Origin of the sequence: Streptomyces sp. SID5464 (assembly GCF_009862985.1) — a bacterium.
GTDB classification, from domain to species: Bacteria; Actinomycetota; Actinomycetes; order Streptomycetales; family Streptomycetaceae; genus Streptomyces; species Streptomyces chartreusis_D.
Genome location: NZ_WWIQ01000072.1, coordinates 109,065 through 164,654 on the forward strand (window position 1 = coordinate 109,065; position 55,590 = coordinate 164,654).

54 protein-coding genes and 1 pseudogene (2 of these 55 running past the window's edge) are annotated in these 55,590 nt (G+C 72.0%); 22 read left to right on the top strand and 33 right to left on the bottom strand.

Annotated elements, in window-relative coordinates; all coding sequences use genetic code 11:
* Positions 1-193, top strand: partial view of a PAS domain S-box protein gene (locus tag GTY47_RS34310; RefSeq protein ID WP_010040664.1) — the end only. The gene continues 452 nt to the left of window position 1, outside the view; the window shows 193 of its 645 coding nt (coding positions 453-645); the start codon falls outside the window, past its left edge; the stop codon is at positions 191-193.
* Here GTY47_RS34310 and GTY47_RS34315 read toward each other — a convergent pair.
* On the bottom strand, positions 133-1,047 hold the full coding sequence (locus GTY47_RS34315; protein ID WP_040903310.1) for a DUF3626 domain-containing protein: 915 nt from the start codon (positions 1,045-1,047) through the stop codon (positions 133-135). The two genes, GTY47_RS34310 and GTY47_RS34315, sit on opposite strands and share 61 nt — an antisense overlap.
* 81 nt (positions 1,048-1,128) lie before the next feature.
* On the opposite strand from GTY47_RS34315, the gene GTY47_RS34320 reads away from it, so the two are divergent.
* The 3 genes from GTY47_RS34320 to GTY47_RS34330 all read left to right on the top strand — a co-directional run bounded on the left by GTY47_RS34320 (position 1,129) and on the right by GTY47_RS34330 (position 4,278).
* Positions 1,129-1,623 carry an FBP domain-containing protein gene (locus tag GTY47_RS34320; RefSeq protein WP_010040670.1) on the top strand — a complete coding sequence of 165 codons (495 nt, stop codon included), beginning with the start codon at positions 1,129-1,131 and terminating at the stop codon, positions 1,621-1,623.
* An 86-nt stretch (positions 1,624-1,709) separates the two neighbouring features.
* Positions 1,710-2,963, top strand: coding sequence for an FUSC family protein (locus tag GTY47_RS34325; protein WP_010040671.1), 1,254 nt, complete (start codon positions 1,710-1,712; stop codon positions 2,961-2,963).
* A gap of 118 nt (positions 2,964-3,081) precedes the next feature.
* The gene (locus GTY47_RS34330; protein WP_029181230.1) at positions 3,082-4,278 is read left to right on the top strand and encodes a lactonase family protein; all 1,197 of its coding nucleotides are present in this window, start codon (positions 3,082-3,084) and stop codon (positions 4,276-4,278) included.
* On the opposite strand, the gene GTY47_RS34335 is transcribed toward GTY47_RS34330, so the two are convergent.
* Together GTY47_RS34335 and GTY47_RS34340 are read right to left on the bottom strand one after the other, a co-directional pair.
* Positions 4,246-4,977 (bottom strand): DUF2470 domain-containing protein, encoded by a 732-nt coding sequence (locus GTY47_RS34335; RefSeq protein WP_010040676.1) that lies wholly within the window; start codon positions 4,975-4,977, stop codon positions 4,246-4,248. The two genes, GTY47_RS34330 and GTY47_RS34335, sit on opposite strands and share 33 nt — an antisense overlap.
* A gap of 85 nt (positions 4,978-5,062) precedes the next feature.
* On the bottom strand, positions 5,063-5,671 hold the full coding sequence (locus GTY47_RS34340; protein ID WP_010040678.1) for a TetR/AcrR family transcriptional regulator: 609 nt from the start codon (positions 5,669-5,671) through the stop codon (positions 5,063-5,065).
* A 109-nt stretch (positions 5,672-5,780) separates the two neighbouring features.
* Between GTY47_RS34340 and GTY47_RS34345 the strand changes: the two genes are divergently transcribed.
* A complete protein-coding gene (locus tag GTY47_RS34345; protein ID WP_010040680.1) occupies positions 5,781-7,277 on the top strand; it encodes a cytochrome P450 in 1,497 nt (498 codons plus the stop codon).
* Here the strand turns inward: GTY47_RS34345 and GTY47_RS34350 are convergent.
* The 11 genes from GTY47_RS34350 to GTY47_RS34400 all read right to left on the bottom strand — a co-directional run bounded on the left by GTY47_RS34350 (position 7,239) and on the right by GTY47_RS34400 (position 18,761).
* Positions 7,239-8,081: a pentapeptide repeat-containing protein gene (locus GTY47_RS34350; protein ID WP_010040682.1), complete on the bottom strand. Its 843-nt coding sequence runs from the start codon at positions 8,079-8,081 to the stop codon at positions 7,239-7,241. The genes GTY47_RS34345 and GTY47_RS34350 overlap by 39 nt on opposite strands.
* 13 nt (positions 8,082-8,094) lie before the next feature.
* Positions 8,095-8,988 carry an RNA polymerase sigma factor SigJ gene (gene sigJ / locus GTY47_RS34355; RefSeq protein ID WP_010040683.1) on the bottom strand — a complete coding sequence of 298 codons (894 nt, stop codon included), beginning with the start codon at positions 8,986-8,988 and terminating at the stop codon, positions 8,095-8,097.
* An 11-nt stretch (positions 8,989-8,999) separates the two neighbouring features.
* Positions 9,000-9,734, bottom strand: coding sequence for a PIG-L deacetylase family protein (locus GTY47_RS34360; protein WP_029181232.1), 735 nt, complete (start codon positions 9,732-9,734; stop codon positions 9,000-9,002).
* Positions 9,735-9,784: 50 nt separating this feature from the next.
* Positions 9,785-11,086, bottom strand: coding sequence for an alpha/beta fold hydrolase (locus GTY47_RS34365; RefSeq protein WP_010040686.1), 1,302 nt, complete (start codon positions 11,084-11,086; stop codon positions 9,785-9,787).
* Between the two features lie 109 nt (positions 11,087-11,195).
* Positions 11,196-12,221: a LacI family DNA-binding transcriptional regulator gene (locus GTY47_RS34370; protein ID WP_010040688.1), complete on the bottom strand. Its 1,026-nt coding sequence runs from the start codon at positions 12,219-12,221 to the stop codon at positions 11,196-11,198.
* 87 nt (positions 12,222-12,308) lie between these two features.
* A complete protein-coding gene (locus GTY47_RS34375) occupies positions 12,309-13,733 on the bottom strand; it encodes a BNR repeat-containing protein (RefSeq protein ID WP_010040691.1) in 1,425 nt (474 codons plus the stop codon).
* Between the two features lie 17 nt (positions 13,734-13,750).
* Complete coding sequence (locus GTY47_RS34380; RefSeq protein WP_010040693.1) at positions 13,751-14,071, bottom strand: L-rhamnose mutarotase; 321 nt, start codon at positions 14,069-14,071, stop codon at positions 13,751-13,753.
* Between the two features lie 17 nt (positions 14,072-14,088).
* Positions 14,089-15,174: a rhamnose ABC transporter substrate-binding protein gene (gene rhaS / locus GTY47_RS34385; protein ID WP_010040695.1), complete on the bottom strand. Its 1,086-nt coding sequence runs from the start codon at positions 15,172-15,174 to the stop codon at positions 14,089-14,091.
* A gap of 29 nt (positions 15,175-15,203) precedes the next feature.
* Positions 15,204-16,214 carry an ABC transporter permease gene (locus GTY47_RS34390; RefSeq protein WP_010040696.1) on the bottom strand — a complete coding sequence of 337 codons (1,011 nt, stop codon included), beginning with the start codon at positions 16,212-16,214 and terminating at the stop codon, positions 15,204-15,206.
* Positions 16,207-17,247, bottom strand: coding sequence for an ABC transporter permease (locus GTY47_RS34395; RefSeq protein ID WP_010040698.1), 1,041 nt, complete (start codon positions 17,245-17,247; stop codon positions 16,207-16,209). The genes GTY47_RS34390 and GTY47_RS34395 overlap by 8 nt, the downstream gene beginning before the upstream one ends.
* The gene (locus GTY47_RS34400; RefSeq protein WP_010040702.1) at positions 17,244-18,761 is read right to left on the bottom strand and encodes a sugar ABC transporter ATP-binding protein; all 1,518 of its coding nucleotides are present in this window, start codon (positions 18,759-18,761) and stop codon (positions 17,244-17,246) included. The genes GTY47_RS34395 and GTY47_RS34400 overlap by 4 nt, the downstream gene beginning before the upstream one ends.
* 262 nt (positions 18,762-19,023) lie before the next feature.
* On the opposite strand from GTY47_RS34400, the gene rhaI reads away from it, so the two are divergent.
* The 6 genes from rhaI to GTY47_RS34430 all read left to right on the top strand — a co-directional run bounded on the left by rhaI (position 19,024) and on the right by GTY47_RS34430 (position 26,746).
* Entirely contained in the window at positions 19,024-20,184 is a 1,161-nt protein-coding gene (gene rhaI / locus GTY47_RS34405) for an L-rhamnose isomerase (RefSeq protein ID WP_010040704.1), read from the top strand.
* A gap of 135 nt (positions 20,185-20,319) precedes the next feature.
* On the top strand, positions 20,320-22,359 hold the full coding sequence (locus GTY47_RS34410; RefSeq protein ID WP_010040707.1) for a bifunctional rhamnulose-1-phosphate aldolase/short-chain dehydrogenase: 2,040 nt from the start codon (positions 20,320-20,322) through the stop codon (positions 22,357-22,359).
* Positions 22,356-23,804 carry a rhamnulokinase family protein gene (locus GTY47_RS34415; RefSeq protein WP_029181233.1) on the top strand — a complete coding sequence of 483 codons (1,449 nt, stop codon included), beginning with the start codon at positions 22,356-22,358 and terminating at the stop codon, positions 23,802-23,804. The genes GTY47_RS34410 and GTY47_RS34415 overlap by 4 nt, the downstream gene beginning before the upstream one ends.
* A 70-nt stretch (positions 23,805-23,874) precedes the next feature.
* Positions 23,875-24,630 (top strand): (Fe-S)-binding protein, encoded by a 756-nt coding sequence (locus GTY47_RS34420; RefSeq protein WP_010040711.1) that lies wholly within the window; start codon positions 23,875-23,877, stop codon positions 24,628-24,630.
* Complete coding sequence (locus tag GTY47_RS34425) at positions 24,627-26,105, top strand: LutB/LldF family L-lactate oxidation iron-sulfur protein (protein WP_010040713.1); 1,479 nt, start codon at positions 24,627-24,629, stop codon at positions 26,103-26,105. Before GTY47_RS34420 ends, GTY47_RS34425 begins: the two co-directional genes overlap by 4 nt.
* Complete coding sequence (locus tag GTY47_RS34430) at positions 26,102-26,746, top strand: lactate utilization protein C (RefSeq protein WP_010040714.1); 645 nt, start codon at positions 26,102-26,104, stop codon at positions 26,744-26,746. The genes GTY47_RS34425 and GTY47_RS34430 overlap by 4 nt, the downstream gene beginning before the upstream one ends.
* An 8-nt stretch (positions 26,747-26,754) precedes the next feature.
* Here the strand turns inward: GTY47_RS34430 and GTY47_RS34435 are convergent, their stop codons facing one another.
* Positions 26,755-27,549: an SDR family oxidoreductase gene (locus GTY47_RS34435; protein ID WP_010040715.1), complete on the bottom strand. Its 795-nt coding sequence runs from the start codon at positions 27,547-27,549 to the stop codon at positions 26,755-26,757.
* A gap of 219 nt (positions 27,550-27,768) precedes the next feature.
* On the opposite strand from GTY47_RS34435, the gene GTY47_RS34440 reads away from it, so the two are divergent.
* The 4 genes from GTY47_RS34440 (at position 27,769) to GTY47_RS34455 (ending at position 32,244) form a co-directional block, all read left to right on the top strand.
* The gene (locus GTY47_RS34440; protein WP_010040716.1) at positions 27,769-28,554 is read left to right on the top strand and encodes an ABC transporter ATP-binding protein; all 786 of its coding nucleotides are present in this window, start codon (positions 27,769-27,771) and stop codon (positions 28,552-28,554) included.
* Positions 28,555-28,557: 3 nt separating this feature from the next.
* Positions 28,558-29,868 (top strand): ABC transporter permease, encoded by a 1,311-nt coding sequence (locus GTY47_RS34445; RefSeq protein WP_010040717.1) that lies wholly within the window; start codon positions 28,558-28,560, stop codon positions 29,866-29,868.
* Positions 29,869-30,031: 163 nt separating this feature from the next.
* Positions 30,032-30,889: a MoxR family ATPase gene (locus tag GTY47_RS34450; RefSeq protein ID WP_010040719.1), complete on the top strand. Its 858-nt coding sequence runs from the start codon at positions 30,032-30,034 to the stop codon at positions 30,887-30,889.
* Positions 30,886-32,244 (top strand): VWA domain-containing protein, encoded by a 1,359-nt coding sequence (locus GTY47_RS34455; protein ID WP_010040722.1) that lies wholly within the window; start codon positions 30,886-30,888, stop codon positions 32,242-32,244. Before GTY47_RS34450 ends, GTY47_RS34455 begins: the two co-directional genes overlap by 4 nt.
* A 189-nt stretch (positions 32,245-32,433) precedes the next feature.
* Here GTY47_RS34455 and GTY47_RS34460 read toward each other — a convergent pair whose 3' ends face one another.
* The 3 genes from GTY47_RS34460 to GTY47_RS34470 all read right to left on the bottom strand — a co-directional run bounded on the left by GTY47_RS34460 (position 32,434) and on the right by GTY47_RS34470 (position 34,600).
* The gene (locus tag GTY47_RS34460; RefSeq protein ID WP_010040725.1) at positions 32,434-32,793 is read right to left on the bottom strand and encodes a cupin domain-containing protein; all 360 of its coding nucleotides are present in this window, start codon (positions 32,791-32,793) and stop codon (positions 32,434-32,436) included.
* Positions 32,794-32,933: 140 nt separating this feature from the next.
* The gene (locus tag GTY47_RS34465; RefSeq protein ID WP_010040727.1) at positions 32,934-33,911 is read right to left on the bottom strand and encodes a pyridoxal-phosphate dependent enzyme; all 978 of its coding nucleotides are present in this window, start codon (positions 33,909-33,911) and stop codon (positions 32,934-32,936) included.
* Positions 33,908-34,600, bottom strand: coding sequence for a PAS domain-containing protein (locus tag GTY47_RS34470; protein WP_010040729.1), 693 nt, complete (start codon positions 34,598-34,600; stop codon positions 33,908-33,910). The genes GTY47_RS34465 and GTY47_RS34470 overlap by 4 nt, the downstream gene beginning before the upstream one ends.
* A gap of 171 nt (positions 34,601-34,771) precedes the next feature.
* Between GTY47_RS34470 and GTY47_RS34475 the strand changes: the two genes are divergently transcribed.
* From GTY47_RS34475 to GTY47_RS34485, 3 genes are read left to right on the top strand one after another with little or no spacing between them, the layout of a single operon-like run.
* A complete protein-coding gene (locus tag GTY47_RS34475; RefSeq protein WP_010040731.1) occupies positions 34,772-35,692 on the top strand; it encodes a zinc ABC transporter substrate-binding protein in 921 nt (306 codons plus the stop codon).
* On the top strand, positions 35,689-36,537 hold the full coding sequence (locus tag GTY47_RS34480; RefSeq protein ID WP_010040734.1) for an ATP-binding cassette domain-containing protein: 849 nt from the start codon (positions 35,689-35,691) through the stop codon (positions 36,535-36,537). Before GTY47_RS34475 ends, GTY47_RS34480 begins: the two co-directional genes overlap by 4 nt.
* Positions 36,534-37,448, top strand: a complete 915-nt coding sequence (locus GTY47_RS34485; protein WP_010040736.1) for a metal ABC transporter permease — start codon at positions 36,534-36,536, stop codon at positions 37,446-37,448. Before GTY47_RS34480 ends, GTY47_RS34485 begins: the two co-directional genes overlap by 4 nt.
* Here the strand turns inward: GTY47_RS34485 and GTY47_RS34490 are convergent.
* The 4 genes and pseudogenes from GTY47_RS34490 to GTY47_RS41435 form a co-directional block, all read right to left on the bottom strand.
* A complete protein-coding gene (locus GTY47_RS34490) occupies positions 37,411-39,108 on the bottom strand; it encodes an amidohydrolase (protein WP_010040737.1) in 1,698 nt (565 codons plus the stop codon). The two genes, GTY47_RS34485 and GTY47_RS34490, sit on opposite strands and share 38 nt — an antisense overlap.
* 27 nt (positions 39,109-39,135) lie before the next feature.
* A complete protein-coding gene (locus GTY47_RS34495; protein ID WP_231911202.1) occupies positions 39,136-39,894 on the bottom strand; it encodes an ABC transporter permease in 759 nt (252 codons plus the stop codon).
* 184 nt (positions 39,895-40,078) lie between these two features.
* Positions 40,079-40,447 (bottom strand): annotated as a pseudogene (locus GTY47_RS41430) (substrate-binding domain-containing protein); the annotation flags it as partial.
* Positions 40,444-40,728, bottom strand: coding sequence for a twin-arginine translocation signal domain-containing protein (locus tag GTY47_RS41435; RefSeq protein WP_324604449.1), 285 nt, complete (start codon positions 40,726-40,728; stop codon positions 40,444-40,446). The gene GTY47_RS41435 and the pseudogene GTY47_RS41430, both read right to left, overlap by 4 nt.
* A gap of 143 nt (positions 40,729-40,871) precedes the next feature.
* Here GTY47_RS41435 and GTY47_RS34505 point away from each other — a divergent pair, with 143 nt between their 5' ends.
* The gene (locus GTY47_RS34505) at positions 40,872-41,903 is read left to right on the top strand and encodes a LuxR C-terminal-related transcriptional regulator (protein ID WP_010040745.1); all 1,032 of its coding nucleotides are present in this window, start codon (positions 40,872-40,874) and stop codon (positions 41,901-41,903) included.
* Positions 41,904-41,918: 15 nt separating this feature from the next.
* On the opposite strand, the gene GTY47_RS34510 is transcribed toward GTY47_RS34505, so the two are convergent.
* Positions 41,919-42,878 carry a TIGR03619 family F420-dependent LLM class oxidoreductase gene (locus tag GTY47_RS34510; RefSeq protein ID WP_010040747.1) on the bottom strand — a complete coding sequence of 320 codons (960 nt, stop codon included), beginning with the start codon at positions 42,876-42,878 and terminating at the stop codon, positions 41,919-41,921.
* A 103-nt stretch (positions 42,879-42,981) separates the two neighbouring features.
* Here GTY47_RS34510 and GTY47_RS34515 point away from each other — a divergent pair, with 103 nt between their 5' ends.
* Positions 42,982-43,554, top strand: a complete 573-nt coding sequence (locus tag GTY47_RS34515) for a MarR family transcriptional regulator (RefSeq protein ID WP_010040749.1) — start codon at positions 42,982-42,984, stop codon at positions 43,552-43,554.
* Between the two features lie 14 nt (positions 43,555-43,568).
* Here the strand turns inward: GTY47_RS34515 and GTY47_RS34520 are convergent, their stop codons facing one another.
* The 10 genes from GTY47_RS34520 to GTY47_RS34565 all read right to left on the bottom strand — a co-directional run bounded on the left by GTY47_RS34520 (position 43,569) and on the right by GTY47_RS34565 (position 53,611).
* On the bottom strand, positions 43,569-44,264 hold the full coding sequence (locus GTY47_RS34520; protein ID WP_010040751.1) for a gamma-glutamyl-gamma-aminobutyrate hydrolase family protein: 696 nt from the start codon (positions 44,262-44,264) through the stop codon (positions 43,569-43,571).
* Positions 44,261-45,751, bottom strand: coding sequence for an aldehyde dehydrogenase (locus tag GTY47_RS34525; protein WP_010040753.1), 1,491 nt, complete (start codon positions 45,749-45,751; stop codon positions 44,261-44,263). The genes GTY47_RS34520 and GTY47_RS34525 overlap by 4 nt, the downstream gene beginning before the upstream one ends.
* Before the next feature lie 63 nt (positions 45,752-45,814).
* Positions 45,815-47,275, bottom strand: coding sequence for an APC family permease (locus tag GTY47_RS34530; RefSeq protein WP_010040754.1), 1,461 nt, complete (start codon positions 47,273-47,275; stop codon positions 45,815-45,817).
* Between the two features lie 156 nt (positions 47,276-47,431).
* Positions 47,432-48,034, bottom strand: a complete 603-nt coding sequence (locus GTY47_RS34535; protein ID WP_010040756.1) for a TetR family transcriptional regulator — start codon at positions 48,032-48,034, stop codon at positions 47,432-47,434.
* A 55-nt stretch (positions 48,035-48,089) separates the two neighbouring features.
* Positions 48,090-48,935 (bottom strand): fumarylacetoacetate hydrolase family protein, encoded by an 846-nt coding sequence (locus tag GTY47_RS34540; RefSeq protein ID WP_010040757.1) that lies wholly within the window; start codon positions 48,933-48,935, stop codon positions 48,090-48,092.
* Entirely contained in the window at positions 48,928-49,848 is a 921-nt protein-coding gene (locus tag GTY47_RS34545; protein ID WP_010040758.1) for a 3,4-dihydroxyphenylacetate 2,3-dioxygenase, read from the bottom strand. The genes GTY47_RS34540 and GTY47_RS34545 overlap by 8 nt, the downstream gene beginning before the upstream one ends.
* Positions 49,841-51,304, bottom strand: a complete 1,464-nt coding sequence (locus GTY47_RS34550) for an aldehyde dehydrogenase (RefSeq protein WP_010040759.1) — start codon at positions 51,302-51,304, stop codon at positions 49,841-49,843. The genes GTY47_RS34545 and GTY47_RS34550 overlap by 8 nt, the downstream gene beginning before the upstream one ends.
* A 99-nt stretch (positions 51,305-51,403) precedes the next feature.
* Positions 51,404-52,216, bottom strand: a complete 813-nt coding sequence (locus tag GTY47_RS34555) for an acetoacetate decarboxylase family protein (protein WP_010040760.1) — start codon at positions 52,214-52,216, stop codon at positions 51,404-51,406.
* The gene (locus tag GTY47_RS34560) at positions 52,213-53,421 is read right to left on the bottom strand and encodes an FAD/NAD(P)-binding oxidoreductase (RefSeq protein WP_010040761.1); all 1,209 of its coding nucleotides are present in this window, start codon (positions 53,419-53,421) and stop codon (positions 52,213-52,215) included. Before GTY47_RS34560 ends, GTY47_RS34555 begins: the two co-directional genes overlap by 4 nt.
* Before the next feature lies 1 nt (position 53,422).
* A complete protein-coding gene (locus tag GTY47_RS34565; protein WP_010040763.1) occupies positions 53,423-53,611 on the bottom strand; it encodes a ferredoxin in 189 nt (62 codons plus the stop codon).
* A gap of 339 nt (positions 53,612-53,950) precedes the next feature.
* Between GTY47_RS34565 and GTY47_RS34570 the strand changes: the two genes are divergently transcribed.
* Both GTY47_RS34570 and GTY47_RS41440 read left to right on the top strand, forming a co-directional pair.
* Complete coding sequence (locus tag GTY47_RS34570; protein WP_029181236.1) at positions 53,951-55,300, top strand: glutamine synthetase family protein; 1,350 nt, start codon at positions 53,951-53,953, stop codon at positions 55,298-55,300.
* 29 nt (positions 55,301-55,329) lie between these two features.
* A protein-coding gene (locus GTY47_RS41440; RefSeq protein ID WP_010040768.1) for a cytochrome P450 crosses the window boundary here: on the top strand, positions 55,330-55,590 show its 5' portion. 1,026 nt of this gene lie beyond the right edge of the window; the window shows 261 of its 1,287 coding nt (coding positions 1-261); its start codon is at positions 55,330-55,332; the stop codon falls past the right edge of the window.

Below are 55,590 nucleotides of genomic sequence, written 5' to 3' on the forward strand. Positions count from 1 at the left end.
GCTGGCCGCCGGCGCCACCACGGCCCGGGCAGCCCGCGAGACCGGCCTCACCACCGACGGCGTCACCTACCACCTGCGCCGCCTGTCGTCCCGCTGGCACGCCGCCAACCGCACCCAACTGGTGGCCCGGGCCTATGCGCTGGGGGTGCTCGCACCGGGGGTCTGGCCGCCGCAGGCAACCTCCGCGGAGTAGGCCGTGCCCGCTCCCTCCGGCGCGCCGAAGCGGGCGAGGGTGTGCCACACCTTCTTCAGGTCCTGAAGTCCGTACCGACCCGTCCGGGCGGCGTCGCCGATGGCCCGCGGGTCGACCAGGCCGTCCCGGGCGATCCGGGCGCCCAGTTCGGCGTACTCCCGGCCGCGGTAGTCGGCGTTGCGCCGCAGTCCGGCCACCGTGATCCGGTAGCCGGGGTGCCACTCGACGGGGCAGGGCAGCCGCCGGGCCGCGGCCTCGACCGGTGTGCCGCGGTAGCAGGCGTCCAGCACCAGTGCGTCCACGTCCCGGGCCAGGTCGACGCCGCCGTGCACGTGCGCCTCGATGTAGTCGTCGAGGGCGTCCCGCTCGTCCGCCTCCGCCAGCGCGATGAGCGACATGCCGGTCGCCACGCCGAAGTCGGTCGGCTCCGCGGCGCTGTCGGGGTAGCAGAACGTGGCGCGGTTCAGGGCGCCGGCGCGCAGCCGGAAGTGCGAGGAGCCGAAGCGCGGCGCCGCGCCGACCACCTGCCTGCGGAAGTTCAGGGCGCCGTACACGGGCCGCTCGTGAGCGGCCGCCTCGTCGTACGCCCCGCCGAAGATCCGGCTCTCCCAGCGCCACCGGTCACCGCCGGGACGGGCCGTGAGGCCGCCGTTGCTGGTGCCGGTGACGAACTGCGAGTGGTAGGCGCCGTCCCGGCCGAGCGCCACGAGGACGGGCACCTCGCCCGCCGACCGGTCCGGATGGAAGTTCAGCGTGATCCGCACGTCCGGATCGACGGCGGGCCCCGACGAGCCGCCCGCCACATGGCGCAGCGCCGCCCGGGCCCGAACCGACGCGACCTCAGGAAAATCCACTGGCTCCCCTTCGCCGTTGCTTCTAACCTGACACGAAACCTAGGACCCCTAGGTTTCAGTACGACGACCAGGAGCCCTCCCATGAGATCACTCACCGAACCGGACATCCGCAACTCGTTTGTCAACTGCTCCAAGGGAGAGGCCAAGCGTCTGACCGTCCCCCGGGACCTCGCCGAACGACCCTGGGACGATCTCGACTTTCTCGGGTGGCGGGATCCCGGGGCGCCAGACCGGAGTTATCTGGTCACCGAGCGCGAGGGGCGGCTCGTCGGGCTGGCGATGCGGTTCCAGGCCGCGCAGCGGGGCTTCCTGCAGCGCAGCATGTGTTCGCTGTGCCTGACGACGCACCCCCGGGGCGGTGTGTCGCTGATGACCGCACGGAAGGCGGGAGCGGCCGGACGCGAGGGCAACTCCGTCGGGGCGTACATGTGCACCGACCTCGCCTGCTCGCTCTACCTGCGCGGGAAGAAGGTGCCGGAGAACGGGACCCGCTTCGACGAGAGCCTCACCGTTCAGGAGCAGATCGAGCGGACCCGGGGCCATCTGGCCGCCTTCCTCGACAAGGTGTACGCCTGAGGCCCTCGGTCGCCCGTGGTTTCCCTCGGCGCTAACGTCCTTCATGAACGCGTTCGATGCGCCAGGGGAAGGGGAACAGCCCGAGGATGCGAGAGGTACGTGAGTGGACGGCGCACGCCAGGCGGATCCTGCACAAGCGCCGGGACCCGGTGGTCGTCCAGACGCTGCGGTCCGCGACCGCGGCGACGATCGCGTACGTCATCGCGCTGCGGCTGAGCCCCGAGCCGGCACCGCTCACCGCTCCCCTGACGGCGCTGCTGGTCGTCCAGGTGACCCTGTACGCCACGCTCACCAACGGCTTCCGGCGGGTGAACGCCGTGGTGACCGGCGTCCTCGTCGCGATCGCGTTCAGCCTTCTGGTGGGCCTGACCTGGTGGAGCCTGGCGCTGCTCCTCGTGGCGTCGCTGGCCGTGGGCCGGCTGGTCCGGGTGGAGGAGTACGTACCCGAGGTCGCGATCAGCGCGATGCTGGTGCTCGGGGTCACGACCGTCGGGGACACCGCCTGGGCCCGGGTGGTGGAGACGCTGATCGGCGCGGTCGTCGGGCTCGGCTGCAATCTGCTGCTGGCTCCGCCGGTGTGGGTGGAGGAGGCGGGAGAGTCGATCGAGGGGCTGGCGCGCCGGCTGCGGCAGCTGATGCTGCGCATGGGCGAGGAGGCCGTCGGCGGCACGCCCCCGCACCGCGCGGCGGAGCGGCTGCACGAGGCGCGGCGCCTGGACCACGACATCGTCGAGGTCGACGCGGCGCTCCGGCAGGCGGAGGACAGCCTGCGGCTCAACCCGCGCGTGCGGGAGGGCCTGCTGCACCGAGTGGTGCTGCGCACCGGCCTGGACACGCTGGAGATCTGCACGGTCGTCCTGCGGGTGCTCGCGCGCTCCTTCACCGACCTCGCGAAGGAGCGCGAGCCGGAGCCGCTGTTCGAGGCCGAGACGGGCGCCGCGCTGGAGCAACTGATGTCCGAGATCGCCGACGCCGTGGTGAGTTTCGCGGTGCTGGTGACCACCCATCTCAGTGCGAGCGCCGAGTCGGCGGAGGAACGTCTCACCGCGGAACTGCGCACCGCGGCGGGCACCCGCGACAAGCTGGCCCTGCTGCTGCGCGAGGAGGCCGAGCGCGAGACGGAGCACTGGCAGTTGCTCGGCGCCGTCCTGACGGAGGTCAACCGGATCCTCGACGAGCTCGACACCGAGCACCGCACCCGGCGCCTGTTCGAGGAACTGGACCGTGTGTCGCGGGAGCAGCGCGTGCGGATGCCGCGTCTGACGCGGCTGCGGGAGCGCCTCGGCGTTCAGGAGCAGATGTGGCGGGACCGTACGGGGGTCGGCGGGCGTTTTCGCTGATTGACCACCTGGAGCGGGTTGCACGGCGCGCAACGCTCGGTGCCGTTGTTGCACGCGGTGGGTGAACCACGCCAAGGTGGCTGTCGCGACGGGGACGAGTGACGACCTGAGGGGCGACATGGGCAGTGGTGGCTGGAGCAGACGCCGGTTCGTCGGCGCACTGGCGGGCGGAGCCGCCGCGGCAGGGCTGCCCGCCTGTGACGACGCGCCCGCGCCTGCGGGCCCGACGAGCCCGACAACCCCCGAGGCGAGCGTGAGCCCCTCCCGCGAGGCCCGTCGCCCGTCCGGCCCGCGCCCGCTCTACATCGGGACGTACACCTCCGTCGAGGGCGGCGGCAAGGGCATCGGCCTGGCCACGTACGACGCGGCGACGGGCCGGATCAGCGGCACGGGCACGCTCACCGGCGTCGGCGACCCGTCGTACCTCGCGATCCACCCGGACCACCGCACGCTGTACGCGGTGAACGAGCGCGAGGACGGCGCAGTGACGGCCGTCCGGCTGTCCGACCGGAAGGTCCTGGGCAGCCGTAGCACCGGCGGCGCGGCCCCCTGCCATCTGTCGGTGCATCCGGGCGGGCGCTGGCTGTTCAGTGCGAACTACGGCTCGGGCAGCGTGGCGGTGCATCCCATCGACACCTCGGGCGCCCTCGGCGAGCGGACCGACCTCGTCCGGCACTCCCGTCCGGCGCCGGGGCCGGGCCAGGAGGGTCCGCACGCCCACCAGATCTTCACCAGCCCCGACGGCGGGCACGTGCTCGCCGTGGACCTGGGCACGGACACCGTCTACTCGTACCGGCTCGACGAGAAGGCCGGGACGCTCACCGAGGTCGCCCAGGCGCAGACCCGGCCGGGCGCCGGCCCGCGCCACCTGACGTTCCACCCCGGCGGCCGGTACGCCTATCTCGCCGACGAGGTCGACAACACGGTGGCGGTCTGCTCGTACGACCCCGCCTCCGGCCGCGTCACGGTCGGCGAGGCGCAGTCCACGGGCACGGGTTCCGGCACCAACTACCCGGCGCAGATCCTGGTGACCCCGAACGGCCGTTACGCCTTTCTCGCCAACCGTGGGCACAACAGCCTCACGCGCTACGCCGTCGAGGCGGACGGCGCCCGGCTCAGGCTGCTGGACACCGTGCCGGTGGGCGGGGACTTCCCGCGCCAGATCGCCCTCTCGCCGGAGGGCACGCTGCTGTTCGCGGCGAACCAGAAGTCCGGCACGGTGACGGTCTTCCGCGTGGACGAGGCGAGCGGCGCGCTGCGGCGCACCGCCGAACCGTTTCCGTCACCGGTCGCCGTCTGCGCGCTGCCGCTGTAGGGCCCGCGGGCAGGACGCGGCGGTCGCCTGGCCGAGCAGGACGTGCATGCGCTCGGTGAGCTGCCCGACGTCGTCGGCGGGCGCGTGGAACGCGAGGCGTACGTCGCCGTGGGCGCGGGTGCGTTCGATGCGCAGCGTCAGTCCGTGCCGGTCGACGGCGAGGGGCTGGACGCGGACCGCGCCGTGCAGGCTGTCGGCGGCGACGAGCCGGGTGAGCCGCTCGACCGCGTCCGCGTGGCAGTCGGCGAGGTGCGTCAGCAGCCGGGCCTCGGCCGCGCCGAGCGGGTCGGGCGTCGCGGCGGCGAAGTCGTCGAGGTCCACGACCACCGCCCCGGACGGCTGGCGCAGCACCACGCGCGTGGCCCGGAAGGCCAGCCGGCCCTCCTCCTCGACGGTGAACCAGCCCGCGAGCCACAGCCGGGCGCGGATCCGGTCGCGCACGGGGACGGGCGCCACGTCGGCGAACTCCAGCACCGCGGACGGCTCGCCGCGGGGCGCGCAGATCGCGGCCGCGAGCAGGGCGCTGTCCCCGGGCACGTCCACCAGCACCCGGCCGTCCTCGGTCACCGTGTGCGCGCCGGCCAGTTCCTCCCGCGTGCCTTCCGCGGTCACCGAGCAGGACCACGCGGCAGCGAGCACCGAGCGCGCCCGCTCCGCGGCGGCGGGGGCCGCCGTCCAGCCGTGGCTGTCGTCACCCATCCCAGACCTCCTTAGGTAAGCCTTGCCTAACCTACCGAAAATCGGGGCGTGCGCCAACCACGTCACGTGATCTTTACGAGGCCTTTCAGGGAGTGAGGACGCCCAGCAGGGCGCGCGCGCACAGCTCACGCACCTGATCCCGGCTCAACTCCGTGCCGCGCAGCCACTCCAGGCAGACGGACGTGGTGAACGCCAGCCAGCCGCGCACCGCGAGCCGCACCTCCGGCCGCTCTTCACAGGCCGGGCCGAACTCGGGGTCCGCGGCCAGGCCCGCGAGGATCTGCCGCTCCTGCGCGGCCAGCGCCCGCTGGTAGACCCGCCGCACCGCCTGGTCCCCGGCCGCGTCGGCGCGGTGGAAGGCGCGGTAGCCGTGGGCGTGGGTCCGGACGTACTCCAGGAACGTGTCGAGGCCGCCCGCGAGCTGCTCGCGCACCGGCACGCCGGGCACCGCCGCCGTCATGCGCAGCATCCGCTCGCTCTCGCGCTCGACGACCGCCGCGAAGAAGTCCCGCTTGGTCGGGAAGTAGTGGTACAGCAGCCCGCGCGACACCCCGGCGATCTCGGCGACCTGCTCGATCCACACGTCGTCGTACGGACTCTCCGAGAACAGCCGCGCCCCGACCGACAGAAGCTGCTCCCGGCGCTCCTCGGTGCTGAGCCGGCGGCGCGTGCGCCCGCTCTGGTTCGCGGCCATGCCCGCACTTTACTTGACGCCGGTTCAACAACGGGACCACACTGAACCGCGCTATTGAACCCATGTACAACACGTGCGAACGCGCCGTTGGATCAAGGGAGATCGCGTCATGCCGCAGGCGCCGAAACGGGACGGGCTGCCCCAGGGGTTCCGGAGTGCCGAGCTGGGCTGGCCGGAACTTGACCGCATTCCCCATCCGCCGCACCGGATCCCGCTGCTCGGTGACGTGGTGGGCGTGAACCGGAGCACCCCCCTCCAGGACTCGCTGCGGTACGCCCGCCGGCTGGGTCCGGTCTTCCGCCGCAAGGCCTTCGGCAAGGAGTTCGTGTTCGTGTGGGGCGCCCGGCACGCGGCCGACCTCGCGGACGAGTCGCGGTTCGCCAAGCACGTGGGGCTGGGCATAGCGAACCTGCGGCCGGTCGCCGGGGACGGCCTGTTCACGGCGTACAACCACGAGCCGAACTGGCAGTTGGCCCACGACGTGCTCGCCCCGGGGTTCAGCCGCGAGGCGATGGCCGGTTACCACCCGATGATGCTGGCCGTCGCGGGGCAGCTGACGGAGCACTGGGACCGGGCGGCGGCGACGGGCCGGGCGGTGGACGTGCCCGGCGACATGACCAAACTGACGCTGGAGACGATCGCGCGCACCGGCTTCGGGCACGACTTCGGGTCGTTCGAACGTTCCCGGCCGCATCCCTTCGTGACCGCGATGGTCGGCACGCTGACGTACGCGCAGCGGCTCAACACGGTGCCCTTCCCGCTGGCTCCGCTGCTGCTGCGCAGCGCGAGCCGCCGCAACGCGGCCGACATCGCCCACCTCAACCGCACGGTCGACGAGCTGGTCCGCGCCCGGCGCGCCTCCGGCCGCGGGGACGGGGACCTGCTCGACCGGATGCTGGAGACGGCCCACCCCGAGACCGGGGAGCGGCTGGAGCCGCAGAACGTCCGCCGTCAGGTCATCACCTTCCTCGTCGCCGGCCACGAGACGACGTCCGGCGCGCTCTCCTTCGCACTGCACTACCTCTCCCGCCACCCCGAGGTCGCGGCCCGGGCCCGCGCCGAGGTGGACCGGGTGTGGGGCGACGCGGCGGTACCCGCCTACGAGCAGGTGGCCAGGCTGCGCTACGTCCGCCGGGTGCTGGACGAGTCGCTGCGGCTGTGGCCCACCGCGCCCGCCTTCGCGCGGGAGGCGCGGGAGGACACCGTGCTGGCCGGGGAGCATCCCATGCGGCGCGGGGCGTGGGCGCTGGTGCTGACGCCGATGCTGCACCGGGACCCCGAGGTGTGGGGCGCGGACGCCGAGCGGTTCGACCCGGACCGCTTCGACGCGCAGGCCGTGCGGAACCGGGCCCCGCACAGCTTCAAGCCGTTCGGGACCGGGGCGCGGGCCTGCATCGGGCGCCAGTTCGCCCTGCACGAGGCGACGCTGGTGCTCGGCCTGCTGCTGCGCCGCTACGAGCTGCGGCCCGACCCGGCGTACCGGCTGCGCGTGACGGAGCGGCTGACGCTGATGCCGGAGGGACTGCGGCTGCACCCGGAGCGCCGGACGCCGGTGCGGGAGCCGGCCTCAGACCTGCGCTGTCCAGTGCCCGGGCCGGGAGACTGACGCGGGCAGCCGGGTCCCGGCACTCCCCCGGGCCGCGTTCAGCTGCGGCTGGGTGAGGAAGAACGCCCCGGTCAGGTCGGCGTCGGTGAGGTCCGTGTCGCGCAGGTCGGCACCGATCAGGTCCGCGCCCCGCAGGTCCGCGCCCGTGAGGTCGGCGGCGATGAGGTAGGCGCCGCGCAGGTCGGCGCCGCGCAGGTCGGCTCCCTTGAGTCGGGCGCCCATGAGGTCCGCGCCCCGGCGGTTCTTCTTACGGCCCTTGGTGCCGGCCCGGGCCAGCTCGCTCGTCCGCAGCAGCAGGACGTTGACCTCCTGACGGTGCGCCGCCACGTCCAGCGCGGCGAGCTCCTCGGGGGCCAGCCGGGTCAGCTCCTCGGTCTTCTCCAGGGACCCCCGCAGCTCGGCGTGGACGGGACGGGCGGCGGGCAGGGCGAGCGCCTCGGTCAGGTACCAGAGCAGCTCGTGCAACTGGCGTACGACCGGGAAGACGTCGAACATGCGGCGGGCGTGCTCCAGCGGCCCGGACCTCCAGTCCTGACCGCCGAAGGTGATCTGCGAGACCCGCTGGCCGGCACCGAAGCAGTCGTAGACCGTGCAGCCGGTGAACCCCTTCTGCCGCAGCCGGGCGTGGATGCCGCAGCGGTGGTCGCCCTGCAGGTTGCGGCAGGGCGTGCCGGCGTCCTTGTCGACGGCGAAGTCGGCCGAGGCCGCGAACGGCAGGGCGACGCAGCACAGCCCGAAGCACCGCTCGCAGTCGCCGCGCAGTTCCGCCCGCGCGGCCTGGTGATCTCGCATGGCGTTCAGCATACGAAACGACAACTCACCGATGATGCGGTGGCGCCCCCAGACGCTCCAGCCGCTCGGGGTCGGCCAGGATGTACATGCCGGTGATCCGGCCGTCGGCGATCGTGACGCCCATGACCGACTGCACGCGTCCCCCGGGCGCGTTGACGACGCCGACCGAGCCGTTGACCAGCACCAGCTCCGCGGACTGCGCGAACCGGGCGAACATGAGCGCCTGCTCCGCCACCGTCTTCGCCCCCTGGACGGCCTTGGACGCGGCCGCGCCGCGCACCAGGGCGCCCGAGTCGGCCCGCAGCACCACATCCGGGTGCAGCAGCGCGAGCAGCGCCTCGAAGTCCCCGGCGCGCGAGGCGGCCAGGAAGGCGTCGAGGACCTCCTTCTGCCGGCCGAGGTCCGGCTCCGCCGCCGGGGTGGCGCCGCGCACCCGGCGCCGGGCGCGGCTCGCCAGCTGCCGGGTCGCGGCCGGGCTGCGCTCCACGATCGGCGCGATGTCGTCGAACGGCACGGCGAACATGTCGTGCAGCACGAACGCGAGCCGCTCGGCGGGCTCCAGGTTCTCCAGGACGACGAGCAGGGCCAGACCCACGGAGTCGGCCTGGAGCACCTCCTCCGCCGGGTCGAGGTGCTCCAGGGGCCGGAGCACGGGGTCCGGGACGAAGGCATCGCCCATCGGTTCCTCGCGGCGTGCGGTGCGCGAGCGCAGCAGGTCCAGGCACACGCGGCCGGTCACGGTGGTGAGCCAGCCGCCGAGGTTGCGGATGTCGTCCGCCTCGGCGCGGCCGAGCCTCAGCCAGGCCTCCTGGACGGCGTCCTCGGCCTCGGCCAGCGAGCCGAGCATGCGGTACGCGACCGCCTTCAAGTGCCCGCGGTGCTCCTCGAACCGGCCGGCCAGTTCCTCGCTGCCTGTCATGGTCTCCCCCGTCATCTGCTGAACAGCTCGAACGCCACCGCCGGCCTGCCCCCGAACCGCTCGCCCGTCGTCTCGGCGTGCCGCGTCAGGAAGCCGCGCACGTACGCCTCCGGGTCCTCGCTGGTCAACACCTCGATATAGGTGCGGTGTTCCAGCAGGGAGCGCACCGCCCGTTCCATCCCGGGCGTCGCGTCGACGGCGTGCGTAGGGGTGCTGGAACCGGCGACGGCGACCCAGCGCACGCCGTCCCACGGCTGAAGCCCCTGCTCGGTGAGCTCCGGGAAGATCCACCGGTTGCCGGCGTCGCCGGTCGCGTCGAGCGTGGCCCGGCCGACCGCCACGTGGTCCGGGGTGTTCCAGGCGACGCCGCCCCAGGTGTCCCGGTGGTTGAGGGTGATGACCAGCTCGGGCCGGTGCCGGCGGATCGCGGCGGCGATGTCGCGGCGCAGGGTGGTGCCGTACTCGATGACACCGTCCTTGTGGTCGAGGAACTCCACGACCGACACGCCGACCACCGCCGCGCTCGCCCGCTGCTCGCGCTCCCGCAGCGGACCGCACCGCTCGGGCTCCAGGGTGTCGATGCCCGCCTCGCCCCGGGTCGCCAGCACATAGGCGACCTCGCGGCCCTCGTCGGTCCAGGCCGCGATCGCCGCCGAGCAGCCGTAATCGAGGTCGTCGGGGTGGGCCACGACCGCGAGGGCACGCCGCCAGTCGCCGGGCATGGGCTGGAGTTGAGTGGTCGTCATGTCGGCAGACTAATCCGCGCCACCGACATCACCGCGTGTCCGGCACGGCATCACGCCTCGTTCCGCGCCAGCGCCAGCAGCCGGTCGAGGACCCGTTGGCCGCCGGTCCGCACGCCGTCGTGCTCGAACTCGTCCGTGATCCAGGTGCGCAGGCCGCGGATGGCGCGGGCGGTGCGCAGGGAGTGGGCCGTGTCGACGTACATGTCGTCGTGGTAGACGGCGGCGACGACCGGTACGTCGTTGGCGGCGAGGCGGGCCGGGTCGTACAGGGGCGTCCAGTCGGTGCGGGCGGCGAGCAGGTCGGCGGTCTCGCGCAGGGGGCGCAGCGCCGGGTCGCAGTCGAACATCCAGGGGTGGATCGACTCGCCGGTGAACAGCAGCGGTTCGTCGCCCGCGAGGGCCTTCGCGGCGTCGAACCGGGGGAACTCGGCGCGGACCCGCTCCGCCGACCAGGCGGTGGGCCGGGCGTCCTGGCCGTAGATCGCCTCGTGGACGAGGGCGTACAGCGGGTGGCGGGCGTAGGACAGCATGCCCTGCGCCTGCTCCTGGAACGCGTCGGAGAGCGTGAAGCCCTGCGGGGTGCGGACGAAGGCGTTCTCCAGGAGGTAGTGCAGGCGGTGGGTGCCGTCGCCGGTGCCGAGGACGATGCCGAGGGACTGGAAGGCCTCGACGGTGAGTCGGTAGCCGTTCGGCAGGACCACGTCGTGCGTCAGGAGGTGGTCGGCGATCCGGCGGGCGCGTTCGGCGTCCTGCGGGTAGCGGGCGTAGTGCGCGGTCACCTTGCGTTCGATGCGCGGGAAGGCGGCCCGGTAGACGTCGTCGGCGTGGGCGTCCAGGGAGGGCAGTCCGCCGGTGATCACGGCGGTGGCCAGGCCCTCGGGCGCGAGGGACAGGTAGGTGGTCAGGCAGAAGCCGCCGAAGCTCTGGCCGAGGACGGTCCAGGGGGCACCGCCGGTGACCTGCGCGCGGATGGCCTCGCAGTCGCGGACGATCGAGTCGGCCCGGAAGTGCGTGAGGTAGTCGGCCTGTGCGGCGGGGCCGCCGCGCAGCGGGAGCGTCTGCCGGTTGGCGGGCGTGCTGTGGCCGGTGCCGCGCTGGTCGAGGAGGAGGACGCGGTACTCCTTCAGCGCGCGGCCGAGCCAGCCGGGCCTGCCGACGGAGCGGTCCGCGCCGAAGCCGGGCCCGCCCTGGAGGTAGAGCAGCCACGGCAGGTCCTGGTGCGCCTTGTCGCTCGCGACGACCTCGCGGGCGTACAGCTCGATCGTCTCGCCCCCGGGGTGGTCGTGGTCGAGCGGGACGGTGAAGCGGCGGTCGGTGAGGACGACTCCGGGCTGACGGTAGCTGAGGGTCAACAGGGCTCCCGGGACGGACGGATTTTCGGACCGCGTCCCAGTTCATCACAGCGGGCGTCCGCGAGTGGCCCCTTCGGATCATGAAATCCTCCTGAACGGCGGTTCAGGCTCAGCGCGCGGACAGACTGGAGCGGCGGACGACCAGTTCCGGCTGGAGGACGACCCGCCGGTGCTCGTGCGGCTGCGCCGCGCCCTCCGCCTCCGTCTCCTCCAGGAGCAGGTCGGCCGCCATGGCGCCCATGGTGACCGCGGGCTGCCGTACCGAGGTGAGCGGGACGGCGGCGGCCGCCGCGAACTCGATGTCGTCGTAGCCGACGATGGCGAGGTCGTCCGGGACGTCGACACCGGCCGCGTACATGGCCTGGAGGACACCGAGCGCCAGCAGGTCGTTGGCGCAGAACACGGCGGTCGGCCGGTCGGCCAGGCCCAGCAGACGGGCGCCGGCATCGCGGCCCGCGGCGACGTCCAGCCGTTCGGTGGGCAGCTCGCGCAGCGCGTCGGGGCCGAGCCCGGCCTCGGAGAGCGCTTCGAGGGCGCCCGTGCGCCGGTCGCGGACCTGGTTGAGGCCGGGCGGGCCGCTGACGTACGCGATGGAGCGGTGCCCGGCGTCGACGAGATGGCGTACGGCCAGGGCACCGCCCGCGACGTCGTCGACGGAGACCGAGCACTCGGTGGTGCCCTCGGCGACCCGGTCGACCAGGACGAACGGGATGCCGTGCCGGCGGAACGCCTCGATGTTGCGGCCGGTGGCGTCGGCCGGGGTGAGCAGTACACCGCGCACCCGCTGCTCGGCGAAGAGCGACAGGTATTCGGCCTCCTCGCCCGGGTTCTGGGCGCTGTTGCAGACCATCACGCCGAGTCCGGCCTGCCGGGCGGCGCGCTCGGCTCCGCGCGCGACGTCGACGAAGAAGGGGTTGCCCATGTCGAGGACGAGCAGCCCCATGATGCGGCTGCGACCCGCGCGCAGCTGGCGTGCGGACTCGCTGCGGACGTAGCCGAGCCGGTCTATCGCGGACAGCACGCGGGCCCGGGTCTCGGTGGCGACCGTGTCCGGGCGGTTGATCACGTTCGACACCGTGCCGACGGAGACTCCGGCGGCGCGGGCGACGTCCTTGATACCCACCGACTGGGCCATCGGGCAGGGACCTCCAGAGGGAGACGAGGGGGCGGCGGCCGGGGCGGCTTCACATTACCGGCACGCCGCCCCGGGGCTCGGGCGCGGTCAGGCAGGGAGCCGGAAGTCGACGACGTGCAGCGCGGAGGGCGTCGTACCGCTGGACTTCTCCTGGTACATGAAGGACAGCACCCCGTCCTGCGCGACGCGCGTCTCGTCGATGACGACCTCGCCGAAGGCGTTGAGGCCGCTGCCGTCGAACAGGATCCTCCAGTCGGTGTGGCCGGAGGCCGCCGAGGCGCCGGCGATCCGCCCGAACGGGAAGATCGCGTAGGCGTTGTCGTACTTGTCCAGGATCAGCTTGGTGCGCTGGCTGGAGTTCAGCGGGACCGGGATCTCGGTCTTCTGCCAGGAGCCCGAGGCGTTCTTGCGGACGTGGAAGGCGCGTCCGTTGGCGGTGCGGTCGGCCACGTAGTTCGTGGTGCACTGGCCGAAGCGGCCGGGGACGTAGGAGATGATCGCGTGCGGCCGGCCCGCGGAGTCGGTGAACTGGCTCTCCTGGTTCATCAGGGAGTGGTCCGGGTTGAGCGGGTCGACGACCAGGCCGGCGTCGTTCACGGACACCTTGTCGGAGCCGCCGGTGACGCCGACGACGGTGCCCGCGTTGTTGCGCCAGGTACGGCCGCGGTCGTCGGAGTAGACGTAGCCGGTGTCGTGGTTGGTGATGCCGCCGCTGGAGCACATCACGGCGCCGTTCTGCTCACGCCAGGTGAAGAAGGAGTGCAGCCGCCCGTTCCGGTCGTAGTCGATGCCGTGCAGGTACATGTTGCGGGCGGTCGAGGAGCCGTGCTCGCTGGTGTACGTGCCCGTCGAGCTGGACCACTCGCCGAGGTTGGTCCACTTCGTGCCGTCGTACTCGGCGAGCGCGTTGCGGCCGTTGCCGGAGACGGCGACGCGGTAGCTCAGCTGGAGCTTGCCGTCGGGTGTGGAGATGAACTGCGGGTAAGTGAACTGCGAGGTCAGCGTCAGGCCGTCCAGGGTGGACTGGGGTGCGCCGAAGCGGCTCGCCGTCCAGCTCAGTCCGCCCGGGTCGTCCATGAGCCCGGCGACCGACTTGACGTAGGTGAAGCCGTCGCTGTGGGAGTCCATGTTAAGGTGCAGCCGGCCGTCGACCTTGGAGACACCCATGGAGATGACGTTGTGGGAGTCGTCGTACCGCAGCGTGTGCCCGACCTTGACGGTGGACCAGGTGCTCGCGCCGAGGGCGCGGCGGCCGACGACGGCGTTGCGGTCGGCGGTGTACCAGACGGCGTACTGGTAGCCCTTGTAGGTCAGCAGGCCGTTCTTCTGGAACGAGTTGTTGTTGACCAGCCCGTCGTAGGACACGAAGAAGATGGCCTGGTTGTCGAGGGTGGTGGTGCCGGTCCGGGTGACCGAGGGGCCGGGGTCGGCGGCCCGCGCGGTGCCGGAGGCGACAGCGGGCGTCACCACGGCTCCGGCCAGGGCGGCGGCCAGCAACGTGCGTCTGCGCATCTCATGAACTCCATCGTTCAGGCGAGGTGGAACACTTCCGTGAGCGGTTTCATGGCCTCGTCGGGCCGGGCGCCGTCCAGCGACTCGAAGAACGGCGCCATCTCCGCCTGCCAGCGGGCGTTGACGTCGGTGGCTTCCATGCCGGCCTGGGCGGCCGCGAAGTCCTCGGTCTCCAGGTAGCCGACGAGCAGTCCGTCCTCGCGCAGGAAGAGCGAGTAGTTGTGCCAGCCGGTGTCCGAGAGTGCCTGGAGCATCTCGGGCCACACGGCGGCGTGCCGCTCGCGGTACTCGTCGAGGCGGTCCTCCCGGACCTTCAGCAGGAAGCACACGCGCTGCATCAACGATCCTCCAGGGACTAGAAGTTGAACTGGTCGATGTTCTTGGCGTCGAACACGGTCGGCTTGCCGAGGCTGATCACGCCGTCCTTGCCGATGGTGTACTCGCCCATGGAGCCGGCCTTGAAGGTCTCGCCCTCCTTGCCGGTGATCTGCCCCGAGGACAGGGCGACGGCGGTACGGGCGGCCAGTTCGCCGAGCTTCGCCGGGTCCCACAGCTCGAACGCCTCGACGGTGCCGTTCTTGACGTACTTGCGCATGTCGTTCGGGGTGCCGAGGCCGGTCAGCTTGACCTTGCCCTTGTACTTGGAGCCCGACAGGTACTGGGCGGCGGCCTTGATGCCGACGGTGGTCGGGGAGATGATCCCCTTCAGGTTCGGGTACTCCTGGAGCAGGCCCTGGGTCTGCTGGAAGGACTGCTGGGCGTCGTCGTTGCCGTACGCGGTCTTCACCAGCTTCATGTTCTTGTACTCGGGCTTCTTCAGCTCGTCCTTCATGAAGTCGATCCAGGTGTTCTGGTTCGTCGCGGTCTGCGCGGCGGACAGGATCGCGATCTCGCCCTTGTAGCCGATCTGCTTGGCGAGCAGCTGCACCTCGGTACGGCCCAGGTCCTCGGCGGAGGCCTGCGAGACGAAGGCGTTGCGGCAGTCGGGCGTGGTGTCGGAGTCGTACGTGACGACCTTGATGCCGTTCTTCATGGCCTGCTTGAGGGCGGTGCACAGGGCGCCCGGGTCCTGCGCGGACACGGCCATCGCGTCCACCTGCTGCTGGGTGAGCGTGTTGACGTAACTGACCTGCCCGGAGGTGTCGGTCGCGCTGGACGGCCCGACCTCCTTGTACTTGGAGCCCAGTTCGGCCAGGGCCTTCTCGCCGCCCTTGTCGGCGGTGGTGAAGTACGGGTTGTTGACCTGCTTGGGCAGGAACCCGACGGTCAGCCCCTTCTTCAGCTCGGCATTGGGGTCGGCCTTGCCGGCGGTGGCGGCGGAACCGCCTTCGTTCGCGACGTCCTTCTTGGTGGTGCCCCCGCCACAGGCGGTGAGCGCGAGAGCGAGAGAGGTGGCAGTGGCGAGCACCGCGCAGCTGCGGCGGAGGGTTGTCTTGCGCATGGCTGTCGTCCTTTACGAGGAAGGGCTGGTCATGGGGTGGGAGTCGAGGCGGCTCTGCGGCCCGCCCTCGCTGTGGAGATCTGCCGTACGACCCGGGGGCCGAGCACGGAGAGAACGAGCAGGACGCCGGTGACGACGATCTGCGACTGCGCCGAGACGTCCTGGAGGCTCATCACGTTCTGCAACGCCCCCAGCAGGAACACCCCGGCGATCGCGCCGCCCAGCGTGCCCTTGCCACCGTCGAAGTCGATACCGCCGAGCAACACGGCCGCCACGACGGAGAGTTCCAGACCCGTGGCGTTGTCGTAGCGGGCGCTGGCGTAGTGCAGCGCCCAGAAGATCCCGGTCAGAGAGGCCATCAAGCCGGTCAGCGTGAAAAGGACCAGCTTCTGCCGTTTGACCCGGATGCCGGCGAACCGCGCGGCCTCCTCACTCGCCCCGATCGCGAACAGCGACCGCCCGAACGGCGTGGCGTGCAGCGCGACCACAGCGATGGCGAGCAGGACGAGGAACGGCAGGAAGGCGTACGGGACGAACGTGTCGCCGATGCGCCCGGCCGCGAAGTCCAGGTACTGGGAGGGGAAGTCGGTCACCGCGTCCGAGCCGAGCACGATTTGCGCGATACCTCGGTACGCGGCGAGCGTGCCGATGGTGACGGCGAGGGACGGCAGCCCCAGCCTGGTCACCAGCAGGCCGTTGACCAGCCCGCAGACGACGCCCAGCAGCAGGCAGATCGGGATGATCGTCTCGATGGCCATGCCCTGGTTCCACAGGGCGCCCATCACGGCACCGGACAGACCCGCCGTCGAGGCCACCGACAGGTCGATCTCGCCGGACACCACCAACAGCGTCATCGGCAGGGCGATCAGCGCGATCGGCAGCGTGTTGCCGATCAGGAACGACAGGTTGAGCGCGTTGCTGAACCCGTCGACGAAGCCGAAGGAGAACAGCAGCAGCACGATCAGCAGGGCGCCGACGGCGGAATCCCACCTCTTCAAGGCGGACCAGCGGACCGCTCGGCTCAGGGAGATGTCAGCCATGGCGGGCGTTCCTCTTCTTCAGGGCGGAGGCCACGCGCAGCGCGACGATCCGGTCGACCGCGATGGCGAGGATGAGCAGGATGCCGTTGATGGCGAGCACCCACACGGAGCTGACGCCGAGGGCGGGCAGCACACTGTTGATCGACGTCAGCAGCAGCGCGCCGAGGGCCGCCCCGTAGACGCTGCCGGAGCCGCCGGTGAAGACGACGCCGCCGACCACGACCGCGCTGACGACGGTCAGTTCGTAGCCGTTGCCGGTGCCGGAGTCGACGTTGCCGAACCGGGCGAGGTACATCGCGCCGGCGAGTCCGGCGAGGGCGCCGCAGAAGGTGTACGCGGCGAGGATCCGCTCGCGCACGGGGATGCCGGCGAGGCGGGCGGCCTCGGGGTTGGAGCCCAGCGCGTAGAGCTCGCGGCCGCTGGCGAAGTGCTTGAGGTAGTAGGCCGTCGCCACCAACACCGCCAGCGCGATCAGCGCCAGGTACGGCACCGCCGAGATGCCACCGGAGCCGAAGTCGACGAAACCACCGGGCAGGTCGGCCGCGGTGATCTGCCGGGAGCCGACCCAGATGGAGTCGATGCCGCGGATGATGTAGAGCGTGCCGAGGGTGACGACGAGCGCGGGCACCTGGCCGAGGCTGACGAGCAGTCCGTTGAGCAGTCCGAAGCCGATGCCGAGCAGCACGGCCAGGGCGATCGCCACGACCGCGTTGCCGCCGCCCTGGAGATAGGTGCCGGCGGCGAACGCGCTGATGCCGAGCGTGGATCCGACGGACAGGTCGACGTTGCGGGTGATGACGACGAGGGACTGGCCGGTGGCGACCAGCACGAGGATCGTCGCGTTCAGCAGCAGGTCCTTGATGCCCTGTTCGGAGAGGAACTCGCTGTTGCCGGCCTGGGTGACGGCGATCATCACCAGGAAGACGATCAGGATGGCGAGTTCGCGCATCTTGAAGACGCGGTCGACGAGGCGGGTGCCGCTCGACTTGGGCACGTCGGCCACGGGGGCCTCTTGTGGGGTGACGACCGTCATGCGGCGGCCCTCCCGGTGGCTGCGGCCATCACGGTTTCCTCGGTGGCGTCGGAGCGTGGGATCTCGGCGGTGAGGCGGCCCTCGTGCATGACCAGCACGCGGTCGGCCATGCCGAGGATCTCGGGCAGGTCGGAGGAGATCATCAGGACGGCCACGCCGTCGGCGGCCAGCTGGGACAGCAGCCGGTGCACCTCGGCCTTGGTGCCGACGTCGATGCCGCGGGTCGGCTCGTCGACGATCAGCACCTTGGGGGCGGTGGCCAGCCACTTGGCGAGCACGACCTTCTGCTGGTTGCCGCCGGACAGGGTGTTGACGGTGTCGGCGATCCGGGCGTACTTGACCTGGAGCTTGACGGCCCAGTCGAGGGAGCGGCTGCGCTCGGCGCCGCGGTCCATGAGCCCGGCCTTCACGGTCGTGCGCAGCCCGGTGAGCCCGATGTTCCGCTCGATCGACATGTCCATCACCAGACCCTGGGCGCGCCGGTCCTCGGGGACCAGGGCGAGTCCGGCGGCCATCGCGGTGGACGGGGCGCCGTTGACCAGGGCCTTGCCGTCGACGGAGACCTCGCCGGCGTCCCAGCGGTCGATGCCGAACACGGCCCGGGCGACCTCCGTGCGCCCGGCGCCGACGAGCCCGGCGAGGCCGACGATCTCGCCGTGCCGCACCTCGAAGGAGACGTCGGTGAACACACCCTCGCGGGTCAGCCGGCGCACGCTCAGGGCGACGCCGCCCGGCTGCACGTCCTGCTTGGGGTAGAGCTCGTCGAGGTCGCGGCCGACCATGCGGCGCACGAGGTCGTCCTCGGTCATGCCGTCCAGCGGCTCGCTGCCGACCCAGCCGCCGTCGCGCAGGGTGGTGACCCGCTGGCAGATCTCGAAGATCTCCTCCAGCCGGTGGGAGATGAACAGCACGGCGGCGCCCTGTTCGCGCAGGGTGCGTACGACGCCGAAGAGGCGGGCGACCTCGCTGCCGGTGAGCGCGGCGGTCGGCTCGTCCATGATCAGGACACGGGCGTCGAAGGAGAGGGCCTTGGCGATCTCGACGATCTGCTGGTCGGCGATGGAAAGTCCGCGGGCGGGCCGGTCGGGGTCGAGTTCGACTCCGAGGCGCTCCATGAGGGCGGCGGTCGCGTTGTGCGTGGCCTTGTGGTCGATCCGGCCGAGGGCGCGCCGGGGCTGGCGGCCCATGTAGATGTTCTCGGCGATCGACAGGTCGGGGAAGAGCGTGGGCTCCTGGTAGATCACGGCGATGCCGGCGTCGCGGGCGTCGCCGGGACCGTGGAAGGCGACGGGCGCACCGTCGAGCAGCACCTGGCCGGCGTCCGGCCGGTGCACCCCGGCGAGCGTCTTGATGAGGGTGGACTTGCCGGCACCGTTCTCACCGGCGAGGGCGTGCACCTCCCCGGGGAACAGCTCCAGGGAGACGTCCCGCAGTGCGCGGACCGCGCCGAAGGACTTGGAGACGTCCCTCAGTGCCAGAACCGGGGCCGGACCCGTGGTGGACGGGTGGGTCATGGGGGCTCCTCGACGACGCCGGCGGGACGGCCCTCTCGGCGTCGTGAAAGGTTTCAACTGGGTTGCCGGGACGTTAGGCGGGTCGTGCATGTCACGTCAATGGGTTCCGGTCGAAAAAGTTTCGAGGACAGAAGGTCACGCCCTGGTCACGGGAAACCGCGTAGGTCGAAGGGGTTGACACCCCTTCGGGGGGCCCATAACTTCGCGTCCTGAATCGTTTCATTCGGTGGTCGTTACGACCCGATGCCTCAGGAGCCCTGACGTGACCGAGCTCGCCGCGGTGAAGGCCGCTCTCAAGACCCAGGCAGTCGAGACGCCGTCGTGGGCGTACGGGAACTCGGGCACGCGCTTCAAGGTGTTCGCGCAAGCGGGTGTGCCGCGCGATCCGTACGAGAAGCTGGACGACGCGGCGAAGGTGCACGAGTTCACGGGGGCCGCCCCGACCGTCGCCCTGCACATCCCGTGGGACAAGGCCGACGACTACGCGGCGCTGGCGAAGCATGCCGAGGAGCGTGGTGTGAAGCTCGGCGCGATCAACTCGAACACGTTCCAGGACGACGACTACAAGCTCGGCAGCATCTGCCACCCGGACGCGGCGGTGCGGCGGAAGGCCCTGGACCATCTGCTGGAATGCGTCGACATCATGGACGCGACCGGTTCGACGGACCTGAAGCTGTGGTTCGCCGACGGGACGAACTATCCCGGGCAGGACGACATCCGGGCCCGGCAGGACCGGCTCGCCGAGGGGCTCGCGGAGGTCTACGAGCGGCTCGGTGAGGGGCAGCGGATGCTGCTGGAGTACAAGTTCTTCGAGCCGGCGTTCTACACGACCGACGTGCCGGACTGGGGCACCGCGTACGCCCACTGCCTGAAGCTCGGGCCGAAGGCTCAGGTCGTCGTCGACACCGGGCATCACGCACCGGGTACCAACATCGAGTTCATCGTGGCGACGCTGCTGCGGGAGGGGAAGCTCGGAGGGTTCGACTTCAACTCGCGGTTCTACGCGGACGACGACCTGATGGTCGGGGCCGCGGATCCGTTCCAGCTGTTCCGGATCATGTACGAGGTGATCCGGGGCGGGGGGTTCTCGCCCGAGGTCGCGTTCATGCTCGACCAGTGCCACAACATCGAGGCGAAGATCCCGGCGATCATCCGCTCGGTGATGAATGTGCAGGAGGCGACGGCGAAGGCGCTCCTCGTCGACCGGGAGGCCCTGGGTGAGGCGCAGAAGTCGGGTGACGTGCTGGAGGCCAATGCCGTGCTGATGGACGCGTACAACACCGATGTCCGGCCTCTGCTGGCCGAGGTGCGGGAGGAAATGGGTCTCGACCCGGACCCGATCGCCGCGTATCGCCGTTCCGGGTGGGCGGAGAAGATCGCCGAGGAGCGCGTGGGCGGACAGCAGGCCGGCTGGGGGGCGTGAGCGTCTGCCGGGTTCTGCACGATTCGGACTGCGGGCCGTATGTGGTTGATCGCGCCCACGCGGCGGAGCCGCAAATCAATACAGCCCCGCGCCCCTGAAGGCACCTCACCCACTCTCTTCTGAAAAGGAACTGTCATGGCAACCCATCCCGAAGCCGCCGCTCTCCTGGCCCGTTCCCACCGGCTCGGCTCCGATCCCCGTAACACCAACTACGCGGGAGGCAATGCCTCCGCGAAGGGCACCGAGACCGATCCCGTCACCGGCGGTGACGTCGAGCTGATGTGGGTCAAGGGGTCCGGCGGTGACCTCGGGACTCTCACCGAGGCCGGGCTGGCCGTGCTCCGGCTGGACCGGATGCGGGCGCTCGTCGACGTCTACCCGGGCGTGGAGCACGAGGACGAGATGGTCGCCGCGTTCGACTACTGCCTGCACGGGAAGGGCGGGGCGGCGCCGTCCATCGACACCGCCATGCACGGGCTCGTCGAGGCCGCCCACGTCGATCACCTCCACCCGGACTCCGGTATCGCGCTCGCCTGCGCCGCCGACGGGGAGAAGCTGACCGCCGAGTGTTTCGGGGACAGTGTCGTGTGGGTGCCGTGGCGGCGGCCCGGATTCCAGCTGGGGCTGGACATCGCGGCAGTGAAGGAGGCCAACCCGCAGGCCATCGGGTGCATTCTCGGCGGGCACGGGATCACCGCCTGGGGGGACACGTCCGAGGAGTGCGAGCGGAACTCGCTGCACATCATCCGGACCGCGGAGCAGTTCCTCGCCGAGCGTGGCAAGGACGAGCCCTTCGGGTCGGTGCTCGAGGGGTACGCCGCGCTGAGTGCCGGGGAGCGCCGGGAGCGGGCCGCCGCGCTCGCGCCGTACGTCCGTGCCCTCGCCTCCCGGGACCGGCCGCAGGTCGGGCACTTCAACGACTCCGAGGTGGTCCTCGACTTCCTCGCGAGCGCCGAGCATCCGCGGCTGGCGGCGCTCGGCACCTCCTGCCCTGACCACTTCCTGCGGACCAAGGTCCGGCCGCTGGTCCTCGACCTGCCGCCGACCGCTCCGCTCGACGAGGCCGTCGCCCGGCTGAAGGAGCTGCACGCGGAGTACCGCGCGGAGTACGCCGCCTACTACGAGCGGCACGCCCTGCCCGACTCCCCCGCCATGCGCGGCGCCGATCCGGCGATCGTGCTGGTGCCCGGGGTCGGCATGTTCTCGTTCGGCAAGGACAAGCAGACCGCCCGGGTGGCCGGCGAGTTCTACGTCAACGCCATCAACGTGATGCGCGGCGCGGAGGCTGTGTCCACGTACGCGCCGATCGAGGAGTCCGAGAAGTTCCGCATCGAATACTGGGCCCTTGAGGAGGCCAAGCTTCAGCGGATGCCGAAGCCCAAGGCGCTCGCGACGCGGGTGGCGCTGGTGACCGGTGCCGGCAGCGGGATCGGGAAGGCCATCGCGCACCGGCTCGTGGCCGAGGGGGCGTGCGTCGTCGTCGCGGACCTCAACGGCGGCAACGCCCAGGCCGTCGCCGACGAGCTGGGCGGGCCGGACAAGGCCGTCGCCGTGACCGTGGACGTCACGTCCGAGGAGCAGATCGCCGACGCCTTCAAGGCGGCCGTGCTGGCCTTCGGCGGCGTCGACCTCGTCGTCAACAACGCCGGTATCTCGATCTCCAAGCCGCTGCTGGAGACCTCGGCCAAGGACTGGGACCTGCAGCACGACATCATGGCGCGCGGGTCCTTCCTCGTGTCGCGGGAAGCGGCGCGGGTCATGATCGCGCAGGAGCTGGGCGGCGACATCGTCTACATCGCCTCGAAGAACGCCGTGTTCGCCGGGCCCAACAACATCGCCTACTCGGCCACCAAGGCCGACCAGGCCCACCAGGTGCGGCTGCTCGCCGCCGAGCTGGGCGAGCACGGCATCCGCGTCAACGGCGTCAACCCCGACGGTGTCGTGCGCGGCTCCGGGATCTTCGCCGGCGGGTGGGGGGCCCAGCGGGCCGCCGTGTACGGGGTCGAGGAGGAGAAGCTCGGCGAGTTCTACGCCCAGCGGACCATCCTCAAGCGTGAGGTGCTCCCCGAGCATGTCGCGAACGCGGTCTTCGCCCTCACGGGCGGCGACCTGACCCACACCACCGGGCTGCACATCCCGGTCGACGCCGGCGTCGCGGCCGCCTTCCTGCGGTGAGCGGGGCCGTGAAGTCGTACGCCGCGGTCGACCTCGGCGCGTCCAGCGGGCGCGTCATGGTCGGCCGCGTCGGCCCCGACAGCCTGGAGCTGACCGAGGCGCACCGCTTCCCGAACCGGCCCGTGCGGCTGCCCGAGGGGCTGCGCTGGGACGTCCTGGGCCTGTACGCGGGGGTGCTGGACGGACTGAAGGCGGCCGGGCAGGTCGACTCGGTCGGCATCGACAGCTGGGCCGTGGACTACGGGCTGCTCGACGCGGACGGGGCGCTCCTCGGCAATCCCGTGCACTACCGGGACTCCCGGACGGCAGGGGTCGCGGAGAAGGTGTGGGCGACCGTCCCGGCGGAGGAGCTGTACGCGGCGACCGGGTTGCAGTACGCGCCCTTCAACACCCTGTACCAGCTGACGGCGGCCCGCTCCTCGGCCCAGCTGTCCTTCGCCCGGCGGCTGCTGCTCATCCCCGACCTCCTGACGTACTGGCTCACCGGCGAGCAGGGCACCGAGGTCACCAACGCCTCGACGACCCAGCTGATCGACCCCCGGACGCGCGACTGGTCGTACGACATCGCCTCGCGGTTGGGTGTCGACCTGGGGCTGTTCGCGCCGCTGCGGCAGCCCGGTGATCCGGCGGGTGTGCTGCGGGACGCGGTGCTGGAGGAGACCGGGCTGACCGGCCCCGTGCCCGTGACGGCGGTCGGGTCGCACGACACCGCGTCGGCCGTGGCCGCCGTACCCGCCGGGCGGGAGCGGTTCGCGTACATCTGCACCGGCACCTGGTCCCTGGCCGGTCTGGAGCTGGACGCGCCGGTGCTGACCGAGGAGAGCCGGGCGGCCAACTTCACCAACGAGCTGGGGCTGGACGGCACGGTCCGGTACCTGCGCAACATCATGGGGCTGTGGCTGCTCCAGGAGTGCGTGCGGGCCTGGGGCGACCCGGACCTGGGCGCACTGCTGCTGGAGGCCTCCAGGGTGGAGGCGTTGCGGTCGGTCGTGGACGCGGGTGACGCGGCGTTCCTCGCGCCGGGGCGGATGCCGGAGCGGATCGCCGAGGCGTGCCGGGCCTCGGGGCAGCCCGTGCCCGAGTCGCGGGCCGAGGTGACGCGCTGCATCCTCGACTCCCTCGCCCTCGCCCACCGCAAGGCCGTCCAGGACGCGCAGCGGCTCGCCGGGCATCCGGTCGACGTGGTGCACGTGGTGGGCGGCGGTACGCGCAACGCGCTGCTGTGCCAGCTGACCGCCGACGCCTGCGGGCTGCCGGTGGTCGCGGGGCCGACCGAGGCGGCCGCCCTGGGGAACGTGCTCGTGCAGGCGCGGGCCCACGGACTGGCCGGTGACCTGGCGGGGATGCGGCGGCTGCTCGTCCGTACCCAGCCGCTCACGCGGTACGAGCCGCGCGGCGGGACCGAGCGCTGGCGCGCCGCGCAGGACCGGCTCGCCGGGGGCTGACGGGGTCTCCCCACGCTCTCGTCCCCGGACTACGCTGCACTCATCCGATGATCAACCACAAGGAGCCGCGATGCGTGTCGCCCTGTTCCTGACCTGCGTCAACGACACGCTGTATCCGGACACCGGGCGCGCCGTGGTGAAACTGCTGACCAGACTGGGCGTCGACGTCGACTTCCCGATGGCGCAGACCTGCTGCGGCCAGGCGCACTACAACACCGGATACCGGCACGAGGCCGAACCGCTCGCCCGGCACTTCTCCGATGTCTTCGGCGCGTACGAGGCGATCGTGACGCCGTCCGGGTCGTGCGGGGCGATGGTGCGGGAGCTGTATCCGCGGATGGGCGAGCGGGCCCGGGCCGAGGGGCGTGGGGACACCCTCGCGGCCACGCTGGCCCCGGTGGTGCCGAAGACGTACGAGCTCACGGAGTTCCTCGTGGACGTGCTGGGCGTGACGGACGTCGGGGCGTACTACCCGCACAAGGTGACGTACCACCCGACCTGTCACGGGCTGCGCGGGCTGGGCCTCGGCGACCGGCCGAGGCGGTTGCTCCAGGCCGTGAAGGGGCTGGAGCTGGCCGAGCTGCCGGGGGCCGACGAGTGCTGCGGGTTCGGCGGCACCTTCGCCCTGAAGAACGCCGACGTCTCGGCGGCGATGGGCGCCGACAAGGTGCGCAACGCCGAGTCGACGGGCGCCGAGGTGCTGTGCGCGGCCGACAACTCCTGTCTGATGCACATCGGCGGGACGATGACCCGGCTGCGCACCGGGATGCGGCCGGTGCACATCGCGGAGATCCTGGCGAGCACGGAGGAGGAACCGGCCGTATGAGCGGGACGTTCGTCGGGATGCCGGCGTTTCCACAGGCCGCGCGGGAGGCCGTGGGCAACGAGACCCTGCGCGGCAATCTGCGGCACGCCACGCACACCATCCGCGCCAAGCGGGCCAAGGCCGTGACCGAGGTGTCCGACTGGGCCGAGCTGCGTGAGGCGGGCAAGCGGATCAAGGACCACACGCTGCGTCATCTCGACCGCTACCTCGAGCAGTTGGAGGAGTCGGTGACGGCGGCCGGCGGCATCGTGCACTGGGCCGCCGACGCGGCCGAGGCCAACGAGATCGTCACCCAGCTCGTCAAGATGACCGGCGAGTCGGAGGTCGTCAAGGTCAAGTCGATGGCGACGCAGGAGATCGGGCTCAACGAGGCGCTGGAGGCCGAGGGCATCCGCGCCTACGAGACGGATCTCGCCGAGCTGATCGTGCAGTTGGGCAAGGACCGGCCCTCGCACATCCTCGTCCCGGCCATCCACCGCAACCGGGGCGAGATCCGGGACATCTTCTCCCGTGAGATGAGCGAGTGGGGCCGCCCGGCCCCCGAGGGCCTCACCGACACGCCCGCCGAACTCGCCGAGGCGGCCCGGCTGCACCTGCGGGAGAAGTTCCTGCGCGCCAAGGTCGGCATCTCCGGGGCCAACTTCATGGTCGCCGAGACGGGCACGCTGGTGGTCGTGGAGTCCGAGGGCAACGGCCGGATGTGCCTGACACTGCCCGAGACGCTGATCTCGGTCGTCGGCATCGAGAAGATCGTGCCGACGTGGCGGGACCTGGAGGTGTTCCTCCAGACCCTCCCCCGCTCGTCGACGGCGGAGCGCATGAACCCGTACACGTCGACGTGGACCGGCACCACGGACGAGGACGGGCCGGGCACCTTCCATCTGGTGCTGCTGGACAACGGCCGCACCGACACCCTCGCCGACGAGGTCGGCCGGCAGGCGCTGCGCTGCATCCGCTGCTCGGCGTGTCTCAACGTGTGCCCGGTGTACGAGCGGGCCGGCGGCCACGCCTACGGCTCGGTGTACCCGGGCCCGATCGGCGCGATCCTCAGCCCCCAACTGCGGGGCACGGCCAGCGAGATCGACGCCTCGCTGCCGTACGCGTCCTCGCTGTGCGGGGCGTGTTACGAGGTGTGCCCGGTCGCCATCGACATCCCGGAGGTGCTGGTGCATCTGCGGGAACGGGTGGTGGAGGGCGGGGAGGTCACCCGGGAGGGCAACAAGGTGGTGCTGCGGCCGGCGAAGGGGCATGCCGCCGAGCGGGCGGCGATGCGCGCGGCCCGCTGGGCGTTCACGCACCCGGGCGCGCTGCGCACCGGACAGCGTGCCGCCTCCCGGACCCGGCGCTTCCATCCCCGTACGCTGCCGGGGCCCGGCCGGGCCTGGAGCGGGACCCGGGATCTGCCGCCGGTGCCGGCCGAGCCGTTCCGGGACTGGTGGCAGCGGACGCGCGGCGGGAAGGACGGTGCCAGGTGAACAGCAGGGAGCGGATTCTCGGGCGGGTGCGGCGCGCGCTGGCGGACGTACCGCGGGACGACAAGCCGTACGACCAGGCGGTGGCGCGGGACTATGCGCGTGAGCACGGGGACCGGAGTGTCGAGGAGACCGTCGAACTGCTCGCCGAGAACCTGGCGGACTACCGGGCGATCGTGCACCGTACGGACGCCGAGGGGCTGGCGGGGCTGATCGCGGGGCTGCTGGAGAAGCGCGGGGCGGCGTCGGTGCTCGTCCCGCCCGGGCTGGACGAGGGGTGGCTGGCGGCGACCGGTGTGACGCGGGTGGCGGACCGGGTGGAGAGCACGCCGCAGGAACTCGACCGGGTGGACAGTGTGGTGACGGCCTGTGCGGTCGCGATCGCGGAGACCGGGACGATCGTGCTGGACGGCTCGCCCGACCAGGGGCGGCGCCGGATCACCCTCGTCCCGGACCACCACATCTGTGTCGTGCGCGTGCCCGGCCAGGTCGTGTCGTCCGTGCCGCAGGGTCTGGAACGCCTCGACCCGGCGCAGCCGTTGACCTGGATCTCCGGGCCGTCGGCGACCAGCGACATCGAGCTGGACCGGGTCGAGGGGGTGCACGGGCCGCGCACGCTGGAGGTGGTGCTGGTGAGCGACTGAGAGCCGGCTCAGGGGAGGATCGAGTCGACGTAGCCGCCGTCGACGCGCAGGGCGCCGCCGGTCGTCGCCGAGGCCTGGTCGGAGCTGAGGTAGACGACCATGTTGGCGATCTCCTCCGGCTCGATCAGCCGCTGGAGCAGGGACTGCGGCCGGTGCTGTCGCATGAAGGCGCGCTGGGCCTCGTCCCAGGGCAGGTCACGGTCGACGAGCTGGTGGACGAAGTCCTCGACGCCGCCGGTGCGGGTCGGCCCCGCGATGACGGAGTTCACCGTGACACCGGTGCCGGCCGCCTGCTTGGCGAAGCCCCGGCTCACCGCGAGCAGGGCGGTCTTCGACATGCCGTAGTGGATCATCTCGGCGGGGATGACGACGGCCGAGTCGCTGGCGATGTACTGGACGCGCCCCCAGCCGCGTTCGGTCATGCCGGGCAGGACGAGACGGGTGAGGCGCACGGCGGCCAGGACGTTCACCTCGAAGTAGCGCCGCCACTCGTCGTCGCTGATCTCCAGCGGGTCCGCGGACTCGAAGACGCCGAGGTTGTTGACGAGGACGTCCACCCGGCCCAGGGCGTCCAGCGCCTGCCGGGCGCCCTCGTCGGTGGTCACGTCGGCGGCCACGGGCACCAGGCCGGCGCCGTGGACCTCGCCCTGCATCCGGTCCACGGCCTCCTGCACCCGCCGGGGCGAGCGGCCGTTGACACCCACCCGGGCGCCCGCCCGGGCCAGCCCCGCGGCGATCGCGGCGCCGATGCCCTGCGTGGAGCCGGTCACCAGAGCGGTGCGGCCCTTCAGATCGATCTGCATGCCGTGTCCCCTTCCCTGCCGGAGCGACCGGGTACCCGCGGCCAGGGCCGGGAGCACCCCTCCCCCAGTCATGACGAGCCGCACTCCTGGTGCGGTCCCGAGTCGCGGGGTGTCGCTGAGTACACCCCGCGATACGGGTTCTGCGGCCAGTGTGGGTGAGCCGCCTTCTCCGTAGCGTCGTGGGCGAGGCACAGGGCGTGCCGGACGAGGGGGACGACGATGTTGCGCACCGGACCACGACAGGACCAGGACCCGGGACCCGCCGCCGAGGCGCTGCGGCTGGTCAAGGTCACCAAGACGTACGGGAGCGCCGACAGTGCCGTGACCGCCCTGGACGGTGTGACGCTCGGTCTGGGGCGGGGCACGTTCACGGCGGTGATGGGGCCGTCCGGTTCCGGCAAGTCCACGCTGCTGCAGTGCGCGGCTGGTCTCGACCGGCCCGACAGCGGGATCGTGCGGGTCGACGGCACCGAACTGACGGGCGGCGGCGAGGCCGAACTGACGAAGTTCCGGCGCGGCCGGATCGGGTTCGTGTTCCAGCAGTACAACCTGCTGGAGACGCTGACCGTCGCGCAGAACACGGTGCTGCCGCTGAAACTGGCGGGGCGGCGTGTGGACCGGCAACGGGTCCGGGAGGTGCTGGCGGCCGTGGGCCTCGGCGACCGGCTCGGACACCGGCCCGACCAGCTCTCGGGTGGTCAGCGCCAGCGGGTCGCCATCGCCCGGGCGCTCGTGACCGAACCGCGGGTGATCTTCGCGGACGAGCCGACGGGCGCGCTGGACACGCGCAGTGCGCGGGACGTGCTGCGGCTGCTCCGGGAGGCGGTGCGGGTGCACGGCCGGACGGTGGTGATGGTGACGCACGACCCGGTCGCCGCCTCCTACGCCGACAGTGTGCTGTTCCTCGCGGACGGCCGGCTGGCGGGCCGGATGGACGGCCCGATGGCGGACGCGGTCGCCGAGCGGCTGGCGCACCTGGGCGACGACGTGCCGGCGGGGGTGTGAGCCGTGTTCGTTCTCGCGATGCGGTCGATACGGCAGCGGCCCGGGCGGTTCCTCGCGACCCTGCTGTCCGCGTTCCTGGGCGCGGTGATCATCATGACGTTCAACTCGATGCACGACACGGCCGGGCAGCCGGGCGTGGACTCGGTGAGTTCGGAGACCCTGTCCACCGCTGCGGGAGTGGTCGGCGGCTACGGCACCCTGCTGGTGTTCTTCGCGGTCGCCTCGACGCTGACGGTGAACGTGCGTCAGCGGGCCGCCGAGATGGAGCTGTTGCGCTGCTCGGGGGCGACTCCGGCGCAGATCAAGCGGATGGTGGTGGGCGAGGCGGTGGCCGTGGCCCTGGTGGGCACGGCCCTGGCGATCGGGCCGGCGGTGCTCGGCGGCCGGGCGCTGCTCGGCGTGTTCCAGGACAGCGGTCAGGTCGCCCGGTCCGTGGACCACTCCTTCGGTCCCGTGGCGTTGCAGACCGGTGCCGGCATCACGCTGCTCGCCGCCGCGGGTGCCGCGTTCCTCGCCGTGCGGCGGGCGACGGGCGGGGGCCGGCGGCGGGGCCGGGCGCGGACGGTCCTCGCCTACGCGGCTCTGGTGGCCGGTGCGGTGTCGGTGACCTCGACGTTCGTCTTCTCGGCGACGGACGCGGCGCTGATGGCGCCGCCGGCGTACGGTGCGATCCTGCTGTCCGTCGGGTGCGCGCTGAAGGCACCGCGACTGCTGGCGGGCGTGCTGGACCGGCTGCCGCTCGGGGGCGCGAGCGGCTGGCTGGCGGTGCGCAATCTGCGGGAGCGGGCCGGGCAGCTCGCCGGGATCCTGATGTCGCTGATCCTGTTCACCGCCGTCGCGACGGCGACGCTGACGATGCAGGCGGTGGAGAGCGACGCCGTCGCGGCCTCGGGGGCGGTGAAGTCGGTCGACGCGAAGAACCTGGAGACGCTCAACTTCACGGTCGTCGGCATCATCGTGGTCTTCGTCTGCGTGATGCTGGTCAACTCCCTGTACGCGGCGACCACTTACCGCGAGCGGGAGTTCGGGCAGCAGCGCCTCGCCGGGGCGAGCCCCGGGCAGGTGCTTGGCGTGGTGGGGGCCGAGGGGCTGGTCCTGACGGTCACCGGTGTGTGCTGCGGCACGCTGGCGGCGCTGGCGGGGATCGTCCCGTTCACCGTGGTCCGCACCGACGCGGTCCTGCCGGAGCAGGCGTTCGGCGTGTGGCTCGCGGTCGTGGCGGTGGCGGCGGCGGTGACGCTGGGGACGGGCCTGGCCACGGCCCGGCGGGTGTTGCGCACTCCCGCGGTGCGGGCGGTGGCGTCGGCCGCGTGACCGAGGACGCGTGAGGGGCAGCCGTTTCGAACGGCTGCCCCTTCACCGCATGTCGGGTGCCGATCGGTCCATGACCTTCCGGCACTCGGACCCCCCATGGCATCATCGCTGAGCAAGCGCTTGGACACCCGTCTGACCTCTGCCGCCGACCTGGAGGCCCCCGTTGTTCACATCCGTCGACGATGTCTCCGCACGTCTGGCCGGGACCGGCTATCTCGCCTCGCCCGCCGTCGCCACGACCGTCTTCCTCGCCGACCGCCTGGGCAAGCCGCTGCTGGTGGAGGGCCCGGCCGGCGTCGGCAAGACGGAGCTCGCCAAGGCCGTCGCCGAGGTCGCGGGGGCGCGACTCGTACGTCTCCAGTGCTACGAGGGGGTCGACGAGTCCCGGGCGCTGTACGAGTGGAACCACGCCAAGCAGCTCCTGCGCATCAGCGCGGGCCGCGACGAGACGTGGGACGAGACGCGCACCGACATCTTCAGCGAGGAGTTCCTGCTCACGCGGCCCCTGCTGACCGCCATCCGGGGCGACGACCCGAAGGTGCTGCTGATCGACGAGACCGACAAGGCGGACGTCGAGGTGGAGGGCCTGCTCCTGGAGGTGCTCAGCGACTTCCAGGTGACCGTGCCCGAGCTGGGCACCATCACGGCGACGCGCCGCCCGTTCGTCGTCCTCACGTCCAACGCGAGCCGGGAGCTGTCGGAGGCGTTGCGCCGCCGCTGCCTCTTCCTCCACATCGGCTTCCCCGAGGAGGAGTTGGAGCGCCGGATCGTACGGCTGAAGGTGCCGGGGCTCGACGAGGCGCTGGCCCGCTCGGTCGTCCGGGTCGTGGGCGCGCTGCGGGCGATGGACCTGCGCAAGGTGCCGTCGGTCGCCGAGACCATCGACTGGGCGCGCACGCTGCTCGCACTCGGCGCGGACACCCTGGACGAGACGGTCGTGCGGGCCACCCTCGGTGTGCTCCTCAAGCACCAGGACGACGTGCTCAAGGCGAGCGCCAAGCTCGACCTGGATGCCCTGTGACCACGCCGGCGGGCGTCGCCGAGCGACTGACCTCCCTGGTCGGGGCGTTGCGCGCGCACGGCATGCGGATCGGCACCGGTGAGACGGTCGACGCGGCGCGGGCGGTCGAGGCGCTCGGCCTCGCGGACCGGGAGCTGCTGCGCGAGGGTCTCGCGGCGACGCTGCTGCACGGCACCGGTGGCCGGCAGGTGTTCGACCCGGTCTTCGACCTGTACTTCCCGCGTGGCGTCGGCGACCCGGAGCAGCGGGCCGCCGGCCGGGACGATCTGCGCGACCGGCTGGCGGCGGCGCTCGCCGCCGACGACCGGGTGCTGCTGGGCCGGCTGGCGGTCGAGGCGGTGGACGGTTTCGGCGGCTACGGTTCCGCGCCGGGGTCGGAGGGCTGGTCGTCGTACCAGACGCTCGAACGGCTGCGCCCGCAGACCCTGCTCGCCCGGGTCCGTGACGACGTGCGGGGCCGGGGCGGGAGTTCCGGTTTCGCGGACCGGCTGCTGGAGGACGAGATCCGGCGGCGTATCGAGGGGTTCCGCGCGTTGGTGGCCGCGGAGGCGCGGCGCCGGGTCGCCGAGCGGCGCGACCGGGACGAGATCGCCCGGCGGGCGGTGGCCCCGACCGCCGACCAGGTCGACTTCCTGTTCGCCGGAAAGGCCAGGCTGGCCGAGCTGCGCAGGACGGTTCAGCCGCTCGCCCGCAAGCTCGCGACCCGGCTCGCGGCACGCCGCCGCCGTGCCTCCCGGGGCACGATCGACCTGCGGCGGACCCTGCGCGGTTCGCTGTCGACGGGCGGGGTGCCGATGAAGCCGGTGCTGCGCAGACGGCGTCCCGCCCGTCCCGAACTGGTGCTGCTGTGCGATGTGTCGGGATCGGTGTCCGGTTTCTCCGACTTCACGATGCTGCTGGTGCAGGCGCTGCACGACCAGTTCAGCAAGGTGCGGGTGTTCGCCTTCGTCAACCGGATCGACGAGGTGACCGATCTCCTCCGGCACGGCACCGCGGACCCGGAAGGACTCAGTGCCCGGATCGAGGCGGAGGCGACGCTCACGCGCTGGCACGGCAGCAGCGACTACGGCATGGCGCTGGGCGAGTTCGCGGAGCGTTACGGTGACGCGGTCGGCCCGCGCACGACCGTGTTCGTCCTCGGTGACGCCCGTACGAACAGGAGCGATCCGAACCTGCCGGCCGTACGGCGGATCGCCGAACGGGCCCGCCGCGTCTACTGGCTGAACCCCGAGCAGCGTTCGCGCTGGGGCACGGGCGACTCCGCCGCGCCCGCCTACGCCGAGCTGGTCGAGATGCACGAGTGCCGCACCGCTCGGCAGCTGAGCGCCCTGGTGGGTCGGCTGCTGCCGGTGTGATCAGGCCGGTGGACTCATGAGAAACCGATCGGTTTATGAGTCGGGGAAGCATAAACCGGTCGGTTTCTCACGTAAGGCCGGCCCACGCTCCGGGGTCACGGAGGCGGGACCCGGCGACGAGGGCGAGGTGGAGCACGCGCGTGCGAAGGTCGTCGTCACCGTGTGCCGGGCCGGCGCGGCCGGCCGGGACTACTCCTTCTTCGCGAACTCCCTTGCCGTCTGCCCCTGGAAGTCGTAGACCACGGCCTGCTCGTCGCCCACGACCCAGGCGTCGTGTCCGGGCGAGACGACGTAGACGTCGCCGGGGCCGACCTCGGTCTCGCCGCCGTCGTCCATGCGGATGCGCATGCGGCCCTGGAGGACGTAGCCGTTGTGGTGCATCTGGCAGCTGGGGGTGCCCGCGATCGGCGCCACGGACTCGGACCAGCGCCAGCCGGGCTCGAACGTCGCCACGGCGAAGTCGAGATCCGTCATGTGGACGGCTTCCATGTGACCACGGGGGAAATCACGCCGCTCGTCCGGCTTGTCGAGCGTCTTCACTTCCAACATGACGCGCTCCCTTCAGACCGCGGAGCCCCGCGGCCGGGCCCGGTCACCCGGCGGCCCTGGACACCGCCGTGGGCGGCCGACCCCCTACTCCTCAATCGTCCGCCCGTCCATCCGGGGCCGCCAACCGGGGGAGCTTCCGCTCAGGCCTGACCTCCGCAGAGCTCGGCGAAGCGCCCGGCGTCGATGTTGCCGCCGGACAGGATGACGCCGACGCGGCGCGGAAGAGGACCCGCGCGGCCGGTGAGCAGGGCGGCCAGCGGAGTGGCGCCGCTCGGCTCGACGACGATCTTCAGGCGTTCGAAGGCGAACCGCATCGCGTCCCGGATCTCGTCGTCGGTGACCAGGACGATGCCGTCGACGAGCCGCCGGTTGACGGAGAAGGTCAGTTCGCCGGGGGTGTGCAGAGCCTGTCCGTCGGCGATGGTGTGCGGCACCGGGATACTGATGCGCCGGCCCGCTTCCAGCGAACGCTTGGTGTCGTCCCCGGTCTCCGGTTCGACACCGATCATCAGGATGTCCGGGTGCAGACCCTTGGCCACCGTGGCACTGCCGGCCATGAGCCCGCCACCGCCGACGGGTGTCAGCAGCGCCCCCAACTCCCCCGTTTCTTCGAGGAGTTCGAGCGCGGCCGTGCCCTGCCCGGCCATGACATGCGGATGCTCGTACGGCGGGATGACGGCGAGGCCCCGCTCGGCGGCCAGGGCCTCCGCGATGGCGACGCGATCGCCGGTGTAGCGGTCGTAGGTGACGATCTCGGCGCCGTAGCCGGCGGTGGCCGCCCGCTTCGACGGCGGGGCGTCCTCGGGCATGACGATCACGGCGGTGGTGCCGAGCTCCCGGGCGGCCAGGGCGACGGCCTGCGCGTGGTTGCCGGAGGAGTAGGCGGCGATGCCCCGGGACAGCTGGTCGGGGGTGAGGCGGGAGGCGGCGTTGTAGGCGCCGCGGAACTTGAAGGCGCCGACGCGCTGGAAGTTCTCGCACTTGAGGTGGATCTCGGCGCCGGCGAGTGCGTCCAGGGTGCGGGAGCGCAGGACGGGCGTGCGGTGGGCGACGCCCTGGAGCCGGGCGGCGGCGTCCCGGACGTCGTCGAGGGTGACCGGCGGGGTGGTGGTCGTCACGCTTGTCCTCCAGCGGAAGTGCCGGAAGCCGCACCGCGGGCGGCCCGGGCCTGGGAGAGGTAGTTGTAGGCGGAGGCGCGGGAGATGCCGAGCCGGGCGGCGACCTGCTCGACCGCGCCGCGCACGGCGAAGACCCCGCGGGTGTCGAGTCCGGCGAACAGCTCCAGGCGCTCGGCGCGGTCGAGCTCCGCCCAGCTTCCCCGCTGTATCGACTGGTGGGCGTCGACCAGGGCGTCGACCACGGAGTCGATGTCGTTGCCGAAGGTGGTGGTCGGCAGCTCCGCGGGGGCCGCGCCGACTCCGGCGAGGGCGCCGAGCAGGCCGTGGACCTGGCTGACGGCGCCGACGTCCACGTTGACGCAGAGCGCGCCGAAGACGGCTCCCGTGGAGTCCCGCAGCACCATCGTGGAGGACTTCACCAGCGTCCCGTTCCGGGTGCGGGTGACGTAGTTCAGTTCGTCGGCCGCCTCGTCCCCGTGGGAAAGGACGCGCATGCCGATCTCGCTCATCGCGCCGCCCACCGTCCGCCCGGTCACCGAGCCGGCCACGGCGACGACCGACTTCTCCGGCTTCCGGTAGTCGTGCAGCACGACTTCGCAGACCGGCCCGAAGGTCGCGGCGATCCCGTCGACGACCGGCGTCAGCGCGGCGAGGATCGCGTCCCGTTCCGCAGTCAGAGCCTCTCGCATGGAGCTAGACTACATGTCTAAAGCTTGGACCACCAGTCCAGATCTTCCCCAATAATCGGCAATGGTTTTCACATGACTTCGGCCAGAACCCGCTCTTGACATTCATTCCCATCTAGCGTGGCGCCTGCCGAACACCCGACACCCCCTCTGCACATCCGTCATGGAGGAGCCATGCCCCTGTCCACGTCCCGCCGCCTGGCGCTGCTGACCAGCGCGTCACTGGCCCTGCTCGCGGGCTGCGGCAGCTCGTCGGACTCCGCCGACGCCAAGAGCGCCTCGGCCAAGGTGCCCGTGGTCGCCTCCACGAACGTCTACGGCGACATCGTGCGCAGCATCGGCGCGGACAAGGTCGACATCACCTCGGTCATCAGCGACCCCGACCAGGACCCGCACTCCTATGAGGCCAATACCCAGAACCAGCTGGCCCTGTCCAAGGCGAAGGTCGTCGTCGAGAACGGCGGCGGCTACGACGACTTCGTCGACCGCATGCTGAAGAGCGGCCACAACGACTCCGCCCAGGTGATCAACGCCGTACGGGTGTCCGGCAAGACCGCGCCGAAGGGCGGCGAGCTGAACGAGCACGTCTGGTACGACTTCCCCACCGTCGCCCGCGTGGCCGACCGCATATCCGCGGCCCTCGCCAAGGCCGACCCGGCCGACGCGGCAGCCTTCAGGAAGAACGCCACGGCCTTCAAGGCCGAGCTCGCGCCACTGGAGGCGAAGGAGGCACGGATCAAGAAGGAGCACGGCGGTGCGGCGGTGGCCATCACCGAGCCCGTGCCGCTGTACATGATCGAGGCGAGCGGCCTGGTGAACAGGACGCCCCCGGAGTTCAGCGAGGCGATCGAGGAGGGCGACGACGTCTCGCCCCGGATCCTCCAGGAGAGTCTGGCCCTCCTCAGCGGCAGGAAGGTCGAGGCGCTCGTCTACAACGCGCAGACCTCCGGCCCCCAGACCCAGAAGGCGGAGGCGGCTGCCGAGGCGGCCGGTATCCCCGTCGTGCCCGTCACCGAGACCCTGCCGAAGGGCAAGGACTACCTCGGCTGGATGACCGCCAACGTCGACGCGCTCGCGAGCGCGCTGGCCAAGTGACCCCGGTGGCCCGGCAGGACACCGCTCCTGTCGTCAGTCTGCGCGACGCGGCCCTGTCCTACGACGCCCGAACGGTGTGGAGCGGCCTCGACCTCGACGTACGGCCCGGGGAGTTCCTGGCCGTGCTGGGTCCGAACGGGGCGGGCAAGACCAGTTTCGTACGGGCGCTGCTGGGCCGTCGGCCGCTGTCCGACGGGACGCTGACCGTCCTCGGACGGCCCGCTCGGGACGCCGCCCGGCACATCGGGTACGTCCCGCAGCAGGCGGCGCTGTCCGCGCAGGCCATGCTGCGCGCCCGGGACCTCGTACGGTTCGGCATCGACGGGCACCGCTTCGGCCCGCGCCTGCGCACCGGCCCGGTCCGCCGCCGGGTGGACGAGATCCTGGAGTCCGTCGGGGCCACGGCCTACGCCGACGTCCCGCTCGGCATGCTGTCCGGCGGCGAACGGCAGCGCGTGCGCATCGGGCAGGCCCTCGCGACCGACCCCCGCATCCTGCTGTGCGACGAGCCGCTGCTGTCCCTCGACCTGAACCACCAGCGGGCCGTCACCGAGCTGATCGACGCACGGCGCCGCTCCCACGGCACGGCGGTGGTCTTCGTGACCCATGAGATCAATCCGGTGCTGGGGATGGTCGACCGGGTGCTGTACCTCGCCCCCGGCGGCCACCGCGTCGGAACCCCGGACGAGGTGCTGACCTCCGAGTCGCTGTCCCGGCTCTACGGCACGCAGGTCGACGTGGTGCGCGTGCGTGGCCGGGTCGTGGTCGCCGGGGCCCCCGACGAGCCGGCCGCGCCGCCGCACCATCCCGGACAGGCCCACGAGACGGACGGAGCGCGCGCATGACGCTCGGCGACGCGGTCTGGCACCAGATCTTCAACTTCACGGACTACGGCGAACTCCTCACCCTGGTCCGCAACTCCCTCGTCGCGGGCGTGGCGCTGGGGCTCGTGGGTGGGCTGGCCGGGGTCTTCGTCCTGATGCGGGACCTGCCGTTCGCGGTGCACGGCATCAGCGAGCTGTCCTTCGCGGGCGCGTCGGCGGCACTGCTGCTGGGCGCGAACATCGTGGCGGGCTCGATCGCCGGTTCGCTCCTCGCGGCCGGCGCCATCGGGGTGCTGGGGACACGGGCCCGGGACCGCAACTCGGTGATCGGCATCATCATGCCGTTCGGGCTGGGTCTCGGCGTGCTCTTCCTCGCCCTCTACAAGGGCCGCGCGGCCAACAAGTTCGGGCTGCTCACCGGTCAGATCGTCGCCGTGGACACCCCGCAGATGTCCTGGCTGCTCGGCACGTCCGTGCTGGTGCTGATCGCCCTGGCGGTCATGTGGCGTCCGCTCGCCTTCGCCAGCACGGACCCGGACGTGGCTCAGGCCCGCGGGGTGCCGGTGCGTGCGCTGTCCTTCGCGTTCATGCTGGTGCTCGGACTCTCGGTCGCCCTGTCGGTGCAGGTCGTCGGCGCGCTGCTGGTGCTCACACTGGTCGTCACCCCGGCGGCGGCCGCCGCCCGGGTCACCGCGTCGCCGGTGCTGCTGCCCGTGCTCAGCGTGCTGTTCGCCGTGGCCTCGATCGAGGGCGGCATCCTGCTCGCGCTGGGCAGCAGCATTCCCATCAGCCCGTACGTCACGACGATCTCGTTCGGCATCTACACCGTGTGCCGGGTGGCCGGGAGGTACCGGACCCGGCGGTGGGGAGCACGGCGTCTCCCGAAGGGCGGGCTCAGCGTTCGAACACCACCTGCCCGTCGAACACCGTGAGATCCACCCGGACCTCGGTGATGTCGTGCGGGTCGAGGCCCAGCAGTGGCCGGTCCAGGACGCACAGGTCGGCGGCCCTGCCCGGCTCGATGGTGCCCTTCCAGGCGTCGGCGAAGTCCTGCCAGGCCGGGGTGGCCGTGTAGGCGCGCAGGGCGTCGGCGAGTTGCACGCGCTGTTCGGGGCCGCTGGGTCGGCCGCTGGCCTTGGACTCGCGGAGCATCATCGAGGCCACGCCCTGTCGCCAGTCGGGCTCGGTGATCGGCGCGTCGGAGCTGGCGCAGACCCGTACTCCGGCGTCGAGCGCGGAGCGCACCGGCCACTGGTAGGCGGAGCGTTCGGGGCCCACGACCTCGTCCATCAGGTCGGAGACGGTCCACTTGATGGCGGGGTTCATGTTGACGCCGTAGCCGTGCGCGGCGAGCTTCGCCAGGCTGCCCGGGCTGATGAAGTCGCCGTGGATGACGTAGTGACGGGCGTCGGGGCGTGGCGCGGCCCGGTCGGCGGCGACGAAGGCGTCCACCACCGTGTCGATCGCGCGGTCGCCGGTGACGTGCACGCCGAGCTGGAAACCGGCCTCGTGGGCGACGCGGATCATCTCACGCAGTTCGTCGACCTGGAGCGCCGGGGTGTCGCCGTGCACGCACAGGGCGCCGTGACCGCCCTCCGGGTAGGGCTCGTTCATCCAGGCCGTGCGGTTGGGCGGCACTCCGTCGCCGAAGATCTTGACGCCGATGGCCCGCAGCAGCCGGGGGTCGGCGGACTCGGGGCGGCGCAGTTCGGCCAGGCCCCCGCGCAGGTCGGCGGCGGAGCCGCCCATGGGGGCGGGGAGCAGCAGGACGCTGACGCGCGCCCGGAGTTCGCCGCTCGCCGCGAGGTCCGCGTACGCGGTCCAGTTGTCGGTGCTCAGGCCGCCGAAGAGGGTGCCCGCGCCGCCGGGGCCGAGGCCGGGCTCGGTGTAGCTGGTGATGCCGCGGGAGTGCAGTTCGCGGATCACGTTCCGGATGGCCTGGCGGCGCTGGGCGAGGGTGGGGGCGGGCAGGGCGGCCTGGACGAGCCGCCCGGCGGCCTCGCGCAGGATGCCGGTCGGCCGGCCGTCGGGGTCGTGGTCGATGACGCCGCCGGGCGGGGGCGTGGTGTCCGCGTCGATGCCGCAGCGGCGCAGCGCCTCGGAGTTGGCCCACACCATGTGCGAGGAGAAGTCGGTCAGACAGACCGGGTGGCCCGGCGCCACCGCGTCCAGGTCCCGGCGGTGCGGGAAGCGGCCCGGGTCGGCCACGCACTCGGCGAGGTAACCGGGGTCCCAGCCCAGGCCGACGATCCACTCTCCGTCCGGGACGTCCCGTGCCGCCCGGGACACGGCCGCGGCGATGTCGGCGAGGGAACCCACCGCCGGATGGCCGACGTCGATGGCGAACGGCGGCTTCGTCATCCCGTACGCCGCTCCGTGCAGATGCGAGTCGTTGATGCCGGGCAGCACGGTCCGCCCGCCCAGTTCGACGATCCGGGTGCCGGGTCCGGCCAGGGCGCGCATCTCGGGGTCGCTGCCGACGGCCAGGATGTCCCGGCCGCGCACGGCGACGCCTTCGGCGACGGTGAAGCCGGCGTCGACGGTCAGGACCTGGCCGCCGGTCAGGACGAGGGTGGGAGCGGTGTCGCTCACGGTGACCTCTTTTCAGGGGAGGGTGGGTCAGCGCCCCGCGCGGGGTGCGGAGTACGCCAGGGCCGCGCCGGCCACCAGCGCGACGCCTTGGGCCATCTGCTGCCAGAACGTCGGCACGTTCAGCAGGGTCAGGCCGTTCTGCAGGCCGCCGAGGAAGAGCACGCCGACCAGCACGGCGGTGAGCACCGCCAGCTCAAAACCGGATCCTGATGTTCCGGCCACCACGCTGTCGAGAACCGACGCCTTGACCGCACCGGCCAGGGCGGCGGCCACGCCGGTGAGGACGAACAGCGCGAACGGGGTGCGGCGGACCTGGATGCCGGAGAGGTGGGCGGCCTCCCGGTTGACGCCGATGGCGAAGACGTGCCGTCCGGCCGGGGCGAACGCCAGGAACAGCGCACCCGCCGCCAGCACCAGCGCAGCGATGACGACCGGTGCCGCGATCCCGGCGATCCGTGCCCCGCCGATCCAGGCGAACCCGGAGCCGAAGCCGCTCAGCGGCAGCGGGAACAACTGCTGTGCCAGACCTCGTACGGCGGTCAGCATGCCGAGGGTGACGACGAACGCGGACAGGCCGAAGTAGCAGCACAGGACGCCGTTCACGACCCCGACCACCGCCCCGGCGGCGAGCGCCCCGAGCAGGGCCACGGCGGGCGACTGGTGGTGCTGCCCGGCCAGCCAGCCGGCGACGAGCCCGCCGAGGGCGAGCGTGGAGCCGTGCCCGCCGGACAGGTACACGCCCTGCTCGGGCACAACGGCGCCGGGCATCGCCACCGACGCAGCCACCCTCGCCATCGTCGCCGTCCCGCTGGCCCTGCTCGTCATCAGCGGATACCCCGACCTGTCCGGCCAGGAGTGGACCCGGTGCGGCCGTATCGACCGGCGCGCCCAGGAGGAGGTCGCCATGTTCCCGCGCCACCACGTCGACGCCGGGCGCCAGCCTGGTGAAGGCGTCGATCATGCCCTTGGTGCGTTCGCGGCCCAGTTCGATGGTGCTGTCGGTGAGGAAAGCGATCTTGCCCTTGCCGCCGAGGTGTTCCTCGGCCCACTTCGCCGCCGCCTCGCCGAGCAGGGTGCCGCCCTTGCGGAAGCTGAACTGGATGTCGGCGCTCTGGTGTTGCAGGGAACCGCCGTAGGTGACCCAGATCAGTCCCGCCTCCAGTGCCGCCTCGGCGATGGGCTCTGCGGCCTCGAAGACCATCGGGAACGACACGATCGCCGGGACCTTGCGGGCGACCCAGGTGTTGAGGTTGGTGGCCTGGGTGTCGGCACTGGCGTTGTCGCTGGTCGTCAGCAGTGAGATGCCGTGCCGCTCGGCCTGGGCGGTGGAGAGCTTCACCAGCGTGGAGTAGAGCGGGAGCTGGGTGAAGGGGTAGTCGTTCCGATCTTCGTGAGGCGCGTGCCTCCGGAGGGCGACGGCTCGGCCGATGCCGCCGTGTTCTGTGGCGCCGAACATCCGGCTGCCGCCAGGGCGGTGGCGGCGGAGAGGGTGAGGAATTGCCTGCGTGAGGGTGTGGACGGGGGTGGGGTCATGGCGGGGGCTCTCCGAGGGGCGGGCCCAGCTGGAGCGGGCGTCCGGGTGTGCCGAACAGGAAAGACCCGCCGGGCCCGCCGCACCATCCGTACAAATACCGACTGCGAACGACAGCCGGCGGATCATGGGCCCGCACGCCACGAGTCGGTGAACACCTTGCCGGGCCCGGACCGTCCCTCTATCGTTAGACCCCAAACGACATCGCGCCCGAGCCGCCCGGAGGCTCGCCATGCCCAGCCACCACCAGATCGCGGCAGCAGCACGCATCGGCATGCTCACCCGCGAGCGCGACACCGCGTCGGCCTCCGCCGAGGCCCTGCGCGAACTCGCCCGCGCCCTGCCGCTGGACGCGGCGACCCTGCTCACGATCGACCCGCTGACCGGCGCCCACGTCCAGGTCGCGAGCATCGGCTACACCGCCGCGGCCTCGCAGGCCCTGGCCGGGGAGTTCGTCGCGACCCCGTGGTACGCCAACGTCGTACGGCGAGAGCTGCCGCCGTCCATCTCCGAGGACGCGGAGGACACCGCCGACGCCGCGCCGCGCTTCCGGCACGGCTGGTTCTACGCCGAGCGGGTCCGTCCGGCCGGTTTCCGGGACGGCGTCACGGGCGCGCTGCGGCACCGGGGCCGGCTGGTGGGCCTGGTCCACCTCTCCACCGAGAGCGCGGACGCCTACGACACCGACGCCCGCCGGCTGCTCGCCTCCGTGATACCCGCCCTGGCCGCGCTCGCCGACCCGCTGGCCCACGCCGGTGACCTGCACGGCCTGGCGGCGGAGGACGCGGCGAGCCTGGTCACCGGCGACGGCGGGGTGATCGACCTGCCGGGCCGGGACCGGCCGCGGGTGCTGTGGGAGGAAGGCGGCTTCCGCGCGCTGCTCGACGCCTTCACCGGCACGGGCGGCCGGCGGCTGCGCCTGCTGTGGCCGGCCGGCGGCCGCTGGCAGCGGGTCGTACTGCACCGGCACCCGGCGGGACCCGGTCTCCCGTCCGCGGCGGTGCTGGTGCACGAGACACCCACGGAACTGCCGTACGGGCTGAGCCCCCGGGAGCTGGAAGTGCTCACCCGGGCGGCCACGGGCCAGACCAACCAGGCCATCGCGCAGGCGCTGTTCCTGTCCCCGCGGACCGTGCACAGCCATGTCGAGCATCTGCTGCGCAAGACCGGCTGCGCCTCGCGTGCCGAGGCCACTGCGCTCGCGGTCCGGGACGGGCTGCTGCGGCCCGACCCGGATCACCTGGCACGGTTCGTCGAGCGGTGAGCCTGGCCGTGGCGGTCAGGACGTCAGGGACTCCACGCGCCGCATGACCTCCCGGCAGAACTCCCCCACCCCGTCGGGGTCGTCGATGAACTGGTTCGGCTTGACGCAGAAGGTGGTGAAGCCCTGCTCCAGTTGCTCGGGGATGACGGCGAGCGCCGCGCCGAGGTCGGCCGGTGAACGGTCGTCGGGGAAGACGGCCCGGGTGCCGCCGATCATCTCCAGGTCGGCGATGTCCCGCCCGGCGGCGGTCATCGCCTCCTTGAGCGCCTGGAGGTCCTCGGGTGCGGGCCGGCCGAGCGGGTGGAAGCCGTGGCCGTACCGCACGAGGCGGCGCAGGACGGGGCCGTGCAGGCGCTGTCCGCCGAACCAGAGCCGGGGGCCGTCCGGGCGGTGGGCCTTGGGCTCGAAGTAGACGTCCTGGAAGGGGTGGTGCGGTCCGTCGTGGGAGATCGGTGACGGGCCCCAGGCCTTCGCCCAGACCTCCAGGTGCTCGTCGAGGAGCCGCCCGCGCCGGGCGAAGGGCACGCCGAGGGCGTCGTACTCGTCCTTGCTCCAGCTCACCGTGGGCTGCACGACGAGGCGCCCCTGGCTGATGAGGTCGAGGGTGCCGAGCTCGCGGGCGAGCAGCAGGGGGTGGCGCAGCGGGGCGAGGACGGCCGCGGCGGCCAGGCGCAGCCGGGAGGTGACGGAGGCGATGGCGGCGAGCAGCAACAGGGAGTTGGGCCACGGGGTGTACGGGTCCTGGTTGCCCGGGAGTGCGTAGTCGCGGGGGTTTCCCATGATTCCGGCGGCTGCCGCGTCGGGGCCGAGGACGATGTGCTCGCTGACCATGACGGCGTCGAAGCCGGCGTCCTCGGCCTCGCGGGCCCAGCGGACGGCGGCCGGCAGATCGGCCCGGCCGCCGGTCAGCGTCCAGTTCTCGCTGAGGACGAGGAGCATGCGGGGAGCCGGGGGCATGGCGGCAGGCGTGGGCATGTCGGGTTTCCCTTTCATCTCCGTACAATTTGAGTCCGAACGACCGGACGGCGAGAATGTGCCGCCCGGCGTGACAGGTCGCGACCAGACGAAGGAGCCGCCCGTGCCGGGCCACCGATCCATCACCGAGGCCGAGAAGCTCGCAGCGGCGAAGCTCGGCGGTTTTCCGATCCGCCGGGAGCAGATGGCGGCGGTGGCGAACATCTACCGGGCCGCGTCCGCCGTGCGGCAGCACCTGGAGAACTCGGTGCTGCGCGGTTCGGACCTGACCTGGACGGCCTTCGTGGTGCTGTGGGTGGTCTGGGTGTGGGGCGAGTCGGAGACCCGGCACGTGGCGGAGGAGGCGGGGATCTCCAAGGGCACGCTGACGGGTGTGGCGCGCACCCTGGAGTCGCGGGGGCTGTTGCGGCGGGCGGACCATCCGAGTGACGGGCGGCTGGTGCTGCTGAGCCTCACCGAGGAGGGCGAGGCGTTCATGCAACGGGTCTTCCCGGCGTTCAACGAGGAGGAGGCGTTCGTGACGGCCCGGCTCAGCGACGCGGAGTGCCGCAGTCTCGCCGAGGGGCTGCGGAGTGTCGTGCTCCAGGTCGAGGAGCGGGGTGAGGAGCGGCGGCAGTCCCTGCTGGGCGGCGCCGAGCCCGCGCCGCGGCGCAGCGGTCGGCGGCCCCGGGCCTGACCCCCGCCGCGGCCTCACCGGGCCGCGGCCCGGACGAGCGCGTCGAACAGGCCCTGCTGGGCGGGGTCCTCGTGGGCGGTGTCCTCCGGGTGCCACTGGACGGCGGTGAACCAGCCCACGGCGCCCGGGAGTTCGAGGGCCTCGACGGTGCCGTCCGCCGCCCGGGCCGTGACGCGCAGGCCCGCGCCCAGGCGGTCGACGCGCTGGTGGTGATAGCAGGAGGCGTCGGTCTTCTCGACGCCGGCGGACCGGGCGACGACCGAGCCGGGTTCCAGGGGGACGGGGTGCACGAGGTGCCGGTGCTCGCGCTGCGGGCCGCCCATGTCCTGCTCCAGGGTGCCGCCGAGGGCCACGTTGACGGCCTGGAGGCCGCGGCAGATCGCGAGCAGGGGCAGGCCCGACTCCAGGGCGTGGCGGGCGACATCCAGGTCGAAGGTGTCCTGGAGGGTGTCGACGTCGTAGACGGAGTCGTGGGTGCCGGTGGCGCCGTAGCGGGAGGGGGCGAGGTCGCCGCCGCCGGGGAGCAGGACACCGTCGAAGCGGGCCAGCCGGGCGGCGGTCCCGGTGTCCGCCGGGTGGATGCTCGCCGGTTCGCCGCCGGCCCGCCAGACGGCCTCGATCAGGGCGCGGGCGTTGACCTCGGCGGCGTATCGGAGGACGGAGGCCGTGGCGGAGAAGCGGGCGGGGATCGCTATCAGAGGGCGGGTCACAGCTGGATCCAGGTGGTCTTGAGCTCGGTGTACTTCTCCAGCGCGTGGACGGACTTGTCACGTCCGTTGCCGGACTGCTTCATGCCGCCGAAGGGCACGGTCAGGTCGCCCTCCTCGTAGCAGTTCACCCAGACCGTCCCGGCCCTGAGGGCGCGGGAGACCCGGTGGGCGGTGGTCAGATCGGAGGTCCACAGGCCGGCGGCGAGGCCGTACTCGGTGGCGTTGGCCAGGCGGACCGCCTCGTCGAGGTCGTCGAAGGCGAGCACGGACAGGACGGGGCCGAAGATCTCCTCCCGGGCCAGGCGTGAGCCGGGGTCCACGCGGTCGAAGACGGTGGGTTCGAGGTACGTCCCGCCCGTCTCGGCGAGGAGCGGTTCGCCGCCGGTGCGCAGACGGGCGCCCTCGCCGACGCCTTGCCGGACGTGGTCGCGTACGCGGTCCAGGTGCGCCCGGCCGGCCAGCGCGCCCATCTTCGTCTCCGGGTCGAGCGGGTCGCCCACCCTCAGTTCCCGGGCCCGCCGGACCACGGCCTCGGTGACCCGCTCGGCGATCGAGGCGTGCACGAGCAGCCGTGAGGGGGCCGTGCACATCTCGCCCTGGTTGAAGAAGATGCCCCAGGCGGCCGTGGCGGCGGCCTGGTCCAGGTCGGGGGCGTCGGGCAGGACGATGTTGGGCGACTTGCCGCCGAGTTCCAGCCAGACGCGCTTGAGGTTGGAGTCGGCGGCATAGCGCAGGAAGTGGCGGCCGACGGCGGTGGAGCCGGTGAACGCCAGGACGTCGACGTCGGGGTGGAGGCCGAGGGCCCGGCCCGCGGTGGGGCCGTCGCCGGTGACGACGTTGAGCACGCCCGGCGGGATCCCGGCCTCGGTGGCCAGGCGGCCCAGGAGCAGGGCGGACAGCGGGGAGTTCTCGGAGGGTTTGAGGACGACCGTGCAGCCGGCGGCCAGTGCCGGGGCGATCTTCCAGCCGGCCAGGGTCAGCGGGAAGTTCCAGGGGACTACCGCCCCGACCACTCCGGCGGGTTCCCGGGTGACCAGGGCGAGGGCGTCCGGGGCGGTGTGCGGGGCGGAGTCGGTGAGCTTGTCAGTGAGCTGCCCGTACCAGCGGAAGGTGCTGATGACGGCGCGCAGTTCGATGCCGTAGGCGTCCGTGATCGGTTTGCCCATCTCCAGGCTCACGGTCAACGCCAGTTCCTCGCGCCGTTCTTCGAGCAGGTCGGCGAGACGGAGCAGGGCCCGGCCGCGCTCGGCCGGTGCCAGGCGCGGCCACGGGCCGGTGTCGAAGGCCCGCCGGGCGGCGGCGACGGCCGCGTTCACCTCGGCGGTGCCCGCGTCCGGGATCTCGGCGAGGACCCGGCCGTCACGTGGTGACACGACCGGGAACGTCGCCCCGCTCCCGGGCTCGTCGGCGCCGGCGATGTGGTGGGCGCCGGAGAGCTGGAACGCCTTGGCGCGGCGCAGCCACTCGTCGTGGGTGACGGCCGGCATGAAGGTCCTCCTTTGATCTCAAACGGTATGGGTACGGCTGTCCGCGGGCCGCGACGCGCGCGGTCACCCGTCGGCGGCCGCCACGGCCCTCCCCCGCACCCGTGCGGTGACGACGCCCAGTGCCATGACCACCGGGACGGACAGCGTGAGCCACAGGGCGGTGGTGCGTTCGCCGCCGATGAGCGTGGTGAAGTTGGCCAGGATGAGCCAGAGCGCCCCCGCGATGCCGAGCGCGCCCAGGGCGGGAGCGATCAGCGTGTTCCAGGGGTGGGCGCCGAGGCGCTCGCGGCGGAAGAAGGCGACGACGGACACCGAGGTCAGCAGGTACAGCAGCATCATCGCCAGGACGGCGACCCCGCTGAACCAGGAGAACAGCGTCAGCACGGGGTCCTTGCCCGCCAGCGCGAAGGGCGTCACCAGCAGCACGGCCAGGACCGTCTGGACGCACCCGGCCGCCCAGGGCGCGTGGCGGCGGTTCAGCCCGCACAGCCGGCGCGGCAGCAGCCGGTCACGGCCGAGGGAGAACAGGTAACGGTTGGCCGAGTTGTGGAAGGTGAGGATGCCGGCGAAGAGGGACGTGGCGAGCAGGACCGGCAGCACGTCACCGATCCAGCCGCCGAAGTCCGCCGCGATCGGCGCGAAGACGAAGCCGGCCCCGTCCCCGCTCTCCAGCGCCCTGCCCGCCGCCGCGGTGACCTTGGAGGCGCCGTAGGAGGAGATGAGCATCCAGGAGACCAGGGCGAAGAAGCCGGTGACCACGACGACCGCGAGATACGTGGCCCTCGGCACGGTCTTCCTGGGTTCGCGTGCCTCCTCGCCGTAGATGGCGGTGGCCTCGAAGCCGAACATGGACGCCACGGCGAACATCACGGCCACGCCCGGCGCACCGTCCAGGGCGGCGGCCGGGGAGAAGCTGTCGGCGAGACCGAGCCCCTCGGGTCCGCCGCCCTTGACGAGGGTGACCAGGGCGAAGACCGACAGGATGCTGAACTCCGCGAGGACGAAAACGGCCAGCACCTTGGCGCCCATCTCGACGCCGGCCGCCCCGAGCGCCTGCACGACGGCCATGGTGGCCAGCGTCCAGACCCACCACGGCAGATCGAGGCCGGTGTGGCTCGCGACCAGGCCGCTCACGATGGAGCCGTAGAGGCCGTACATGGCGGCCTGGATCGTGCAGTAGGCGAAGAGCGCGAGGCCCGCGCTGCCGGTGCCGGTGGCGCGGCCGAGACCCTTGCCGATGTAGGTGTAGAAGGCTCCGGCGTCCACGACGTGGCGGCCCATGGCGACGAAGCCCACCGAGAACAGCAGGATCACCAGGCCCGCCACCAGGTAGGCGGCGGGCACGCCGGGTCCGTTGCCGAGCGCCACGGCGATGGGGGCCGCGCCGGCGATGCCGGTCAGCGGGGCCTGGGCGGACAGGACGAAGAAGAGGATGCCCACGACGCCGAGGGCGTTGGGCTTGAGCGTGCCTGCGGTGGGCGCGTCCGGTGTCGCCGTGTGCCGGGAGACCGTCTGACTGTCCACTCGGATCACCTGCCAGAGGGAGGACGGATCGTTTCAGGCCAAACGAGTTGCCTCATCGTGGGGCGGAACTATCCGTTTGGCAAGGGGTGAGGGGTGGGGAATTCCAGGGCTTCGGGACCTGAGAGGTCCGGAGAGGCCCTAAGAGGCACTAAGAGGTCAGTCCTCGCCGTTGCGCCGCTCGGCGAGCAGCCGCAGCACCGAGCGCAGTTCGTCCAGGGCGTCCTCGATGACCTCGCGCTCGCCGAAGACCAGCTGGTGCAGGACGAGTCCCTCCAACGTGGCGAAGACCATCCGGGACAGGCCCTCGTCCACCGGGCCGGGCAGCATCTGGGTGAGCTCGCGCCGGGTCGCGTCGAAGTACTCGTCGTACAGCGACCGCAGGTGGTCCAGGAGCTCGGGGCGGCGCCGGGACTCCAGCAGCAGTTCGTACTGGAACGCCTGGAGGTCGGGGCCCGACTCGACCATGTCCGTCAGGCCCACCGAGAAGTCGGCGGCCTTGCCCGTGCCCGGTTCCAGGGCGCTGCTGCTCAGGGAGGACCGGATGGCGTGGGCCACGGCCTCCTCGATCAGGACGTCGCGGGAGCCGAAGTGGTGCACCACCAGTCCGTGGGTGACGCCGGCCTCCTCCGCGACCGCCCGGTACGTGAGCCTGCGCAGCCCGCCCCGGGCCACGACACGCACGGCGGCCTCCAGCAGGGCCTCGCGGCCCGTGCCGTAGTGCACGCGCTTGCGGGGGCGGCGGCCGGCGGGCTCGGTCATGTCCGTGACCCTACCCGGGCCGTCCCGCTCGGCGACGCCGCGGCCGGAGCCCGCGTCAGCGACGCGGCGGCCGGATGCCGCGGAACTCCCAGTCCCCGCCGAGCGCGGTCGACAGCACCTCCTCCGACTCGGTGGGCTGGGCGCCCACGTCCGTGCGGATGGCGGTCGGCCCGGTCACGATGTGGTTGGTGAGCCGCCCGAGCCCCTCCACCTCCACCTCCACGACGTCCCCCGGCTGGACGGGACGCGAGTTGGCGGGTGTGCCGGACAGCAGTACGTCTCCCGGGTACAGCGTGATGGTGCGGGCGATGTCGGCGACGAGGTAGTGCATGTCCCACGTCATCTCGTCGGTCGAACCGTCCTGCACCACCTGTCCGTTGACGTAGGTCCGGAGCCGCTTGCCGTGGAAGTCCCAGTCGGTGACCAGCCCGGGGCCGAGCGGGCAGAGGGTGTCGGATCCCTTGACGCGGAGCATGGAGCCGGCGTCGGTGTCGCGGAAGTCGTGCAGGCCGTAGTCGTTGGCGACGGTGTAGCCGGCGATGTACTCCCCCGCCTCGGCCGGCGAGATGTTCCGCGCCGTTCTTCCGATGACGATGGCGACCTCGCCCTCGTAGTTCAGCCACTTGCAGCCCTCGGGGCGGACGATCGCGCCCTGGTGGGCGTTGAGGGCGGAGGTCGGCTTGTGGAAGTAGGTCGGGGTGGCGGGCAGGCCGATCCGGAACTCGTCCACCCGGCTGCGGTGGTTGAGATGAACGGCGATGACCTTGGACGGCACGACCGGCGGCAGATGCCGCGCGTCCTCGGCCTTGACGCGGCGGCCGTCCCCGGCGACGAGTTCGTCACCGTCGACGGTGACCTGGACGGCGGCGCCGTCGAGGAGGATGCGGCGGTACTCAGGCATGGGCGGACTCCTGCGCGGGGGTGTGGTCTGCGGTCCAGCCGTCGGCCGGACGGTCGAACCAGAGGTGGACCTGGCCGGTGCCGACGGAGTTCTCGTACTCGCCGTACTGCCGGGCCCGGGCGACGCAGCCCTGCTCGCCGAGGGCACCGGCCATCATCAGGTAGTGGAAGAACTTCGCCTCGGGCCTGTACGTCCAAAACTCGTCCATGGTGTCGAGGACCTTGTCGTGACGGCCCTCCTTGAACCAGGCGATGCGTTCCAGGTCCGCCTCACGGGCCTCGGGTGTACGGATGTGCACCGGGTCGCTGGCCTCGTGGTCGCGCAGTTCGCGCAGCGGCCAGAAGGTGTGCGAGAGGGCGCCTGAGGCGATGAGCAGCACCCGGCGTCCAGGGGTGGCGGCGATGCCGTCGGCGAGCGCCCGCCCGAGCCGCAGATGATCCTCCATGTCACCGGTCTGGCAGACCCCGATGGTGACCCACCGCTTGTCGGGGAGGCCTTCGCCCAGGTACTTCCAGAGGTTGATGGTGGCGTAGTAGATCGGCAGATACTCGTCGTCGATCGGCGTGATCCAGGTGCCGTGCTGGTCCGCGAACTTCGCCACGTTGTGGGCGAGTTCGGGGTCGCCGGGGAAGTCGTACGGCATCCGGCACATGCCGCGCGGCAACTCCTCGGAGGTGAACAGGCCCGCGCGCCGCTGCTGCGCGGTCACGACGAACTCGACGGTGGTCGCCCAGTGGGAGTCGAGCACGACCACGGTGTCGTAGTCGTCACGCTCGAAGACGTCCCTGCGCAGCTCCCGGAGCCCGGTGACGAGGGTGATCTCCTTGCCCTCGTTCAGCTCCAGCCGGTCGGCCTCGGGCAGCACGATGGTGGGCACGTGGGCGAGCAGCCCGGCCCCGACGATCTCACCCATGGTCCTGGTTCCATCCCTTCGGGGCGGTGACGGTGTTCTTCAGGTCGCAGTAGAAGTCGAAGCTCCAGGTGCCGCCCTCACGTCCCACACCGGACTGCCGGGAGCCGCCGAACGGGGCCTTGAGGTCGCGGACGAAGAAGCAGTTGACCCAGACCGTGCCCGCGACGAGCCGCGCGGTGATCCGCTCGGCGCGGTCGCGGTCGCCGGTGGCGACGGTGGCGGCCAGCCCGAAGCGGGTGTCGTTGGCGAGCCGGACGGCTTCGTCCTCGCCGGCGAAGGTCTGGAGGGTCAGGACCGGCCCGAAGACCTCCTCCTGCACGATCTCGGAGTTCTGGGCGACGTCGGTGAGCAGGGTCGGCGCGTAGTACTGCCCGTCCTTGCGGTGCCCCCCGATGACCGCCCGCGCCCCGGCGGCAACGGCCCGCTGCACGAATCCGTCGATCTTCTCCAGCTGGCGAGGGTGGATGGTGGGCCCGATGTCGGTGGCCTCGTCGCGGGGATCGCCTTGGGTGAGGGCGGACGCCCTCTGTACGAACCGGCGGGTGAACTCCTCGGCGACCGACTCCTCGACGAGCAGCCGGGTGCCCGCGAGGCACACCTGCCCGGCGTTGTCGTACTGTTCGACGGCGAGGTCGACGGCCAGGTCGAGATCGGCGTCGGCGAAGACCAACAGGGGTGACTTTCCGCCCAGTTCGAGGCTCAGCGGGGTGAGGTTCGCGGCTGCCGACGCGGCGATGCGCCTGGCCGTCGGCACCGATCCGGTGAAGCTGATGCGGCGTACGTCGGGATGCGAGGTGAGGGCGTCGCCGACCTCGGAGCCATGGCCCTGGACGACATTGAGGACACCGGCGGGCAGCCCCGCCTCGGCGGCGATGTCGGCCAGCAGCGAGGCGGTCAGCGGCGACCACTCGGCGGGCTTGAGGACGACGGTGTCGCCGGCGGCGAGGGCCGGGGCGACCTTCCAGGTGGCCAGCATCAGGGGCGCGTTCCACGGGGTGATCAGCACGCAGGGGCCGGCCGGGTCCCATGAGACGTGATTGGTGTGTCCGCGCGTCTCGAAGTCCTCGTGGTCGAGCTGGAGCAACCAGTCGGCGAAGAAGCGGAAGTTGTGAGCGACACGGGGCATCACGCCCCGCCGGTGCGACCGCAGCAGCGCACCGTTGTCGGTGGTCTCGACGATCGCCAGCTCCTCCATCCGCTTCTCGACGCCGTCGGCGATCGCGTGCAGGATGCGGGCGCGTTCGCTGCGCGAGGTACCGGCCCAGTCGGGGAACGCGTCCCGGGCGGCGGCGACAGCGGCCTCGGCCTCGGCGGGGCCACCCCGGGCGATCTCGCCCAGCACGCTGCCGTCGATCGGCGAGTGGTCGGTGAAGGTACCGGCGGAGGCCACACGTCGGCCGCCGATCCAGTGCCGGGTGTCGACGGCGATGCCGGCGACGGTGATGTTGTCAGGCATGAAGACTGCTCCTTGTGCATCAGGGGGCGGGACTTCACCCCATAGGGGCGCGGGCAACTGCGCGACCAGCCACGACGAACCCGCACCCACCCACAAACCTCACTCGGCAGACGCTCCGGACGTACCGGTCTCCAGCACCTGCCCGCCGTCCCAGACCACCCCGACCTGGCGGTAATACGCGGCGATCGGCTCCCGGACCTCCAACCGGGCCAATTCCTCGGTCGGCGCCTCGAACAGCTCCAACTCCGCTTCGCCGACCCACGGTCGGCCGCCCTCGAAGGACGCTGCCCCGGACTCGATCAGCTCGTCGAGCGCCAACCCCTTCCCCTTCTCGATCGACGGCAGCCACCGGTGATGGGCCATGGGGTGCGCATTGACGAACCCGCCGCTCTCAGAAGGCCCCCGCAGCGTCACCACGGCCTGCGCAAGACGCCGGTCTCCGGCCGCCAGCGTCGCCCCGAAACGAGCCCCGGCCTCGATCCGCGGAGCGGGCCCGTACGGATGCGGCCGCGTCTGATGAATGGAGCCGAGCTTCTTCGGATACCCCTGGTGCAGCCCGCGCGCGATCGCGAAGTCCTTGTCCACCCAGATGTGGACGCACCGCGAGTACGTCCGCCCCCGGTACGAGCAGCGCACCACCGCGAACGCCTCCTTGTACTGGGAGCGCACCGGATCCAGCAGTTCCTCCCCCGACGCCGAGCAGGACTGCCAGTCCGCCCAGATCAGAGCCACCGCACCGGGATCCTCGTCGGCCAACTCCAGTGGCTCGGGGAGCAGTTCACGCACGCGCGCCGGGTCGGTCCGGTACTCGACCGTCAACAGGTCACCGGAGTACCGCCAGGGTGGAGACGGAATCAGCGACGACGCGCCCGTCGCCGTCTTGGGATGGAAGTAACCACGAAGACCGGTCACGAGAGGGCTCCTTGCGGGGTGAGGGCGGGCTGCTTCAGCAGTTCGGCGCGGTACCGGGCGGCGGCACGGGCGACGGAAGGCCCCCCGAGTGCGACGACGCCGACCAGCCGTCCGTCGCGGTGGTAACCGACCAGCAGGTCCCCCGAGATGTCACCGTCGAGGACCCGGACGTCACCGAGCCCCAGAACGGGCGCGCCGAAGGACTGCAACCGGAAGTCGTGCTGGTCGCTCCAGAAGGTGGGCAGCGGCGCGAAGGGCGCCAGGCCGGTCTCGCCGCCGACCAGTACCTTCGCGGCGTGCTTGGCCGAGTCGCCCGGCACGGACCAGTGCTCGACCCGCCGCGGCACACCGTCGTAGCGGGCGTTCGGAAAGCGGGCGACATCGCCGACCGCGACGACCTCCGACCGGCCTCCGACCCGCAGGTGCTGATCGGTGAGGACACCGTCGCTCAGATCCAGCCCGTTGCCGTCCAGCCACTCGGTGTTGGCGACCGAGCCCACGGACTCCACCACCACATCAGCGGGGAGCACGGACCCGTCGCCCAGCACGACACCGGTGACACGGTCGCCCCCTTCGAACCCGGTCACGCCCGAACCAAGCGCGAAAGAGACCCCGCGCTCCTGGTGCCGCGCGAGCAGCACCCGCGCGAGCAGCTCTCCGAGCGGCCCGACCATCGGCAGCGGCAGCGGATCGACGACGGTCACCTCGGCCGCACCGAGTCCGGCGGCCGTCGCGGCGACCTCGCAGCCGATGAACCCGGCGCCGATCACGACCACTCGCACGCCGGGCCGGAGCTCGTCCCGCAGGACCTGGGCGTCGTCGATCGTCCGGAGCGTGTGACGGCCGTCGACCGGCCCGGGGCAGCGCAGCCGCCGGGGCCGCATCCCGGTGGCGACGACCAGCCCGTCGTAGGAGAGCACCGAGCCGTCGTGGAGCTCGACGGTCCGCTCGCCGAGCCGGGCCGCGGTGACCCTGGTGCCCAGCCGCCACTCCACATCGGCTGCGGACGCCTTCGGCGTGAAGGCGAGCGACGCGAAGGGCGCCTTGCCCGCGAGGACCTCCTTGGACAGCGGGGGCCGGTTGTACGGCCGGTGCGGCTCGTCGCCGATCACCGTGACGCGGCCGGCCCAGCCCGCGGCGCGGAGCTGCTCGGCCGCCCGGAGTCCGCCGAGGGAGGCGCCGGCGACGACGATGCGACCGCTCATGTCAGTCCTCGATCCGGATGGCCTGGAGCGGGCAGACGTCCGCAGCCTCCTCGACCTCGTCGCGCAGGGCGTCGTCGGGGTCGGGGACGTAGGCCAGGCGGCCGTCGTCCTCCATCCGGAAGACGTCGGGGGCCGCGAAGACGCACTGGCCGTGGTCCTGGCACTTGTTCATGTCGACGACGACCTTCATGGCCGGTCCTCCTGAATGTGAGGGCGTCGAAGCGGGGTGAATGGGGCCCGGCCGGAAAGGGCCGGGCCCCGGCCAACGGGGTGCGATCACCGCGACCCCGAACTCGTTTGGCTTCAAACAAGGTAGGCAGGGGCGGGGGTCTGGTCAATAGCTATCCGGATGGATAAATTCTTGCTCCCGCCCTCTTGCGGCACCCCCCGGCCGGTCCTACCGTTTGGCATCAAACAAAGCCCTGGGCGGTCCCTGGCTCCGCCGCGCCCGGCCGCTCGTTCCCCACGCCACCCGCCTCCCCGGCCCCTGGTCCCGGAGGTGTCCCGACGTCCGCCCGAGGAGACAACGGTGAGCGCTCACGACCTTGAAGAAGTCCGCCGCCACATGCAGCGGCTCGCCGCCGACGGCATCGACGTGGTCCGGGTGACCTATCCCGACCTCATCGGCACCGACCGGGGGCGTGACGTGCTGCTGGAGGAGCTGCCCCGGGCCTGTGAGCACGGTCTCGCGTTCTGCCGGGCGGTCTACCACACCAGCCCGCAGGGCGATGTGGTCCCGGTCGGCGGCGGGCTCGACGCGGGGCTGCCCGACATCTGTGTACGCCCGGACCTCGACACGCTGGTGCCGCTGCCCTGGGAACCGGGGGTGGCAGCCTGTCTGGGCGAGGTCGTCGACCCGGCGACCGGCGCACCCGCGCCCGAGTCACCCCGCGACCTGCTGCGCGCCGTCCTCGCCCGGTGCGCCGAGCACGGGCTGCGGCCGGTGGTCGGACCCGAGCTGGAGTACTTCCTGTGCGAACCGGACCCGGCCGGCGGCTGGCGCCGCTACGCACCCGATCCCGGTGTCGTCTACACGGCCGGGCTGCGCGCCGACCCGGACAACCATCTCCTGCGCACCCTGCGCCACGTGCGCGATCTGAGGGTCGGGGCGATCAGCGGCAACCACGAGTTCGACGGCGGCCAGATCGAGATCAACCTGGCGCACTCCGACGCCGTGTCGGCCGCCGACCGGTCCTTCCGTTTCAAGGCCGCGATCAAGGAACTGGCCCGCAAGGAAGGCAGACTGGCCACCTTCATGGCCAAGCCCTTCAACGACGCGGGCGGCTCCGGCTTCCATCTCCACCTCTCCTGCGACGACACCGAGGGCCGCAACACCTTCGACGACCCGTCGGGCCCCTACGGCCTGTCCACCACCGCCCGGCACGCCGTCGCCGGCATCCTCGCCCACGCGCCCGCCCTGGCCGCGCTGCTCAACCCCACCGTGAACTCGTACAAACGCTTCGGCCCGGACACGCTCGCGCCCTGGCTGATCGACTGGGGGCTGGACAACCGCAGCGCCATGGTGCGCATCCCGCCCGAGCGCGGCTCCGGTGCCCGGCTCGAACTGCGGCTGGGCGACGCGAGCGCCAACCCCTATCTGGCGATCGCCGGGACGACGGCCGCCGCCCTGCTGGGTGTCCTGGCCGGCGAGGACCCGCCCGCGCCGCTGGAGGGCTACGGCTACGACAGCGCCCGCTCCGCCGTCCTCCCGCAGACCCTGTCCGCCGCGCTGGACGCGCTGGAGGCGGACACCGCCCTGACCGACCTGCTCGGCAAGGGCTTCACCACGTCCTTCCTCTCCTACAAGCGCGACGAGGTCGAACGCTTCCACCGGCACGTCACCGACTGGGAGTTCACCGAGTACGCCTTCCACCTGTGACGCCACCCGTGACGCCGAGGAGCCCGTCGATGACGACCGAGACCCTGCCCGACGCCGTGCGCGAGCCGCTGCCCCTGGCCGACGTGAACCTCGCCGACCTGAACCACTTCACGGACGGCGTGACGCCCTGGCGGATGTTCCACACCCTGCGCCACGAGGACCCGGTGCACTGGCAGCCCGAGGAAGCGCCCAACTCCGGCTTCTGGGCGGTGACCCGGCACGAGGACATCGTCCGGGTGGACCGCGACCCGGAGACCTTCACGTCCACGAAGTTCGTCAACCTGGAAGAG

Bases quoted from the DNA above. Each gene is read 5' to 3' on its own strand.
- GTY47_RS34320 (WP_010040670.1), top strand. From the start codon at position 1,129: ATGAGATCACTCACCGAACCGGACATCCGCAACTCGTTTGTCAACTGC.
- GTY47_RS34325 (WP_010040671.1), top strand. From the start codon at position 1,710: ATGCGAGAGGTACGTGAGTGGACGGCGCACGCCAGGCGGATCCTGCAC.
- GTY47_RS34330 (WP_029181230.1), top strand. From the start codon at position 3,082: ATGGGCAGTGGTGGCTGGAGCAGACGCCGGTTCGTCGGCGCACTGGCG.
- GTY47_RS34335 (WP_010040676.1), bottom strand. From the start codon at position 4,977: ATGGGTGACGACAGCCACGGCTGGACGGCGGCCCCCGCCGCCGCGGAG.
- GTY47_RS34340 (WP_010040678.1), bottom strand. From the start codon at position 5,671: ATGGCCGCGAACCAGAGCGGGCGCACGCGCCGCCGGCTCAGCACCGAG.
- GTY47_RS34345 (WP_010040680.1), top strand. From the start codon at position 5,781: ATGCCGCAGGCGCCGAAACGGGACGGGCTGCCCCAGGGGTTCCGGAGT.
- GTY47_RS34350 (WP_010040682.1), bottom strand. From the start codon at position 8,081: ATGCTGAACGCCATGCGAGATCACCAGGCCGCGCGGGCGGAACTGCGC.
- sigJ (WP_010040683.1), bottom strand. From the start codon at position 8,988: ATGACAGGCAGCGAGGAACTGGCCGGCCGGTTCGAGGAGCACCGCGGG.
- GTY47_RS34360 (WP_029181232.1), bottom strand. From the start codon at position 9,734: ATGACGACCACTCAACTCCAGCCCATGCCCGGCGACTGGCGGCGTGCC.
- GTY47_RS34370 (WP_010040688.1), bottom strand. From the start codon at position 12,221: ATGGCCCAGTCGGTGGGTATCAAGGACGTCGCCCGCGCCGCCGGAGTC.
- GTY47_RS34375 (WP_010040691.1), bottom strand. From the start codon at position 13,733: ATGCGCAGACGCACGTTGCTGGCCGCCGCCCTGGCCGGAGCCGTGGTG.
- GTY47_RS34380 (WP_010040693.1), bottom strand. From the start codon at position 14,071: ATGCAGCGCGTGTGCTTCCTGCTGAAGGTCCGGGAGGACCGCCTCGAC.
- rhaS (WP_010040695.1), bottom strand. From the start codon at position 15,174: ATGCGCAAGACAACCCTCCGCCGCAGCTGCGCGGTGCTCGCCACTGCC.
- GTY47_RS34390 (WP_010040696.1), bottom strand. From the start codon at position 16,214: ATGGCTGACATCTCCCTGAGCCGAGCGGTCCGCTGGTCCGCCTTGAAG.
- GTY47_RS34395 (WP_010040698.1), bottom strand. From the start codon at position 17,247: ATGACGGTCGTCACCCCACAAGAGGCCCCCGTGGCCGACGTGCCCAAG.
- GTY47_RS34400 (WP_010040702.1), bottom strand. From the start codon at position 18,761: ATGACCCACCCGTCCACCACGGGTCCGGCCCCGGTTCTGGCACTGAGG.
- GTY47_RS34410 (WP_010040707.1), top strand. From the start codon at position 20,320: ATGGCAACCCATCCCGAAGCCGCCGCTCTCCTGGCCCGTTCCCACCGG.
- GTY47_RS34420 (WP_010040711.1), top strand. From the start codon at position 23,875: ATGCGTGTCGCCCTGTTCCTGACCTGCGTCAACGACACGCTGTATCCG.
- GTY47_RS34425 (WP_010040713.1), top strand. From the start codon at position 24,627: ATGAGCGGGACGTTCGTCGGGATGCCGGCGTTTCCACAGGCCGCGCGG.
- GTY47_RS34435 (WP_010040715.1), bottom strand. From the start codon at position 27,549: ATGCAGATCGATCTGAAGGGCCGCACCGCTCTGGTGACCGGCTCCACG.
- GTY47_RS34440 (WP_010040716.1), top strand. From the start codon at position 27,769: ATGTTGCGCACCGGACCACGACAGGACCAGGACCCGGGACCCGCCGCC.
- GTY47_RS34460 (WP_010040725.1), bottom strand. From the start codon at position 32,793: ATGTTGGAAGTGAAGACGCTCGACAAGCCGGACGAGCGGCGTGATTTC.
- GTY47_RS34470 (WP_010040729.1), bottom strand. From the start codon at position 34,600: ATGCGAGAGGCTCTGACTGCGGAACGGGACGCGATCCTCGCCGCGCTG.
- GTY47_RS34475 (WP_010040731.1), top strand. From the start codon at position 34,772: ATGCCCCTGTCCACGTCCCGCCGCCTGGCGCTGCTGACCAGCGCGTCA.
- GTY47_RS34485 (WP_010040736.1), top strand. From the start codon at position 36,534: ATGACGCTCGGCGACGCGGTCTGGCACCAGATCTTCAACTTCACGGAC.
- GTY47_RS41435 (WP_324604449.1), bottom strand. From the start codon at position 40,728: ATGGTGCGGCGGGCCCGGCGGGTCTTTCCTGTTCGGCACACCCGGACG.
- GTY47_RS34505 (WP_010040745.1), top strand. From the start codon at position 40,872: ATGCCCAGCCACCACCAGATCGCGGCAGCAGCACGCATCGGCATGCTC.
- GTY47_RS34510 (WP_010040747.1), bottom strand. From the start codon at position 42,878: ATGCCCACGCCTGCCGCCATGCCCCCGGCTCCCCGCATGCTCCTCGTC.
- GTY47_RS34525 (WP_010040753.1), bottom strand. From the start codon at position 45,751: ATGCCGGCCGTCACCCACGACGAGTGGCTGCGCCGCGCCAAGGCGTTC.
- GTY47_RS34535 (WP_010040756.1), bottom strand. From the start codon at position 48,034: ATGACCGAGCCCGCCGGCCGCCGCCCCCGCAAGCGCGTGCACTACGGC.
- GTY47_RS34540 (WP_010040757.1), bottom strand. From the start codon at position 48,935: ATGCCTGAGTACCGCCGCATCCTCCTCGACGGCGCCGCCGTCCAGGTC.
- GTY47_RS34545 (WP_010040758.1), bottom strand. From the start codon at position 49,848: ATGGGTGAGATCGTCGGGGCCGGGCTGCTCGCCCACGTGCCCACCATC.
- GTY47_RS34550 (WP_010040759.1), bottom strand. From the start codon at position 51,304: ATGCCTGACAACATCACCGTCGCCGGCATCGCCGTCGACACCCGGCAC.
- GTY47_RS34560 (WP_010040761.1), bottom strand. From the start codon at position 53,421: ATGAGCGGTCGCATCGTCGTCGCCGGCGCCTCCCTCGGCGGACTCCGG.
- GTY47_RS34565 (WP_010040763.1), bottom strand. From the start codon at position 53,611: ATGAAGGTCGTCGTCGACATGAACAAGTGCCAGGACCACGGCCAGTGC.